Raw genomic sequence first — 57,671 nt, forward strand, 5'->3', positions numbered from 1 at the left:
ACTTTCTTTCCTTTAATACTCATTTCTCCCCGTTCTTCAGAAATAGAGCTTACTGAAAAACCATCCATTTGCTCCATCATTTCTTTAACCGCTTCCAAAGCTTTTTTTTGAGTCGTTTTATAATAATGACTACGTAAGGACTGATCTTGGTGATTGTCTCTTGTTTCATTGTGATTTGTAAAATAAGTCTTAAGTTTCCCCATCTTAGGCTGGCACTCCTCTAATATTTGATTTTAAATGGCTGTTTTCGTCTTAAAGCCGCAGGCTGAATACACTCCGCGTCCGGCGGGTGACCAGTGAGCCTCCTCGTCGCTAATGCTCCTGCGGGGTCTCACCTTGGCCACTGGTCTAAGCAGGAGTCTACGTGTATTCAGCCTGCTTGTAACCAACTAATGTTTATGTCTAAGACAACAAACTTAGAGAAAACAGCCTTTTGGATAGATTAATCGACGATTATTCGGAAAGTAAGTATGATAAAAAGAGGTGTATATGATACACCTCTTAATTTTAGTCTATTATTCAAAATTTTTAAAGAGCTTTTACTTGAGCTTTTTTCACTTGAACTGGACCCATACCACGAGGTAGTTCAATATTTTCACGTGTTTGTGCACCTAATGCTTCAGCAATAAAGTCTGCTGCAATATTAGGATCCAATTCGCCACAAGTATAAACATCAATGCTAGCATATCCATGTTCAGGGAAGCTGTGAATTGTTAAGTGAGATTCAGATATGATGACCACACCACTTACACCTTGTGGTGCAAATTTATGAAATGCCACCTCACGTACTTCAGCTCCAGATTTTAATGCTGCATTAACAAAAGTTCTTTCAATTTCCTGTACGTTATTTAATTTTTCAAAGTCGCATCCCCATAATTCAGAGATTACATGACGTCCCATTGTTTCCATTTTTATTTCCCCCTTTAACAAGTTTGATTCATGAACCCTTTGCAATGGCATGCAAGCTACCACGGGGGAAAGTTAGTCCTAGGAGGTCCTAACCCTTTAAGTAGTTACAAAACCTGCGAATGTAAGAAGTTCACGAAAGATAGTATACTTTGTTTAGTATCTTTTTGCAACCGGCACTACCAAAAATTATTTGATTGTAAAGGGGTGTTCAACCGCTTCAATTTCTGCAAGCGTTAACTAGCAATTGAATGTTTAAAAAAGGTCATTCAAACTAATTATATCCTTTACCAACTAAAATAATTCTGATAATTGTAACCAACTCGACAAAAAAAATAACTCATTTAGAGATCAACATTTACCAATGTTTTTCTCCTCAGAGCTATTTCCTTATTTACTATAAATAACGTTCCAATTAGTAAGTATTTTAAGAAGCTGCTTTTTTGTTTCTTCCATAGTCCCATTATTGTTAATAACTTCATCTGCTAAAGCTACTTTTTTCTTTAAAGGCATTTGTGATGAAATTCTTGATGTTGCCTCAACAAGTGTAAAGTGATTTCTTTTCATTAATCTTTCTACTTGTACCTCATCATCTACATAAACAACGATTGTTTTATCAACAAGGTGTGTTAAATCACTTTCAAAAAGTAATGGAATATCTAACACGATTGTTTCGTTCCCTTGTTCCACTAATTTCTTTTGTTCCTCAAGCATGTTTTTTCTTACAGCTGGATGAACGATTGCATTCAACTTTTGTCTTTGGACGTCATCATTAAAGATGATTGATCCTAATTTTGCTCGGTTTATCGATAGATCATCGTTTAAGACCTCTTCACCAAAAGTTTGAATAATTAACTCATATGAATGTTGACCAATTTCAACGATTCTCTTCGCTATTACATCTGCATCTATAACAGGAAGACCCATTTCTAGTAACATACGTGAAACAGTGCTTTTACCACTTGCGATTCCACCTGTCAGACCAATGACTAAAGTCATTTACCTTATCCTCCTATTAATTCAAAACTTCCAAATACCTAAGACAATTAGTAATACTCCTGGTAAGAATGTAAACTTCTCTACCCATTTCATTTCTGAAAAGAACCTTCCACATTTAATTCCACTTGTCACAAATAGAGAACTCATAACTGCAACAAATAGAGCCATAAGCCATGGTGAATAACCTAGTAAGGCCGCTCCAACCCCTGCACCAAACGCATCTAATGATAATGCTAACCCTAATAATAAAGCCTCTAAACCAGTTATCGTACCTGAATTATCAAAATCCGCTTTCATAGGTCTTCTCAAAATTTGAATCACTAGACCTAGAGACTTAATCTCAACCTTCACTAGTGTACTTTTTTGTTGAACTTTTTCATTACTGTCTGTTTGTGGTCGGAAAAATTGATATAAGATCCATCCACCGATGACTACTAGCACAAAGCCGCCAATCATTTCTGCGAACTCTGGTGAAAGAAAGGTTGACACGACATTACCGAAACCCATTGCAAGTAGTAAGGTAAACCCGGAACAGCAAGCAATCATAACGATTGATTTAAAAGGTAATTTCATCTTTCTTAACCCATAGGTAAAACCAACACTAAAGCTATCTATACTTACGGCAAATGCTAACACAAGTAGTGAGATATATTGAACCATCTGATAAAAGCTCCTCCCTCTAACAATCGCTTAGTTAGTGTATGAAAGGAGCCTATCTGATGTGAACTGTCCCACCTTAAATTAATATTCGCTATTTTTGGCATTTAGGGCAATAGTGGGTACCCCGACCACCTACAACCGTTTTCTCTATCTCAGTTCCACAGGTTTTACACGCCTCACCCTTTTGACCATAAACAAATAATTGAAGCTGAAACATCCCAATTTCTCCTTGTGAATTTACATAAGATCGGATTGTGCTGCCACCTTTATCAACAGCTTCCTGTAAAGTTAAAATGATCTCAGAATGAAGTTTTTTTATTTCTTTTGGTTTAAGTGAGTTAGCTTCCCGTTCTGGATGTATCCCAGCCCTGAACAAAGCCTCGTCTACATAAATATTCCCAAGTCCGACAACAATCTTTTGATCTAATAAGGCAACTTTGACTTTTCGGTTTGTTTTTTTTAAGTATTCCTTAAGCCGTTTTTCGGAAAACTCGTCTGAAAAAGGTTCTGGACCTAGCCCAGTCAGTGGTTGACTATGATCTTCTTCGCCTTTTATGAACAAGTGCATTGTCCCGAATTTGCGAACATCTCGGTATCGAAGCTCTGAACCATCTGTAAATGTTATTAAGACATGTGTATGTTTATCATATGGCTCATCACTTGGATACAATCCAAACCGGCCTTCCATCCTCAAATGCGACAGTAGAGTGTAGTCATCTAAAAAGAACTTAATAAACTTCCCTCTCCGCCCCACATCATGGATTGTCTGTCCTTTTAAAGCATCAATAAATTGGTCACTATTATCTGGTTTTTTGATCATTTTGGGCCAAAAAATTTTAACATTTCTAATGGTCTTGCCAGCTACTAGTCCAATTAATGTACGCCTTACAGTTTCTACCTCTGGTAATTCTGGCATACAATCACTTCCTTTATTTAGCGTCGTACCATGTCGGTCCAAATGAATAATCTACCTTTAATGGCACTTTTAACTCAACTGCATTTTCCATTACTTCTGGAACAATTTTTTCAAGGATCTGAATTTCATCTCTTGGCGCTTCAAATATTAATTCATCATGAACCTGCAAGAGCACTTTTGAATTTAGATTTTCTGATTTTAATCTTTCTGCCATATCAATCATTGCTTTTTTAATGATATCTGCGGCACTTCCTTGAATTGGTGTGTTCATGGCTGTTCTTTCGGCAAAGCTTCTCACATTAAAATTACGAGCAGTGATCTCTGGAATATATCGTCTTCGATGAAGTAAAGTTTCAACATACCCTTTTTGCTTTGCATCTTGAACAATTTCTTCCATATATTCTTTCACTCCAGGGAAACTCTCTAAATATCTTGCAATAAACTTACCTGCATCTTTTCGCGTTATATCCAAGCTCTGTGATAAACCATAATCACTAATTCCATAAACAATACCGAAATTCACGGCTTTGGCTTGTCTTCTCATGTTAGAAGTAACTTCATCTTCCTTCACGTGAAAAACATCCATTGCTGTTTTAGTGTGGATATCAAGATCATTGTTAAATGCATCAATTAAATTTGCATCATTTGCGATATGTGCTAAGACACGTAATTCAATTTGAGAATAATCTGCTGCGAAGATTACCCAGTCACTATGTGAAGGTACGAAAGCTTGTCTGATTTTGCGTCCTTCTTCTAATCTTATAGGTATATTTTGCAAATTAGGGTCTGTCGAGCTTAATCTACCTGTTTGTGTAAGTACTTGATTATAAATAGTATGAACCTTTGCTGTATCATTATGAACTACCTTTAATAGACCTTCAATATAGGTAGACTGCAATTTCCCAAGTTGTCGGTAATCTAAAATGTATTTAATAATGGGATGCTGGTCTGCTAACTTTTCTAGAATATCAGCCGATGTAGAATATCCTGTTTTTGTTTTCTTTACTACAGGTAAATTGAGTTTTTCAAATAAAATCACACCTAGTTGCTTGGGAGAATTAACATTAAACTCTTCACCCGCTAATTCATAGATGCTTTTCTCAAGTGATGCCAATTTCTCTCCAATTTCTTTCCCCATCGATTGAAGTCTAGGAATGTCGACTGTAATCCCCTCTGATTCCATATCAGCTAGGATGCGGGCAAGAGGCATCTCCAAGTCTGTAAATAATTCATATTGTTCATTTTGCTTCAAATCTTCAATATATAATTCTTTTAACTTATGTAAAGCGACTGCTTTTCGAACAAGATGCTCAGCCAGAATATTTTCATCAGGGCAACATCTTTTTGCTCCTTTTCCATAAACAATCTCATCGGATTGAACTTGATTCAAGCCCTTAGCTTTTGCGATTGTTGCAATATCTTCTGTCGATAATGCTGGATTGAGAATATAGCTAGCAATTAAACAGTCAAATTCTACACCATTCAAATCAATACCCTTCCAACCTAAAGCAACAATTGATCGTTTTCCATCATAAACAGTTTTCTTATTTCTCTCATTTGATGCCCATTCTTTAAAAAGCTCCGATTTTAGCGCGATTTCTGTAGGAATAAAGAAAGACCCATGTTCATTTACGATGGCAATGCCTTGGATTTCAGATTTATGATAATTGGCCTCCATCACTTCAATAATAATCGTTGAATCTGAAGCTAATACTTCTTCTGTAAATCCTTGAACAATTGTAAACTTAATTTCTTCTAAAATTTGTTCATCCGCACTTTCAGTAATATCCATTTTTTCAAGGAGTGAGTTAAACCCTAGCTCTTTAAATAATTCGTAGACTTTTTTCTCGTCATAGCCTTCATAAATTGTATCTTCTAAAGCAAATTTAACAGGTGCTTCTTTATGAATTGTAGCCAATTGCTTGCTTAGAATCGCTTGTTCCTTAAACTCTTCAAGCTTTTCTTGTAGCTTCTTGCCACTTACCTTATCCGTATTTTCAAGTAATTGTTCAAGTGTTCCAAATTCTTTTAGTAATTTTAACGCTGTTTTCTCTCCCACACCTGGAACACCTGGAATATTATCTGAGGTATCTCCCATCAGACCTTTCATATCTATAATACGTTCTGCAGGTATACCATACTTTTCCTCAATAAAGGCTGGTGTGTACGAATCTACATCAGTAATCCCTTTTTTTGTAATGTCTACTGTGATTTTGTCAGTGGCCAATTGGGTTAAATCTTTATCTCCAGAAATAACCTTAACTTCAAATCCTTCTTCCTCAGCTTTCACTGATAAAGTACCTATAATATCGTCAGCTTCATAGTTCTCAAGTTCATATCGAGGGACTTTATAAGCATCTAAAAGTTCACGAACAAATGCGAATTGTTCTGAAAGCTCTGGGGGAGTTTTTTGGCGTCCGCCTTTATACTCACTGAATGTAGAGTGACGAAAAGTTGTTTTCCCTGCATCAAATGCAACAAGCATATGTGTTGGTTTTTCTTGTTCGAGGATTCTCATAAGCATCATTGTAAACCCATATACAGCATTTGTATGGATTCCTTTATCATTATTAAGAAGAGGTAGTGCGAAGAATGCACGATAGGCTATACTGTTTCCATCTATTAAAACTAATTTTTTACTCAATTTAGATCCTCCCTATTTCTTTCAAGACTTTTTTATATTTTATCATGTTTAGAAAAAGAAAGGAAAATAAGAAAAGCGCAAGGCGACCGTTCATCAGCGACAGGCATAAGCCAATCCGTCTAGAAGGTTGCTCTTTAACCTTCTAGACGGATTGGCTTATGACCCAGAGCTGATGGCGCCTGGAGCTAGACACCATGAAAAGCGCAAGGCGCCCAGAGCGTTAACATTAAAAAAAACAGACTCTTAAAAGAGTCTGTTTTTGCTTATATAGATTAAGCTTTATTTACGTTAGCAGCTTGTGGTCCACGGTTACCATCAACGATTTCAAAAGTAACTGTTTGACCTTCTTCTAAAGATTTGAAACCTTCGCCTTGAATAGCTGAGAAGTGAACGAATACATCGTCTCCACCTTCGCGCTCGATAAATCCGAAACCTTTTTCTGCGTTAAACCATTTTACTTTACCTTCTAACATTTTGTTTCCTCCTTGTGTGTATGGACACAATGTAATACTATTCTTGCTCTTAGATATTTCAAGACGAAAAGCCATTTAGAACTGTTCTATCCAAACAATCCGAACAAAAATAATTCTCCTTAATTTTAACAGTTTGCCTAGAAATTTTCAAGCATTTATAACCAACATTTTCTATTTATCAGCTTAAATGAAAAGGGTTACATCACTCTACTCTTATTCCATATATCCCATTAGAATTCTTGCATAAGGAGAGTCTGATGGAAGAATAATGACTGTCTTTCCATTGATCGTCTTCTTATATGATTCTAACGTTCTATAGAGACTATAAAATTCCGGATCTTTAGAAAAGGAATCGTTATATATTCTCGCTGCTTCCCCTTCTCCAGCCCCTCGAATCACTTCTGCATCAGCTTGAGCTTTTGCCAACATTTCCGTTACTTCTCGGTCTGTTTCAGCGATGATTCGATTTTTTTGTGCATCCCCCATTGATAAATACTCTTGAGCTGTTGATTCACGCTCTGAAATCATTCTAGTGAAGACAGATTGTTCATTTGCTGTTGGTAAATCTGTTCTTTTCATTCTTATATCAGTAACAGAAATGCCATAGTTATCAAGTGCTAATAATTCATTCACTTTATCTGTTATCCGATCGTTCAAGCTACCTCTTGATGACTTCTCATCATTTATAATTTCATCATAGTTTAGTTGTCCTAATTCGGTTCTGATAGCCGAGTAGATAAACTCATCAAGCTTTGTCTCAGCTCCCACTACAGTTCTTGTTGTTGAAATCATTTTTATCGGATCATCGACCTTCCAAACTGCATAATTATCAATAATCATTCTTTTCTTATCTCTCGTATTGATTTCAGCTTCTTTCACATCATAAACCATTTGATATTTAGGTAATGTCTCAACCGTTTGAACGAAAGGGATTTTATAAGTGAGTCCTGGAGTATCTTTTATTCGAACAACCTCACCGAACTGACGAATAACCTTATATTCTCCTTCTTTAACTATCAACAAATTTGTTAAGATAATCCCTAACAAAACAAGAGTTACAACTAATAGAATTCCTACTCTTGTATACTTTTTCCACTCATTATTTCCACGATCTTTTAAATCGACGATGTTTTCATTACTCATTTGATCCACTACCTCCCTCTACAACTGCTGGTGTTTGTTTTTGTTCTTCTAGAGGACGAATCGGAAAGTATTTCATTGTATTTCCATCATCATTCATGATATAAATTTCAGCACCCGGCAATACCTGATCAAGCGTCTCTAAGACAAGACGTTGTCTAGTAATTTCAGGAGAATTTTTATATTCATTATACAATTCATTAAAGATCGCAACATCACCACGTGCAATTTCAATACGTGCTGCACGGTCTCCTTCTGCTCTAGAAATCATTGCGTCTTTTTCACCTTCTGCTTCTTGGCTCTTTTGATTCTTATACTTGTTAGCTTCGTTTATTTTTGTATTCATGGTTTCACGGGCATCTGTTACATTTGTAAAGGCTTTACGAACATCTTCATTAGGTAGTTCTACATCTTGAAGCTTTACCCCGACAATCGATATCCCAACATCATACTTCTCTATTAATGATGTTAATAAGTCACGTACTTCAGCTTCAATTTCCGCTTTTCCAGATGTTAATGCATCATCAATTTTTGAACTTCCGATAATGCTACGAAGTGAAGCTGATGTTGCATTATGAAGAATTTGCTCTGGATCTTCTGAATTAAATAAGTAGCTAGCAGGATCTGTGATTTTCCACTGAACAACTAAATCAGCAAGAACAATATTTTCATCACCAGTAATCATTTTTGTTTCATCATCATATTCAACAATTTCTCCGTCTTTTTCTTCATAGCCAAATTGCAAACTGAAGTTTACTTTTGGTAACACTTCCACTGTTTGAATCGGCCAAGGTAACTTAAATTTGAGGCCCGGTTCGACAATCGGATCTCCCGCTTCCCCAAATGTTAAAATAACAGCCTGCTCTGATTCGTCCACTGTATACCATGATGTTACCGCAACAACACCAAGGATTATTACAACAATCGATAGTCCAATGATTGTATAAATACGCTTGATACTAACCATGTAATTCCCCTCTTTCTATAATACTTTGTATCTATCTATTTACGAGTATATGGTGAAAAGGTTTCAAAAAGATTAATTTTCAACAAAAAAAAGAGTGAAGACAGTTGTCCTCACTAATGATCCTTCTTGGATGAAGGGGTTTCATAAACATCATACATTTCGTTTATGAAGGAAAAAATAATCTATTGTAAATATTTTGTAAAGATTTGTCTACATTCTTTTGAAAGCTAATCTAAAGGAAGTTCCCTCTTCAGGCTTACTAGTAACTGTTATTTCACCATGATGCGCTTCCACTAAATGCTTTACAATAGCTAATCCCAATCCTGTTCCACCAGAATTTCTACTTCTTGCTTTATCAACTCTGTAGAATCTCTCAAAAATTCTTGGAAGTTCTTTTTCATCGATACCAGTACCAGTATCGATCACAAACACTTCAACTACTTCTTTTTTCTTACGAATATCTACTTTTATTTTTCCATTAGGTGGAGTATAGGTAATTGCATTAGTAATTAAATTGATAAAAATTTGCTTTAACCGGTAAACATCCCCTGAAATAAAAATATTTTCATCATTGTAAATTAAGTCTAATCGTATCTCTTTTTCTTCTGCTTTTCCTTTTAGCATGATTAGTGTATCTTCAATTAGTTCGTTCATGTTTACTTGACCAAGATTAAGTTGAAACCCTTGCTGCTCCACCTTGCTCAATTCAAGTAAATCTTCAATTAACGATTGCAATCGTTCACTTTCCTTTAAAATAATTGATAAAAATGATTCCAGTGTTTCTCGATCCTCAAGAGCACCATCTAAAAGTGTCTCTGAAAAACCTTTTATCGATGTGATAGGTGTTTTCAATTCATGTGATACATTTGCTACAAAGTCCTTACGCATTTGCTCTAGCTTTTTCAGTTCAGAAATATCATGAAAAACTAGGACAATCCCTTTCCATTCATCATTCAATCCAATAATTGGTGCACCATATACTTCAAAATGCTTTCGATCAATAGGAAATTGGAGTAGAAGTTGTTTTTTGACGGTCTCTTCCGTCATAAAAATTTCTTCAATCAGTGCAACGATTTCTCTGTATTGAATTGATTCATGGTAAAGTTGATTAGAGTAATCAGCGCTTTTAACAGAAAATAACTCCTTATATGCACGGTTTGCCAAATTGATATACCCTTTACCATCAATTAATAAGAGGCCACTTCCCATATTTTCAATAAGTGTTCGGAGACGATCTTGCTGCATTTCATGATCTCTCGTAACGTTCTGTAAGTTTCTAGCTAGAATATTGATTGATTGACTAAGCATTCCAGTTTCATCAATACTTTCTTCATAGGTTCTAGCTTTATAGTTTCCTTTAGCTAACTCTATTGCTACTGCAGTTGCCGATTCTATTGGTTTTGTATATTGAGTAGTAATCTTAACACCTAGCATCACAATAACAATTAGAGCCAACCCCAAACTAGCGATAAGAATAACCCATATATGCTCGTATACCTCTTTTAGTGACTCGACAGGTGTACTTAAAATAACATAACCGTCAAATCCTCCGTTTTTAATAATTGGTGCACCATAGTAATAGACGTCATATTGGTCATCCGTTAGCTTGAAATTCTTCGTTTTTGATAAATACTGATGGATCATGTCCTCTACTTCCTTACCACTGTTAAGAGAGTCAAGAAAGAGGGAGCCATCTTTATTTAGTATTGTTATTCTAGAATCAAGTGATTCACTCATTAATTTTAGGTTTTCTAATAATTCTGGATGCTGTAATCCTTGATCACTTACATAAAACCCCACTAAGTTCGTTTCTTTTTCCATCCGCTCGTTATAAGTATTAAGATAAAAACCTTTGAACATTGCTCCTAGTAATATCCCGATACCTACTAAAACGATTGTAATTAAAGTAATAAATCCAAAAAGAAGACGGAAACGAAATTTATTCATTCCCCTTTGGCTCCTCAAGCTTATAGCCAAGGCCTCTGATAGTCTTGATATAAATTGGCTTTTTTGTATCTCGTTCAATTTTTTCTCTTAAATGGCTAATATGTACATCCACAATTCTAGTGTCACCTGCAAAATCGTAATTCCAAACTGCACTTAAAAGTTGATCACGAGTTAATACTCTACCTTTATGTTTAGCTAGATAGACAAGAAGTTCAAATTCCTTTGGTGTTAACTCTAGTCTATTCTCATTAAAGTACGCCTCATAATGCTCAGGTAGGATTAGCAAATCGGAAATAACCAACTTCTCTGATGTATCTTCTAGTTCAGTTTGAACTTCTACTTGAGTTATTCTTCTTAAAATAGCCTTCACTCTTGCTACTACTTCTCTCGGACTAAAAGGCTTTGTTAGGTAATCATCTGCACCTAATTCTAAACCGAGTACCTTATCGAATTCGTCATCCTTGGCTGTTAACATGAAAATGGGAGTCGCTATTCGTTTCTGTCTAAGCTCCTTACAAACTTCAATACCGTCCATTTTTGGAAGCATTAAATCAAGAATAATCAAATCGGGTTGTTCATGAATTGCAGCATTTAAACCTGCTTCTCCATCCATTGCTGTAATTACCTCAAACCCTGCTTGTTTAAGGTTATACTGAAGCAATGTTACAATTGACTGTTCATCATCAACAACTAATACTTTTTTGTTCATATGTTCCTCCAAAATAGTAGATTAAACCCCAGCATCTTCAAGAATTATGTTAAAAAATGTCCTCACATCCACACATGTAAAACAATGTAAGTAATTCTTTCCTAACACAAATCAACCTGCTTCTCTCTCTATCTACTTTTCATTATATTGGAACTTACAGAATAGACCAATCTTTTTGTTTAATAGTTGCTATACTTTTTTATGTATACGCTTTTATAATGTGAACTTAGCCATATTGTAAAACGTCACATAATTTAAGAGGCTCTTTTCTATAGGCTGTTTTCGTATAAATTGTTGCTTTTAAAGCCGCAGGCTGAATACACTCCGCGTCCAGTGGGTGACCAGTGAGCCTCCTCGTCGCTAAGCTCCTGTGGGGTCTCACTTTGGCCACTGGTCCCACAGGAGTCTACGTGTATTCAACCTGCTTGTATCTACCATTACAATACTTTATGTCTAAAACAAAAAACTTTGATAAAGAGCCTATTAAAAAAAGAAGCCAAAAAATTCAGCTTCTTTTTTAAAAGTTTTCTAATATTTTACCATCAAGCTGTACTAGCTTTTGTGGAGGTGAAACTGTTATGGTTCCCTCCACAACATGATCATCATTATCATCTACTGCAACTACGGTTATTTCTACAATTTTGGCAATCGAATCTACTTTTGTCACTTCAAACAAAAATTCAACAGTCGCATAATGATATACATGTTTAGGAAAAGATATTTCTTGTTTTAGAATGTGACTTCCCGGCCCAGGTAAATATTTAGATACTGCTGACGTAATAATACCAGTAAGCATAATACTTGGGACAATCGGTTTTTCAAAAGGTGTTTGGGATGCATAATCATGTTGAACATATAAAGGATTCGCATCGTTCGTTAAACCAAGGAAAAGCAACAAATCCTTATCCTCAATTTTTTCGGTTAACGATAGCTTTTCTCCTATTTTTATTTCATCCACCATTCGACCTAGCTTTCTCTTTTTTCCTAATAGCATGACATTAGCACCTCCGCAGGTTTAACCACACAGATATTTTTTAATAAACGAATTAAAAAGGCTGCTTCTAGAAGTGTATGCTTAAGCTCCCTTTAATAGTTCGTAACATATTGTTTATCTTACCAAATGAAGATACAATATACCAACTAATAGGAGCAACCTCTAGAAACAGCCTTCTATTATCGATTATTCTAAAATGTTCATAACACTTTTAACGGAATCTGCTGACTTTTGCAGTGCAGCTTGTTCCTCAGGTTCTAATTCAAGTTCAATAATCTTCTCAATACCATTTGCACCTAGAACAGTTGGTACACCAAGGTAAATCCCATCATACCCATATTCGCCCTCTAAGTATGCAATTGCAGGTATAACTCTTCTTTGGTCCTTAATAATTGATTCAACCATTTCCACTAAAGAAGCAGCAGGTGCATAGTATGCACTTCCATTTCCCAGTAAGTTAACAATTTCCCCGCCACCCTTACGAGTACGCTCTACAATGGCATCAAGACGATCTTGTGAGAGTAGTTTCTGTAGAGGAATACCACCCGCATATGAATAGCGTACTAATGGAACCATATCATCACCATGTCCGCCCAATACGAAACCTGTTACGTCTTTAACGGAAAGATTGAGCTCTCCTGCCACAAATGTTCTGAAACGAGCAGTATCTAAAACTCCTGATTGTCCTATTACGCGATTCTTTGGAAACCCGGACTCTTTGAATACTGTGTATGTCATTGCATCAACAGGATTAGTTAAAACAATAATATGACAGTTTGGAGAGTACTTCACCACTTCTTGTGTAACACTCTTCATGATTTTCTGATTGGTTTGTACAAGGTCATCCCGACTCATTCCAGGTTTACGAGCAATGCCAGCAGTAATCACAACAATATCGGAGTCTACTGTATCTCTGTAATCAGCAGTTCCAATAATATTTACATCAAAACCTTGAACTGGACTAGCCTCAAGCATGTCTAGAGCTTTCCCTTTTGTCGGATTTTCCATTTGTGGAATATCAACTAACACAACATCTGCTAGCTCTTTTTGTGCTGTTAAGAAAGCTGTCGTAGCACCTGTAAAGCCCCCACCTATAACAGAAACTTTTTTTCGTTTGAACTGTGACATTTTATTTCCTCCTAATCATATTATTTTCAAAAAGATATACAACAATCAAATGTAGCTATTCTTTAGAAAATACCCTTTTAACGAGAAAAAAATGTAAGGAGGTGTTATAAACACCTCCTTGTCACCTAATTAACCTAAGTTTTTGATTAGTTCATTTGCAAATTCTGAACAAGCAACTTCAGTTGCACCATCCATAAGACGTGCGAAGTCATATGTCACAACTTTAGAAGCAATTGTTTTTTCCATTGAATTAGTAATTAGTTGAGCAGCTTCATTCCATCCAAGGTGCTCAAGCATTAATACTCCTGAAAGTAAAACAGAAGATGGGTTTACTTTATCAAGACCAGCATATTTCGGTGCTGTACCATGTGTTGCTTCAAAGATTGCATGGCCAGTTTCATAGTTAATATTTGCTCCTGGAGCAATACCAATCCCACCAACCTGTGCAGCTAATGCATCAGAAATGTAGTCACCATTTAAATTCATTGTTGCAACAACATCAAATTCACGTGGTCTTGTTAAAATTTGTTGTAGGAAAATGTCAGCAATAGAATCTTTAATAATGATTTTCCCTGCAGCTTCAGCATCGCTTTGTGCTTTGTTTGCAACATCCTTACCTTCTGTCTCAACTAGGCGATCATATTCAGCCCATGTAAATACTTTATCTCCAAATTCCTTCTCAGCAAGCTCATAACCCCAGTTCTTAAATGCACCTTCAGTGAATTTCATAATATTCCCTTTATGCACTAAAGTGACTGATTTACGACCATGCTCAATTGCATAGTTAATCGCTGCACGGACTAGACGAGTTGTACCTTCTTGAGAGACTGGCTTGATTCCAATTCCTGAAGTTTCTGGGAAACGGATTTTATTAACACCCATTTCATTTTGTAAGAATGAAATTAGTTTCTCAACTTCTTCTGAACCCTTTGCATATTCAATTCCAGCATAAATATCTTCAGTATTTTCACGGAAGATTACCATATCAGTATCTTCAGGGCGTTTAATTGGAGAAGGAACTCCATTGAAATAACGCACAGGACGTAAGCATGTAAATAAATCTAGTTCCTGACGTAACGCAACATTTAATGAGCGGATTCCACCACCAATTGGAGTAGTTAAAGGCCCTTTAATCGCAATTATGTACTCACGTATAACATCTAAAGTTTCTGCTGGTAACCATTCACCTGTTTGGTTAAATGCCTTTTCTCCAGCTAATACTTCTTTCCATACAATTGACTTTTCGCCATTATATGCTTTTTCAACAGCAGCTTCTAAAACACGTGAAGCGGCAGCCCAAATATCAGGTCCAATTCCATCACCTTCAATATAAGGAATAATTGGATTGTTTGGTACGTTTAAAACCTCATTTGATACTGTAATTTTTTCACCTTTGCTCACAAAAAAAACCTCCCATAATTTAAATCAATATATAGAGGCCAAAAAAACTGACCTCTCTATTAACTACTATTCCATTCTATAAGAAAAGTAGAAAAATATCATGCATTATCCTCTTTTGTCTATTGGAACATATACTTGCTTACCTGGTCCACTATATTCAGCGCGTGGACGTATTAGTCTGTTATTATCATACTGTTCTAGGATATGCGCTAACCAGCCCGACACACGGCTTACCGCAAAAATAGGTGTAAACAAATCATGATCTATACCTAAGCTATGGTAAACAGATGCGGAATAAAAGTCTACATTAGGAGGAAGCGGTTTTGATGTCGTAACAATTTCCTCGATTCTAGTAGACATTTCATACCATTTTGGCTCACCTGTAAGATTTGTAAGTTTCTCAGACATAGCCTTTAAATGTTTGGCTCTAGGATCACCTTTGCGGTATACGCGATGACCAAACCCCATTATTTTTTCCTTATTATTCAATTTATCAAGGATATAAGGCTCAACATTTTCTACAGAACCTATTTCCGTTAACATTTTCATTACCGCTTCGTTCGCGCCTCCATGTAGAGGACCTTTCAATGCGCCAATAGCAGATGTGACACCAGAATACACATCAGATAGTGTAGCTACACACACACGAGCGGTGAATGTTGATGCATTTAACTCATGATCAGCATGCAGCACTAATGCCTTATTAAACGCTTCTTCTGCTATAGCAGTAGGTTCTTCTCCACTTAACATGTACAAAAAGTTAGAAGCAAAGCTTAAATCTTTACGTGGAGCAACAGGTTCTAAACCTTTTCTTACTCGAGAGAACGCTGTTACGATTGTTGGGATTTTTGCTTGAAGGCGAACTGCTTTTCGATAGTTAGCATCATTATTCATCACATCTGCTTCTTCATCATAAAGACTGAGCAATGAAACTGCAGATCTAAGTGCTGCCATTGGATGTACATTGTTAATTGGGTATGTTTTAAAATGATTAAGAACTTCCTCTGGTAGCGAAGCATTTTCACCTAATAATTCAACGAGTTCTGCAAGCTCCTTTTGATTAGGTAGCTTTCGATGCCATAATAAATAAATTACTTCTTCAAAACTTGCGTGTTCTGCAAGTTCATCAATGTTATAACCCGCATAGGTCAAGGTATCATCAATAATTGAGCTGACTGATGATGTTGTCGCCACAACCCCTTCAAGTCCCTTTGTTACTGTCATCTTAGATCTCCCCTTTTCTAAAAATCTCCCATTACCTTTTTACTTATTGATTTTCCATCTGAGCGGATGCTCAAAAATAAGCCACAATTTGTGTTTTTGAATATTCACTCAAAAGAAAATGCTTTCATTTCAGCCTAAAAAAAGAGAATAAAATCAAATTAATTAGGCTAATAATTGGAACCATAAGAAAATTATGTAGATGGATGCTCAATCTCAAAGTCTATTATATACAATTATCAGACTTTTGTGAATCAAAAGAGTAAAAATGAACTTTCAAGTTTCTCTATACTATTAAATATTAGGAGAAGTAATTCACGAATCTCATCACTACATAAGCAATACCAGCTCCAATTAATGGACCAACTGCCACTCCCTTAAAAAGAGATACAGCGATAATTGTACCAAATACTAGTGCCGTGGTAATATGAGGATCCTCTGCTAGAAGATTCACGCCACCTTTTGCTAATAGTGCCACGATAATTCCTGAACATAATGCAATCCATGCATATGCTGATTTCAAGGCATCTCCTAATTGTTTAAAACCAATTTCTCCAGTAGCTATGGGTACTAGTACAGCAATTGTTATAACTGTAACACCCCAGTGAATACCTTTGCTTTGTATATATGGAAAAATACGTGTGTCTAGGCCTGTAACTTTGACAATGAGCAGTGTTCCTACAGCAATCATTAATGATTGATTTTTACCAAAAAATCCAACTATTAATAAGATCAGTAAGAACAACGTTGATTGATTGAACAACCTCATATCATCCTTTCTTACACACCCACTTTATATGGTAACATATTTTAAATAATTTATCCAAGTTAACAACCTACCTTTCTAAAAATGTAATACTTTCCATATACATTACTACAATGTAAAATATGGATAATTAGGTTAGGAGGGAAGCTTTTGAAATTAGAACATCTTTATAGCATAATTCGCTTTCTAGTTGTACTTATTTCTATTATTCTTGGGGTTATTTTTGCTTATTATTTGTTAAGAGTAACTTATCCATTCTTAATTGCTTTCGCAATTTCATTTTTCATTCAACCTCTTGTTATATTTTTTCAAGAAAAAGCACGTTTACCAAAGTCATTGGCCGTTTTTCTATCCCTTGTTCTTGTATTCGGGAGCATAGCAGGTGTTTTAACACTATTAGTTGCAGAAATTATTTCTGGAGCAAATTACTTAGCTAACGTTGTGCCAAATCACTTTGAAAATCTAGTTGTACATATTGAACAGATCGTTGCCGGTCAATTAATACCTCTTTATAATCAACTAACTACCCTGTTTAATAATTTAGAGTCAGGGCAACAACAATCAATCATTACGAATATCGAGAGTGTCGGAAAGACTGTTGCGACAAATGTTGGTCAATTTATTCAAACATTCCTCTTAAAAATCCCTGATTTTCTTGGATGGTTACCAAATGCAGCGACCGTTATCATCTTTTCATTATTGGCTACATTTTTTATTAGTAAGGATTGGGAAAAAATCATTCGTTTTTCGCGAAAAATTATCCCCTCTAAAGCCCGAACTAGTAGTAAAACCGTGATTATTGATCTACAGCGTGCACTATTTGGTTTTATAAAAGCTCAAGCTACACTAATCTCGATTACAACCGTCATTGTCTTAATTGGCCTATTAATCCTTCGAGTAGATTATGCCATTACCATTGCATTACTTATTGGCCTAGTGGACATTTTGCCTTATTTAGGGACAGGGTTGGTGTTTGTCCCATGGATTATTTATACAGCACTTAGTGGCAATGTTGAATTTGCCATTGGTTTAGGAATATTATACATTATCATTTTGGTACAGAGACAACTAATGGAACCAAAGATATTATCATCAAGCATAGGTTTAGACCCTCTTGCTACATTGATTTCATTGTTTGTTGGTTTTAAACTAATCGGATTTTTAGGTCTAATAGTTGGTCCAGTTACTTTAGTGATCATAAAAACTTTGCACTCAGCTCGAGTGTTTGATGATTTATGGAATTACATTACCGGAAAAAACACCCTATAACAAGAAAAGCGCAAGCGCCTTGGTCAGCCCCGACAGGCATAAGGGGAATCACGCAGGAAATCTTGTTTTCCGTAGTGATTCGACTTATGACCCCGAGGGGCTAGGCGCTGGAGCTAGACACAAAAACTGGGTTAAAATTTTTTACTTTCCTATAATAAAATAAGAGGTTGACTACTATAGTGTGTACACTAAAAGTGGTCAACCTCTTATTTTATCTGATAATGGTAAAGTTACCTCGCTTAATGACACGTTGAATCCAGCGTCCGATCCACGGTTTAAATGCATTTCGTGTTGGTGGTAGTAATAATAAAAATCCAATTAAATCTGTTATAAAACCAGGAGTCAACAGAACTACTCCACCTACAAGAATACAAAGTCCATCAATGATCACATCGCTTGGCATTTGACCATATCGCATTTGATCTTGAAACCTTCTCAATGTTTCCATCCCTTGCCTCTTTGCAAGCCATGCTCCAAACACACCTGTCAAGATGATTAGAAGAATTGTTGGCCAAGGTCCAATAATATTACCTGAAAATACTAATAAGCCGATTTCTAATGCAGGTACGATAATAATTAAAGCCAATAACAAACGCATACTTATGGCCCCCTCACTCTTTTTAACAACATGCTTGTACCCAATATTGTATGTTAATGAAACAAAAGAGAGAAGGAAAACTCTCCTTCTCTCTTTAAAAAATCTTAAAGTACACTTGCATGTCCTTGATATACAATACCTCTAGATGAATCAACCGTAATATCTTGTCCATCATGTAAAACAGTTGTCGCATTTTCAACACCAACAATCACCGGGATCCCTAAGCTTAATCCTACGACTGCGGCATGACTAGTTAGTCCACCTTCTTCAGTAATAAGTGCAACCGCCTTTTCCATTGCACCAATCATATCACGATCTGTTCCTTTCGTTACTAAGACCGCTCCATCTTGCATTTTGTTAAGTGCATCATCGCTACTATCTGCAATAACTACTTTACCATATGCAGACTTCTGACCAATTCCTTGTCCCTTTACAATTACATCTCCTACAACATGAACTTTAATTAAGTTAGTTGTACCAGCTTCACCAGCAGGAACACCAGCTGTAATCACTACTAAATCTCCGTGATTAATAATTCCAGAACTTAATCCTTGTTCAACAGCAACATCTAACATTTCATCTGTTGATTTACACATTTTTCCTACTCTAGAATATACACCCCAAACAAGTGATAATTTTCTAGCAGTTGATTCATCAGCTGTTACTGCAATGATTGGTGCTTTCGGACGATATTTAGATATCATTTTAGCCGTATAACCACTTGCAGTTGATGCTAAGATTGAAGCAACATTCAAGTTAAGTGCTGTGTGAGCTACAGATTGACCAATCGCATCAGTGATTGTTGTACCAGATTGCTTGCTTCTTTTTGAAAGGATTTCACGATAATCAAGTGCTTGTTCAGCTCTTGAAGCAATATTATTCATTGTTTGAACAGCTTCAACTGGATAAATTCCCGCTGCAGTCTCTCCAGATAACATGATTGCATCTGTTCCATCAAAAATAGCGTTCGCAACATCACTAGCTTCTGCACGTGTTGGTCTAGGATTACGTTGCATTGAGTCAAGCATTTGAGTTGCAGTAATGACCGGCTTACCTGCAGCATTACACTTTTTAATTAAGTCCTTTTGAACTAGTGGTACTTCTTCAGCAGGGATTTCTACACCTAAATCACCACGAGCAACCATTAATCCATCTGACACTTCTAAAATTTCATTTATATTATCCACACCTTCTTGATTTTCAATCTTAGGGATAATTTGAATTTCTGAAGCTTTATGTTCTTCTAATAATTCACGGATTTCTAATACATCAGATGCGCGACGTACAAAAGATGCAGCAATGAAATCTACACCTTGTTCAATACCGAAAACAATATCTTTTGCATCCTTTTCAGTAATTCCAGGAAGGTTAACCTTTACACCAGGAACATTAACACCTTTTTTGTTCTTTAGTGTTCCACTGTTAAGAACTTTTGTTAAAATTTCATTTTTAGCTTTATCAACAGTGATTACTTCTAATCCAATTAATCCGTCATCCAATAGAATTTTAGAACCAGCTGACACATCATCCATCAAACCTGAATATGTAATTGAGAATTTCTCAGTTGTTCCAACTACCTCTTCCATTGAAACGATTACAGTTGAGCCTTCTTGTAACTCAATCGCCCCATTCTCCATTGTATTCGTACGAATCTCAGGACCTTTAGTATCTAAAAGAATCGCTACAGTTTTACCTGTGATCTTTGATGCTTCACGAATATTTTGGATTCTTGCACCATGCTCTTCAAAATCACCATGTGAAAAATTCAAGCGAGCAACATTCATTCCAGCCTTAATTAGTTCTGTTAATTTTTCAACACTTTCACTTGCTGGGCCAATTGTACAAACAATCTTCGTTTTACGCATTCTTTTGTCCTCCTATAACTCTACACCATAATTTATTATATTGTTTTGAAACCATTCGTTTAATCGCTCTAAAATTCTTTTGACAGAGGATTTACACTGTCAAAAGAATGAATGGGAGCGATACCATATAGACTAGATTGATAATTCTTGCGAAAGCAGGTACATGTTCTCATCGATTTTATGTGGTTGATTTAGAACTTCTAGTATATCATGATCTACTAACTCGTTCTTTTGGATACCAACAGCACGACCACCCTTACCTTCTAAAAGTAACTCAACAGCTCTTGCACCTAACCTACTTGCAAGTACTCGATCAAATGCTGTAGGAGATCCACCACGTTGAATATGACCTAACACACTCACACGAGTTTCTAGTTGTGTAGCTTCTTCAATTTTCTTACCGAATTCAACGCCACTTCCTACACCTTCAGCCACAATAATAATACTATGCTTTTTACCGCGCTCATGTCCTCGTTTCAAACGCTGTAGAACCTCATCCATATCATAATCAACCTCTGGGATTAAAATAGTTTCTGCTCCACCAGCTAAGCCTGCCCATAATGCGATATCTCCTGCATGTCTACCCATTACCTCAATTACATATGTACGTTCATGAGAAGTAGCTGTATCACGAATTTTGTCAATTGCATCAATGACTGTATTTAATGCTGTATCAAAACCAATTGTAAAGTCAGTTCCTGGAATATCGTTATCAATCGTTCCCGGAACTCCAACACATGGGAAACCGTGTTCAGTTAATTTCTGAGCACCGCGGTATGAACCGTCTCCACCAATTACGACAAGTCCTTCAATGCCTACCTTTTTCAGTTGTTCGATCCCTTTTTTCTGACCTTCAACTGTTTTAAACTCTTCACTTCTAGCAGTGTAAAGCTTGGTTCCACCTCTGTGAATAATATCCCCAACAGAGCCCAATTCAAGTTTTTTAATTTGTCCAGACATTAATCCTGAATACCCTTGATAAATACCATAAACTTCAATATTATGGTAAATAGCCTTTCTTACAACAGCACGGACTGCAGCATTCATACCAGGAGAATCTCCACCACTAGTTAAAACACCTATTTTTTTCATTTTTTTCACCTCATTATATATAGTTACAATTAGCAGAAGTTAAATACATGTTTTTAAATAAATATTCTTCACACCATTGTTCTACAATGTTTTTAACATACCATGAAGAAATTTTGAAAACAATAGAGATTATGTGAATAATTCATAGATATGAATAGAATGTATGAAGAACAGAGTAGATTTAACTATGCTAAAAATAAAAAAATCAATCTGCACATACGAAAACGTGCACCCTTATAAGGATACACGTTATCATCATTTAATTCCAACAAAATCATTATTTTTTTCATATTGACCAATTTTTTTAAACTTTTCGTAGCGATGTGTTACTAGCTCTGTCGGATCAAGCTTAAGGAGCCTTCCAAGACTTTCCTTTAATGTTAAATCCATACTGCGTGCTTGTTCCTTAATATTAAGATGTGCTCCACCTTTTACCTCTGGAATAATCTCATCTATTACTCCTAATTTCTTCAAATCAGGTGCAGTAATTTTCATTGTTTCAGCTGCCTTCTTTGCTAGACTTGCATCCTTCCAAAGAATAGAAGCTGCACCTTCTGGTGAAATAACAGAATAAGTAGAGTTTTCAAGCATGTGAATGTAATTCCCTACTCCAAGAGCAAGAGCACCTCCACTTCCTCCTTCACCAATCACGATACAAATGACAGGAACTGTTAACCCTGCCATTTCAAAAAGGTTTTTTGCAATAGCTTCACTTTGTCCTCGTTCCTCAGCAGCCTTACCTGGATAAGCACCCTTTGTATCGATAAAGCAGATAATTGGACGGTTGAATTTTTCCGCTTGCTTCATCAATCTGAGTGCTTTTCTGTATCCTTCTGGGTGAGGCATTCCAAAGTTTCTGCGAATGTTTTCCTTTGTATCTTTTCCGCGCTGGTGTCCAATTACAGTAACTGGAATTCCATGATACCTGGCAATACCACCAACGATTGCTTCATCATCACCAAAATAACGATCTCCATGAACTTCTATAAATTGAGTAAATAATTCGCCGATATAATCTAATGTTGTCGGACGTTCAGGGTGTCTAGCTAATTGAACACGATCCCACGGTTGCATATTGTTATAAATATCTTTTTCTAGCTTTTCTAATCTTGCTTCAAGCTTATCAATTTCATTCGTTAGATCAACATCAGTTGTTTTAGTGAATTCTTTTAATTCATGTATCTTACTTCTTAGTTCTTTAACTGGTTTCTCAAACTCTAATTCACCTATCATCAAACTCACCTCCCACTTGATGTAAGTCTAATATATTACCAAGTGTATCTTTCATCTCATGACGATGAATAACAGAATCTAACTGGCCATGCTTTAACAAAAACTCTGACGTTTGGAAATCATCAGGCAGCTCTTCTCTAATAGTCTGTTCAATGATTCTTCTACCCGCAAAACCAATAAGTGCCCGTGGTTCAGCAAAGTTATAGTCACCAAGTGATGCAAAGCTTGCGGAAACACCACCCGTTGTCGGGTGAGTCATTACAGAAATAATCAGACCCTTTTGATCACTGAACAGCTTTAGAGCCGAACTAGTTTTGGCCATTTGCATAAGACTTAATACCCCTTCTTGCATCCTTGCACCACCGCTAGCTGTAAAAATCAAAAAAGGCACTTTTAATTCTTTCGCTTTTTCAATCGCACGGGTAATTTTTTCTCCTACGACCGAACCCATACTTCCCATTCTGAAACTTGAATCCATAACAGCGATCACTAGTCTAATTCCGGAAATTTCACCTTCACCGGTTACAACAGCCTCATTTAGCTTTGTTTTTTGACGATCCTTTTCAAGTTTACTCACATAATCAGGAAAATCTAATGGATTCTTGGATATCATATCTTTATCGTATTCTATAAAAGTATCCTCGTCTAGTAAGCTTGAAATTCTCTCATATGCGGTCATTGGATGATGATGATCACAATTCATACATACTTTTAAATTTTTTATTAATTCTTTCGAATACATTATTTTTTTGCAGTTAGAGCACTTTGTCATGATTCCTTCGGGAACATCTTGCTTTGCATGCTCAGATGGGATTGCTGCATACTTTTTCTTTTTAACAAAAAGATCCTTTAACAAGCAGAAACCGCCTCACTTTCATTCCTTTTTACCATTTTGCGACCGTAAACTACAACCGCTTTGACCATTCAAAAATCAATTAATATATAAGTTAGAAATCATTTTCTACCAAACGACGTTTCTAGTCATTCGAAACAAACCGATGATATTCCTTCATAACACTTTCGACATCTCTGTCTCTTAGACCTTTTATTATATTTGCGAACTCAAACTTTTCCTGTGGAGTGAATGCAGTTTCGTGATACTCAGTAAGTACCTGCCAGATTCTTAACACAAGTAAATTATCTGTTGCTTCAACAATAACCTTAAAAAGGGATGTGAATGTAAGTTCACCTTGCTCATTTTTTAATTCAAGATATTCTACCTGTGATTCATTTATTCTAGCAATTGCTAGTTTAATACATTCGCACTCAATAATATATTTTGTTTCTAGTAGGTCACTTTTCTTCTTAACTCCTTGGAGTATGAAAGTTCCAAGTATTTGCACGAGTTGGTTTTCACCAAAATCCTTAATATAGGTTCCTTCACCACGTCTTGTTTCAATTAATCCTAGAAGTTCTAATGCTCTTAATGCCTCTCGAACTGAAGAACGACCTACATTTAATCGATCAGATAACTCTCTCTCTGAAGGGATTTTGTCTCCTGGAACTAAACCATCCTCGACTATAATTAGTTGCAGCTTTTTTACGATCTCGATATAGAGCTTTGAAGATGTCACTATTTATATTCACTCACCTTGTCCAATTATAGCTAATCGTTTCGTCTTTTCTAAGATATCATCCGGATTCACGGTGATTCTTGCCACACCCGTTTCCATCGCAGCTCTTGCTACTGAAGCTGCAACTGCAGGAGCTACTCTAGGATCAAATGGTCCTGGAATAACATATTCTGAAGATAGTTGGTCCTCTGTAATTAATGAGGCTATAGCCTCCACTGCTGCTATTTTCATTTGCTCATTTATATGTGTAGCTCTTACATCCAAAGCCCCGCGAAAAATCCCAGGAAATGCAAGAACATTGTTCACTTGATTTGGAAAATCAGAACGTCCTGTACCTACCACTTTCGCTCCAGCTGTTTTTGCATCGTCCGGCATAATTTCTGGGTTAGGATTAGCCATCGCAAAAATAATTGGATCGGGATTCATTGATTTGACCATCTCAGGAGTTAAAGCACCTTCTACAGACACCCCTATAAAAACATCAGTTTCTTTAATGACGTCTGCTAGGCTGCCTTCAAGTCGATTTCGGTTCGTATATTTTGCAACTTCATCTTTAACTGAATTCATTCCATACGAGCGACCATCAAATATAGCGCCCTTAGAATCACACATAATGATGTCCCTTACCCCATAGCTATTAAGTAATTTAATGATCGCAATCCCAGCAGCCCCTGCTCCATTTGCAACCACTTTTACTTCAGACATCGATTTGTTCACTAATTTTAATGCGTTAACTAACCCTGCAACCGTCACAATAGCAGTTCCATGTTGATCATCGTGGAAGATTGGGATATTTGTCTCTTTTTTTAAACGTTCTTCAATGATGAAGCAATTTGGTGCAGCAATATCTTCTAAGTTAACTCCGCCAAAAGTAGGTTCAAGTAATTTTACCGTTTCAATTATTTTTTCAATGTCAGTTGTATTTAAGCAAATTGGAAAGGCATCTACGCCAGCAAAACTTTTAAATAATACGGCTTTCCCTTCCATAACTGGTAGGGCAGCTTCTGGTCCAATGTTACCTAATCCGAGTACAGCCGTTCCGTCAGATACGACAGCTACCATGTTACCTTTCATCGTATAATCATATACTTTGTTTTTGTCATCATAAATATCTTTACAAGGCTCAGCAACACCTGGTGAATATGCAAGACTTAAATCCTTTGCATTTTTAACTGGAACCTTTGATTTTGTTTCAAGCTTCCCTTTATAAAATTCGTGCATATGTAATGCCTCTTCACGCAAAGTCATTGAAGTTCACTCCCCAAAATGATCACTCTGATTTTTCAATTCCACTACCTTTTAGAGTTCATATGTATGAGAACTCATCACCTTATAAAATGAGTAAATAGATAAATAACATAGTGGTCTGACCACGTTGACTCTTACAATATTAACATAATTTCGTCTGTTGTACATTGAATTTATTTAACGACAACATTTTTATCACCTAACAGATTTTTAAACTGTTGAATTGTTTTTTCCTCTATAGATACCCAATATTCTCGTTGAAGTGCAATCGTCTTCTGATCCTTTTCAAAATAAACAATAACTGCTACAGTACCATGATTTTTCTTTAAAATGGACTTTAAATCTTCCAATAAATCTTCTTGTTGATGGTTACTTTCTATTTTAAGAAAAAGCTTATTATTTGAATCATTTTCCTTTATAGGTTCAACTTCCTCAATCGTTTTAACTGATTTAATGATAAATTGAGTTCGATTATCCCTTTTTTCTACATTCCCTTCTAAGAATTGAATTTCACCTTTTTTAAGATTCTTAGAAAAACGAGTGTAGACAGCAGGAAATGCGACCGCATCCATATCACCCGTCTCATCACTCAACGTTAGAAAAGCCATTACTTCACCTTTCTTTGTCCGTATTGTTCTTTCTGTTGTAATTAACACACAGACCGTTTTTTTTAGATTAGATGACTCCTTGGTAACTATGTCTGCAATTTGAGTTATTACGTGTTGATTTACCTTATTAAGCAACGTACTTACGGGATGATTTGATAAATAAAAACCAAGTGCCTCTTTTTCAAATTGTAATTTTTCTTCCTGTGTGAAAGGTTCGATATTTACATACTTTGGTTTAATCATAAAATCATCATCATCAACAAATAAATCAATCTGATTCTTGTCCTTTGGGTGGACTAGCTCAGCATGTTCTATGGCGACGTCAACCGTTGCTAAAAGGGTTGCTCGATCTTCTTTGAATTCATCAAATGCACCAGAACATATAAGAGCTTCTAAGATTCTACGATTTACATGCCGCATGGAAACTCGAATACAAAAGTCAAATAAATCTCTGAAAGGCTTCTTTTTACGTTCTGCTAGAATATCCCGTAATGCAGCTACTCCAACTCCCTTCACCGCTGATAAACTAAACCTTATACCTGATTTTTCTACTAAAAAAGGGTATGTACTCTTATTAATAGATGGAGAAAGAATATTTATTCCTTTTTGTTTTGCTTCTCTGATATATTGTGCTAATTTTTCATCATTCCCAACCGCACTTGTCAGTAAAGCAGCAGTGAAGTATGTCCGGTAATTCGCTTTTAGATATGCCAATTGATAAGCAATCATACTATATGCAACCGCATGACTTCGATTGAAACCATAGTTTGCAAATCGAACAATTAGATCATAAATAGAGTCTGCAACAGCTCGGTCATAACCTCTATTAATACATCCTTGTACAAAATGGACTCTCTCTTGGTCAAGTACCTCTTTCTTTTTTTTGCTAACAGCTCTTCTTAACAAATCCGCTTCTCCTAAGGAAAAGCCTGCCATCATTGAAGCGATTTGCATAATCTGCTCCTGATAAACAATGACACCATATGTTTGTTTCAAGATAGGTTCAAGGTCAGGATGCGGATAAATTACATCTTCTTTTTTATGCTTTCTATCGATATAAACTGGGATATTTTCCATCGGACCTGGTCGATATAACGCATTAACCGCTACGATATCCTCTAACTCTGTTGGTCTTAATCTTTCTAACACATTTCTCATACCACTAGATTCAAGTTGAAAGATTCCTGTTGTATCCCCTGTACTCAGGAGTGAAAATGTGTTCGAATCATCAGTTGGGATCGTTGCAAGATCAATAGTCTTACTAGTGTTCTTACGTATAAGAGTAAGAATTTGATCAATCAATGTTAGATTCCTTAATCCAAGAAAGTCCATTTTTAATAGGCCAAGTTCTTCTAAGATTTCCATTGAAAATTGCGTTAAATAGACCTCCTGATGCCCTTCTTGAATGGGAATTAAATCGGTTAAAGGCTTCTCACTAATCACGACACCTGCAGCATGTGTAGACGTATGCCGTGGTAATCCCTCAAGCCTTAACGAAGTATCAAAGATTCTTTTTCCAACTTCAGATTTTTGTAGATATTCCTGTAATCCTTTAGATTCTTTTAATGCTTGCTGGAGAGTAATACCTAGTTTTGACGGTACTTGTTTTGCAATAAAGTCTGCTTCTTTAACCGAGATCCCCATTACTCTACCAACATCCCGTAAAACGGCACGTGCTGATAAAGTACCAAAAGTAATGATTTGTGCAACATGAAGTTGTCCATACTTGTTCGCAACATAAGCAATCAATTCATCCCGTCGATTATCCGGAAAATCAATATCAATATCAGGCATAGAAATTCTCTCGGGGTTTAAGAAACGCTCGAATAGTAATGAGTGTTTGATTGGATCAACATCTGTAATCTTCAGAACATAAGCAACGATTGAACCCGCTGCGGAACCACGACCAGGACCTGTTAAAATTCCTTGTTGATGGGCGTATTCCATAAAGTCCCACACAATTAAAAAGTAATCACTAAAATTCATTTTCGTGATTACACTTAGCTCATAGGTTAACCTGTCATAATGTTCTTCCTTTGGTTCAGGATATCTTTCCTTCAAGCCTTTTAAACACACTCGAGCTAAAAATTCATTTGCAGGCTCACCTTCAGGGACTGGGTATTTAGGGAGTGCCATCTTACCAAGTTCAATCTCTACATGGCACTTTGAAGCAATATTCATGGTTTGTTCTAATAACTCAGGAGAATCTGAAAAAAGGTCAACCATTTCATGGATCGTCTTGAAATAGGATTCTGAGCTTTCAAGCTGAAAACGGTCATTCTCAGATAATTTTGTTCCATTACGGATATTAACTAAACACTCAAAGGCAAGCTTGTCATCTTTATTTAGGTATTGTACGTGATTTGTCGCTACAACGGGAATTTTTTGGCCATGACTAAGGATTTTTAATTGTTTATGTAGTTCAGCTTCTTCATTCAACCCTAGTCTTTGGTAGCCTAAATAAAAATCACCTATCTCAAAACATTCTTTATAAAAGGTAATGGAGAGAATAGCATCTTCTAATTGATTGTTTAATAAAAGTTGTTCAATTTCCCCATCCATTCCCGGTGTTATACCTATTAGGCCTGTACTATAATGCTTAAGCCATTTCTTCGGCAAACCCGCCTTGGATTTTGTTTGAACAATGCTACTAATTTTCAGTAGATTACGATAACCTTGCTGATTTTTTGCTAGTAAAATCAAAGGACTGGATTGGTCATCTTCATCATTAGTTAATATAGATACGGTTAATCCGATAATAGGCTTAATTCCGTTTTTTCGGCATTCTTTATAGAAATGAACGGCTCCATACATAACATTATTGTCAGTTAGAGCCAGAGCTTTATATCCGAATTCTTTCGCTCTCTTTACTAATTCTTCAACACCCACCGAACTTGATAGTAGACTATACCCACTATTTACTTGAAGGTGTATAAACGACATATCGTTTCCCTCCTCTCAAAAGAGACGGTCTTTTCCTTATTATAGACTTTATAAAATCTACAGACAAATTTAGAATTTTGAAACGCTTTTGTAACACCTTGGATTTCAATTCATACTTACTCATGTTTGTCCATATACATTAGAAAAGCGCAAAGCGCTGGAGCTAGACACCAAAACTAAATGCGAATTTATATTCTTTTTATAAATCAAGAAGGGGTGATTACGGTTGGAAATAAAAGAAGCTTTTTTTCCAGCATTTATTCATAGTTATTTTATTGCATTAGGTGTGTTATTAGGAGGTTGCCTCATAGGTGGGATTGGTGCATTTATTGCGGGAGAACCTCCACTAACTGAAATATTCAGAATGGCGAATAAATTAAAAATATGGGCATTAGTTGCTGCTATTGGAGGTACCTTCGACGCGTTTAATAGTTTTGAAAGAGGCATCCTGAATGGACAGACAAAGGATTTATTTAAGCAATTTCTACTCATTGTATCCGCAATGGGTGGCGCACAATCTGGTTGGACCATTATTGTATGGCTTACACAGGAGCATATATCATAATGAGAATTCCGCCATTATATCAAAGACCTAGTTGGCAAAGATTTTTTGCAGGAGTTGTCGTCGGAGCATTAATTAGTTGGTTTGTATTTCTTTTTCAATATGGAGTATTTCAGGAAAAGCAAGTAAAAACTATTACAAAACAACAAGACCGCATTACAAATCTCGAACAACATTTAGATACACTAATGGAAAACAATACGAAATTAAATGAGGAAAATAAATCAAAACTTAAAATACAAGACTTTAAAGTGGAAATAGTCGATCATAAGAAATATAATTTAGCTCCTTTAACACTTCACAATTTGACTGATGAGGTTGTGAAAGATCTTAATCATTTAATAGCAATGGATGTTGAGAGCTTATCGAAAAATAAAGAACTTCTTCGAAAGGCAATTGAAAATAAACACTATCCGGCAGATGATAAGATATACAAACTTAAAATCTATGCGGTTTATTTTGATACAACTCTTGAACTATCACTTAAAATTGAATTAGTTCGATAAGTTGGAGTTAAGTATATCCTTCAATTGCCGTAAAAAAGCTTTTTAAAAAAAGTGCCGTTTCCTTTCTTAAAAGGGGAAACGGCACTTTAATCGGCATTTATTTTTGACAAAGCTTGTTCAAATCCTCAACTAAAGGATGAACCTCGTCCCATGAGTGGATAGATGCTCCTGCAGCAAGAGGATGCCCACCCCCACCATATTTCTGGGCAATTTTGTTAATAACAGGTCCTTTTGAACGGAGTCTTACTCTAATCTGATCTTCCTCCTCAACAAAGAATACCCATGCTTCAATACCATCTATGTTTCCTAAGATTCTAACTAGTTGTGATGCATCAGATGGACTGACATCAAATTTTTGTAGAATCTCATTAGAAATACTCATTGATGCCACACCATGTTCTGTAATGTTGAAATTTTGTAAAACATATCCGCTTAATCTTGAAACGTTTTGCTTCGTATTATATAAGTTCTCATAGATTTCTGGGAAAGAGAAATCATGGCTGACTAGTTCTCCAGCATATGTAAACGTCCTCGGGTTTGTACTCGGAAACAGGAATCTTCCAGTATCACCAATGATACCTGCATAGATCAATCTAGCTGCCTCTTTGGTTAGAGTAAGTCCATTGTCCTTCCCGTGTAAGTAAAGTTCATAAATCAATTCACTTGTTGAGCTTGAACTAGTATCAACCCACATTAAGTCTCCATAGGGGTCTTCATTTGGATGATGATCGATCTTAATCACTTTATCAGCCAATGTATATCGTTGGTCACAAACTCTCTCTTGATTTGCTGTATCACATACAATCGCCAAAGCACCCTTATAAGTAGAATCTGGAATAGTATCCATTTGATAGAGAAATTCTAGTGTTTCCTCCCCTTTCCCCACTACGAAAATACTTTTATTTGGAAAAGTTGCTTTTAAAAGCTCAGCCAAACCACACTGTGAACCGTAAGCATCAGGGTCTGGTCTTACATGACGATGAATTATCACCGTATTGTATTGCTTGATCAAACTAATTATTTGTTCCTTCAATGAGAGTCACCTTCTTGTTCTTTCTTTATTCAATATCTTTATATTATCATCATCAATCTTGAATTACTAAAGTAGAGTGTTGTTTCACTAGATTATTTCTACAATAATGAGTAAAATAGAATTATGTAATATGTAATGGAGGATTAAAAATGCCAGTACTTGTTGTGCTTATTGTTATTACTTTCGCTTTTTATATTTTTTATAAAGCAAGATATTTTCAAAGTAAACGACCAATCGAAAAACAATGGATTTCTTCAAAGTCTAGTATAGCTCTAGGACTTTTTGTTGCATTTTTTGCAATAAACACCGTTTTTCTACATCAATCAACCGTATCATATGTGATTAGTGCAGTTCTATTTCTTGTTGGTGGTGGAAGTGCATATGCTGGAATTAGAGCATATAAGTATTTTTTACCTTTGGTAATTGAAGAAGCAAAAGAATAATAAGTGGGGATGCCTCATGCATCCCCCTTTTTTACAAGATAAGAAAGTTTAAAAAATTGCACTCAGTTTTATTGTCTAGCTCCAGCGCCTAGCCCCTCGGGGTCATAAGTCAAATCACTTCAGAAATCAAGATTTCCTGCGTGATTCGTCTTATGCCTGTCGGGGGCTGAACGAGGCGCCTCCGCTTTTCTTATTGTCTAGCTCCAGCGCCTAGCCCCTCGGGGTCATAAGTCAAATCACTTCAGAAATCAAGATTTCCTGCGTGATTCGTCTTATGCCTGTCGGGGCTGAACGAGGCGCCTCCGCTTTTCTTATCGATCAATTAATTGAACCATCATCATTGCTTTTCCTACAACAATTCCTTCATTAAAAACCTCTACATCCACTTTACCGAACTTTCTACCAACTTCTAAGACTTTAGGTTTGATGTCAATTATACTATCAATTTGTACTGGTTTTATGAAATAGATGGTGATATTTTCTACCACTAAATCACCTTTTTTATAGGATCTAAGCACTCGGTTAGCGGCTTCTGTAACAATCGTCGTAAAAACTCCGTATGAAATGGTTCCCAAATAATTGGTCATTTGAGGAGTTACTCCACATCGATACAAAACTTCGCCTTTTATATCTGAATGTATTTCCTCAAACTGATTCGTAATGATATCTTCAATCGTATCACCAACCTGTGGTTGACGGCCGATCATTTGAAGCGCCTTTAATACATCTTGACGGCTAATAATGCCTTGCAATTTATTACTCTGATTGACAACAGGGAGAACTTCTATCCCCTCCCAAACCATCATATGTGATGCAGAGGCAACTGAAGTCTTTTCATTAACAGTCATGGGTTGTTTAGTCATTAGCTTATCAATAGGTAATGATCGTTCTCGACCCATTACATCTTTGGAAGTGACCATTCCGACTACTTTCATTTGAGAATCAACAACCGGAAATCTACTGTGGCCTGTCTCATAATTATGTTTATGCCACTCTTCTATTGTATCTGTGTTCTTAAGGTGAATCGTTCGATCTAGTGGTGTCAGAATATCTTCTACTAAAACAATTTCCTTTTTTATTAACTGATCATAGATGGCACGATTTATCATTGTTGCAACAGTAAAAGTATCATAGCTCGTTGAAATAATCGGGAGTTCAACTTCATTTGCTAGCTTCTTCACTTGCTCTTCTGTGTCAAATCCCCCGGTTATTAAAACAGCTGCTCCAGTATTTAAAGCATTTTCATGAGCTCTTATACGATTTCCGACAATTAGAAGATTTCCAGCACCAGTATATCTCATCATTGCATCAATCTTCATTGCGCCTATAACAAATTTATTTAGTGTTTTATGTAGACCTGTTCTACCACCTAGAACTTGGCCATCGACAATGTTGACTACTTCTGCATATGTTAACTTCTCAAAATTTTCTTTCTTTTTACGTTCTATACGAATTGTACCGACTCGTTCAATGGTACTAACGTAGCCTTTATTTTCCGCTTCTTTAATTGCTCGGTAAGCAGTTCCTTCACTAACTCCCATGTCCTTTGCAATTTGTCGAACTGATATTTTTTCACCAACAGGCAGTTCATCAATATATTGTAAAATTTGCTCATGCTTTGTTGCCAAGCGCTTCACCCTCTAGTCGTTCTATTTCACAAGACCTAATGTATATGTCCATTTTGATATAGTTCCTATTATAATGGTGAGCGTCGCTTTATTCAATCAAAGCTTCCCTTGGTATTATTGATACTGACGTATTCTACGTTTAATTTGTGACTTTTGTTCAATTGATTGCAAGTTAGTCTTTTTCTTTTGTTGAGTACTATATAATAACCCGACCAAATTTCCACCTACTACAATGGCCGCAAATCCTAGCCAAGCAATTGAAAAAACCCCCTGTAATCCACCAGCTTCAATCGATAAATTAGGTATACCGTAATACAATAACAATCCGCAAATTAATAAACATAGAATCATCCTATTTTTCATCATTATTCCTCCCTCAGATATCATAGCTTGGTTCATTTTATGCACAGAACAATCAAAACATACGTATCTAAGAGAATGCGTATAAAAGAAGGAGTAAAAACAACCCAACGGTAATTATACTAATTCTATTGAATCACCTGGCAGTAAAATTTTACCCACTCCCGGCTTCAACCTTTCAACAAACTCATTTGGATTCTGTTCGATGATTGGAAATGTATTGTAGTGGATAGGAACCACCATTTTCGCCCCTAGCCAATCTGCAGCAATACTTGCATCCACAGGTCCCATTGTATAATTATCGCCAATTGGTAAAAAGGCTAGGTCAATTGTATTAAGCTCACCAATTAATTTCATATCAGAGAATAACGCAGTATCACCTGCATGATAGATTGATTTCCCTTGGGCACTAAACAGGATTCCTGCCGGCATTCCTGTATAGATAATCTCCTTCGTTTCAGCTACAGTATAACTTGAACCATGGAAGGCTTGTGTTAACTTTACCGTCCCGAAATCAAACCTATGTGTACCACCAATATGCATTGGATGACACCTCACTCCTTGCCACCCTAAATAAGTGGCTAGCTCATCTGGAGCAACAACAAGTGCATCATTTCGTTTTGCAAGTGCTACGGTATCACCCACATGATCGTTGTGACCATGGGTCAATAAAATCACATCGACTTTTTCTTCTTCAGCTTTAAGATCTGTTTGTCCATTTCCAGTTATAAAAGGATCAATCATAATTGTCTTACCTGATGTAACGATTTTAACAACCGAATGTCCGTGAAAGGATACTTTCATATATAAATCACTCCCGTTTAAGATTTCTTTTTAGACTGTTTTCTCAAAGGTTGTTGTTTTAGACATATAATATTAAAACCGTAGTAACAAGCAGGATGAATACACGTAGACTCCTGTGGGACCAATGGCCAAAGTGAGACCCCACAGGAGCATTATCGACGAGGAGGCTCACTTGTCACCCACCGGACGCGGAGTGTATTCAGCCTGCGGCTTTTAAAAAGCAACAATCAATACGAAAACAGCTTATTTCTATGACTATTTTAAAAATAAGATAAACATTCGTTCTTCTTTACTCATCTTTTCCCATAAAAAAAATCTCCAAACATAAGGTGATAATGTTTACTTTATTAAGTAGAGTTGCTAATCTATCATTAAAAGAAAGGGTGAAACATTTGAATCATCGTTTAGAAAAAACTGCAGACTGGTTAAAAGAAAAAGACATATCTTTTTGTATGTTAACATCAACCCCAAATGTATTTTACTTATCTGGATTTTACACAGAACCTCATGAAAGGCTCTTGGCTATGTTTGTTTTTCCAGAAGAAGAACCATTTTTGGTTTGTCCAGCAATGGAAATTTCCCAAGCAAGAGCAAGCGGATGGGAATATGAGGTTGTTGGATTTAGTGATACGGATGACCCGTGGGAGTTAATTAAAATTGCACTCACAAAGAGGAACCTTAATGTTTCAACGATCGCGATCGAAAAAGAACATTTGAATATTGAAAGATATGAAAAACTCAAATCACTTTATGCTAATACTTCATTTGTGTCTGCTGAGGAAAAACTACATACGTTAAGAATGATAAAGGATGAGCAAGAAGCAGCGATTTTAAGAGAGGCAGCAAAATTAGCAGATTACGGAGTAGAGGTTGGAGTTAACGCACTCGCTAAAGGGAAAGCAGAACTAGATATTTTAGGTGAAATCGAATTTGAATTAAAGAGAAAAGGAATTCGCCAAATGTCATTTGATACAATGGTTTTGACAGGCCTTAAAACAGCAAGCCCCCACGGGAAACCTGGGCTAGAAAAAATTGCTGATGGACACTTAGTTTTGTTTGATCTGGGAGTGGTTTTAGATGGGTATTGTTCTGATATTACAAGAACTGTAGCATTCGGAAGAATTGATGAAAGACAAAAGGAAATCTACGATACCGTATTAAAGGCTCAGAAAAATGCGATTTCAACATGTAAACCTGGAATTGCAATAGGAGAAATTGATATTGCAGCACGTTCTATCATTACCCAAGCAGGGTTTGGGGACTATTTCACACACCGCGTAGGTCACGGACTTGGAATTAATGTACACGAGTTTCCATCATTAAATAGTACAAACGCCATGCTACTACAAACTGGAATGGCCTTTACAATAGAGCCAGGTATATATCTGGATGGAGTAGGTGGCGTTAGAATTGAAGACGATTTAATGATTACTAATTCTAGTGTCGAAGTTCTTACAAACTATCCAAAAGAATTACAAATTATTAAATAATATTGTCTTTTACAGAGTAGAACATATTCTTTAGCTTCTACTCTTTTTTCTATTTATTGAAGTCTTTTCGAATAAATCCCAACAGCAATGCTTTCAATATAAGGTTTAACTTTCCCATTACGTGATTGTATTCGGCTGAGTGATTCCACGATCTTTGCTTGCTCTTTATTACAAGCAACCAACTCCACCTCTGAGAATAAGGTTTTTATATCCGTCATATAAGTCGTCTTATCTATTTTAAATTTAATTTTTTCATCTTGGATTGGTTCAATTAAGCTCATGATCTCATGTTTCATTTCTAATAACCCCTTCATTGGTTGTTAAACACTTCTCTTCACTTATTATCCCTTACTTCCACGAAGATATATATCACCAATTTATCCTATATTATAATTTCCATCCTCTCCTGGATAGGAGTTAAGTACTATAAATCAATCATAAAATGAAATAGGTAATGAATGGGAAAGAATTTATTTACACTAATTTCCCTTATAATCCAGAAGTGAGAAAAACTACACATAGAGTTGAAGACAATAAGAAGAGTTTTGCTTTAAGAAATAAAGAGGAATTTTACTAATGATCGGAACACAAGATACGTACTTCCTGCGGAGGATATCCCTTAAAAGTTCGCATCTGTAGTTCCTTTCCTAGTAAATAGCAGTATTTACTAGGAAATACCTAATAAATCTTTCGTGTTTGAATATGATAATCCATGGGCATCAGCTACCGCTTTATAAGTCACAAATCCATTTAATGTATTTATACCTTTTAGAAGTGCATCATTCTCTGTACAAGCACGCTTATAACCTTTATTCGCAATTTGAATGGCATATGGAACAGTCACATTTGTTAAAGCAATCGTTGAAGTCCTAGGAACTGCTCCTGGCATATTCGCTACAGCATAATGAACCACATCAAACTTTAGATAAGTTGGATCATCATGAGTTGTTATTCGATCAGTTGTTTCAAAAATCCCACCTTGATCAATTGCAATATCTACTACAACTGATCCTGAGGACATTGTTTGAATCATTTCCTCTGTTACAAGCTTTGGAGCCTTAGCTCCTGGGATCAACACCGCACCAATGACTAAATCAGACTCCTTTACAGCCTGAGCAATATTTAATGGATTTGACATTAGGGTTGTAATATCGTTACCGAAAATGTCATCTAATTGACGTAGCCTTTCTGGATTAAGGTCGATAATCGTTACTTGTGCACCAAGACCAATAGCCATTTTCGCTGCGTTTGTGCCAGCGACCCCCCCACCAATAATGGTAACTTTACCTCGCCTTACACCTGGTACACCTGCAAGTAGAATTCCTTTTCCACCTTTTGGTTTTTCTAAATATTGCGCACCTAACTGTGATGCCATTCTCCCAGCAACTTCACTCATTGGTGTTAATAGAGGAAGGGACCCATTTGCTAATTGTACAGTTTCATACGCGATTCCAACTACCTTCTTCTCTGTAAGTGCTGCTGTTAATTCTGGCTCAGGTGCTAAGTGTAAATATGTAAACAAAATTAAATCCTCTTTAAAATAACGATATTCAGAAGCTAATGGCTCTTTTACTTTCATGACCATATCCATTTCCCAAGCTTCTGATGCAGTAGATACAATCTTTGCACCTGCTTCAATATATTGCTTATCTGAAAATCCAGATCCTTCCCCTGCGTTTGTTTCAATAAATACTTCATGACCGAAACGAATTAGGTTAACAACTCCAGCAGGAGTCATCGCAACACGATTTTCATTATTCTTTATTTCTTTGGGTATACCAATACGCATAATTAAAACCTCCTATATCCAACTACTATGTTATGTCGAGATCTAATTCAAACTACCCTTTTCAGGTAAACTATATCACCAAACAAATTGAGATTAAACTAAAATTTAGAGAATCATCCTTATTCAAATTTGTTTGAATTTTACGATTTTGGTAAGATGTATAAGACCTTCCAAATTATTTTAAAATCTTAATAAAACACTACTATCGAAAAGAGGAATTCTCTCATATGTCTTCAGATCTTGAATCTCCCACACCTATTAAAAATTCAGCAATAGAAACCTTCGGCCTAGAGCCCGTTCCTGTTGAATTAAGAAAAACATCTTGGAAAGAGTATTTTATTATACAAGCTGCTTTTTCTGTCAATTCAGGGAATTTCCTAGTACCTGCACTTGCAGTATTAGAAGGTGGTTTATCTTTCTTTGCTGCTATTATTAGTACTGTAATTGGGGCAGCGATAGCGTTTTTGTTTGTGTCAATCTTATCATTACCTGGAGCAAATAATGGCATACCTTCTCAATATGCGGTTCGCTCAATGCTCGGCCTTTATCCTGCAAGATACTTCGCATCACCAGTTAGAACCATTACCTCACTTTATTGGTTTGCAGTACAAACAATTGGTGGAACCTATGTTTTAATAGGTATTCTCGAAAGTCATTTTGAAATAAGATTACCATTTCTTCCAGTATCAATTATGTTTGCTATAATTATGTCTATATTAGCTTTAATTGGGTTTAATGCTGTAAAAAAAGCAACAAAACTGTTCTTACCATTCCTTTTATTAGGTCAGCTAACCATTTTATATTTATATTTATCATCAAACAAACATTCTCTCACACAGATTAATGAGCAAGGCTCTTGGAATACTGGGACAATGTGTTTTTTCGCTAGCCTTGCCTTTGTTCAATATATATCAGGGGTAAGTTCGTCTTCTGATATGACAAGATATGCTTCATCCTCAACCCATGCATTTTGGGGATTATACAGTGGTAATCTTATTGGGTTTATGATGACTTCAATTTTAGGAGCGTTTGCAGCTACTTACAGTAATGAATGGAACCCATTTATTACCTCCACCCAATTAACAAATTCGACCCCTGTTGTAATCCTTATACTTACTTGTGCGCTTGTTTCAATGTTATCGATAAATCTAAGTAATGCTTATACAGGTGGATATAGTTTATTAAATATCTTCCCTAAGCTTGGTAGAGTTAGGAGTGCCATAAGCTTTGGAGGAACTGCTATCTTATTAAGTGCCTTCCCTGCCTTCGTCGAGGAAGCTAAGCAGTTTATATCGCTACTCGGCGCGTTTATTATTCCCTTATCTGCAGTTTTGGTTATCGATTTTATCCTGATAAAAAAGCGCCAACTCACATCAGAGGACCTTGGAGGGTTATTGAACCATTCATATCTTTACAACAAAAGAGCGATGATATGTATAGTTATTGGGGTATTATTATACCTAATCATTCCAGAACAACAATCACCTGGATTCTTAGCGTTTATCATCACAGGATGCTGTTATTTAGGTATAAGCATCCATCCACTCAAACATCATTCATAAGCAATAAAAAGAGGGAATGTCGTTAAAGTGCTTTGAGCACTCTAACGACATTCCCTTTGTATTTGTTAATTATTTTCTTTAATTTTCGCTAACGCTTTTCGTACCTGGTCAAAACCTGTACCACCAGCACTGTTTCGTCTACCTACTGCGTTCGTCGGAAGTAAAACTTCATAAATATCCTCTGAAAATAAGTCAGAAGCTTCTTTGTAATCTTCCATCGATAGGTCAAGTAAATAAATTCCTCTTTCGATACAAGTTAACACTAGTTTTCCTACTACTTCATGTGCATCCCTAAATGGCAGTCCTTTTGAAGCAAGATAATCTGCAAGCTCGGTTGCATTTGAAAAGTCTTTTTTTACTGCTTCAGCCATTACTTCTGTTTTAACTTTCAAAGTGGATATCATGCCTGCAAAGATTTTCAAGGAACCTTTTATTGTTTGAACTGTGTCAAACATACCTTCCTTATCTTCCTGCATATCTTTATTATAAGCAAGTGGTGTCCCCTTAAGTACCGTTAACAAGCCAAATAAGTTACCGTATACTCTTCCGGTCTTACCTCTGATAAGTTCAGCCATATCTGGATTCTTTTTCTGTGGCATAATACTACTACCAGTTGCAAAAGCATCATCAATTTCTACAAATTGAAATTCTTGGCTTGACCAAAGAATTAGCTCCTCACAAAAACGTGATAAGTGCATCATAACAAGTGAACAGTTACTTAGAAATTCGACGATAAAATCACGATCACTTACAGCATCGATACTATTTTCATAAATTCCATCAAAGCCTAGCAATTCAGCACTATAATGACGGTCAATTGCAAAAGTAGTACCTGCTAACGCTCCAGCTCCTAAAGGTGATAGATTTATACGCTTCATCGAATCACTCAAACGCTCCGCATCTCGCTCAAACATTGAATGGTATGCTAGTAAATGATGTGCAAAAGAAATCGGTTGTGCTCTTTGTAAATGAGTATAACCAGGGACGATTGTTTCCACATGTTGCTCAGCTTGGCTAACAATTGCTCCTTGTACTTCCTTCACTAAGCCGATTATTTCATCGACTTGATTTCGTAAGTATAAATGCATATCTGTCGCAACTTGATCATTACGACTTCTACCAGTATGAAGCTTGCCACCAACAGGACCAATTTCATCGATTAACATTTTTTCTAAATTCAAATGGATATCTTCCTGAGCTACAGAGAACTGTAGCTCATTCTTTTTTGCCTTTTCTAATAAAGTCGATAAGCCATTCTTTATTTTTTCAACTTCTTCTACAGAAAGTATATCGCATTTTCCAAGCATGGTTACATGTGCAAGACTACCTTCAATATCTTCTTTAACTAGTTCTTGGTCAAAAGAGATCGAAGCACCGAATTCATCTACCCATTCTTCAGCGCTTTTTACAAATCGACCACCCCATAATTTTTTCACACATTCACCTTCTTGTTATTTACAATGCTATTAACTTTCGTTGGAAGTCCCCAAAGTGAAATGAATCCAACAGCAGCATTGTGGTCAAACTCATCATCTGATGTATATGTGGCTAATTTTTCATTATATAAAGAGTAATCTGATTTACGTCCCTCAACAATTGCATGACCTTTGAACAATTTAACACGTACAACACCTGTCACTGTTTTTTGAGTTTCATCAAGAAACGCAGTTAAAGCGTCTTTAAGTGGTGAGAACCATAAACCATTATAAATAAGTTCAGTTAATTTTTGACCAATGATTGGTTTAAAATGTGCCACTTCTTTTACAAGTGTAATATCTTCTAATTCCTTATGTGCTTTTAATAATGTAATCGCACCAGGGCATTCATAAACTTCACGTGACTTAATACCAACTAGGCGGTTTTCAACATGATCAATACGACCAACACCGTGTTTTCCAGCAACATAGTTAAGCTCAAGAATTAAGTCTGCTAATTTATATGACTTACCATTTATAGTCGTTGGAACACCCTTTTCAAATCCAATTTCAATGATTTCAGGTGTATCAGGTGTTTTATCAAGTGGTGTTGTCAAATCATAAGCTTCTTCTGGTGGAGCAACCCATGGATCTTCTAGAACTCCACACTCATTGCTTCTTCCCCATAAGTTTTGGTCAATTGAAAATGGACTATCCAAGTTGACTGGAATTGGAATGTCATGCTTTTTTGCGTAGTCAATTTCTTCTTCACGTGACCAACCCCACTCACGTACAGGAGCAATTACTTCTAGATTTGGATTTAACGCATTGATTGAAACTTCAAAACGTACTTGGTCGTTTCCTTTTCCAGTACAACCGTGAGCAACAGCTACTGCACCTTCTTTTTCAGCAACTTCAACAAGCTTCTTAGCTATAAGTGGGCGAGATAATGCAGAAACTAATGGATATTTACCTTCATATAATGCATGTGCTTTTAATGCATATAATGCATAATCATTCGCAAATTCATCTTTTGCATCAATCACATAAGAAGAAATCGCTCCGACCGTTAAAGCCTTTGATTTAACAAATTCTAAATCTTTACCTTCACCAACATCTAAACAACATGCTACAACTGCATATCCCTGTTCTTGTAACCATTTAATTGCAACACTTGTATCTAATCCACCAGAATAGGCTAGAATTACTTTTTTATTCATTTTCATATCCCCCAATTAGTATATTAATTCGTTTTACTTAATATTTATTCATTATCAATAGATATACTTTAGCAACATTTTTCTTTTTTTTCAATACTTATACAAAAAAAAGTATAAAAATAAATTTTTACATAAGATTATATGTTTTAATTCTTGATTGAGTGAAACAAGTGGGCATTCTTTTTTTCATAGTGTAAAATGAATGATAGATAGATTCTTGGGGGGACCAAACATTGAAGGACTATTTTAAATTTGATGAACGACTAGGTATTAGAATCCCAGTATTTTCTAAACCTTGGGATGAATATAGTGATAGTGAGCAGCAAGAAATCCTGATGCTTTGGGAAGGGATACGGGGGAGAATCCCTGATCGAATCGCTGAATTAGAGGACATCATTAATGAAAAGCAAGTTCAATTAGGTAATGAACTGGATTTTCCACGATCTTGTCAATTGAATTCAGAAATTTCCGAGCACGCTTCCATTATCAATGATTTATGGCTTTGGTATCGAACAAACCAAAAAGTTTCGCAAAAGGGACATTTTTAATTTTTTTAGAGGATAAATAGAGGTTAGCCTGTATCAGGCTAACCTCAGAGTGTAGACAAAGTATAATTTGTAAAACCCAGGCTGATTGAAAACGCTTGAAGTCGAGGCGCGAACCCTTGGGAGGAGCGGAGTTACCATGAGGGTAATGAGCACCGAGCGAGGGTTCGCAACGAAGAAGGCAAGCGTTTGTCAACAGCCTGAGGTTAGCCTGTATCAGGCTAACCTCTTTAACTTTTTAGATCTTTTTTAATTTCACCAACAACATGACCTAATTCTGGTAGGATTAACTTTTCCATGGCTAATCTAACTGCACCTGTTGATCCTGGTGTTGAAAATATAGCAGTGTCATTAGATACACCAGCCACTGCCCGGGACATGATTGCTGATGACCCAATATCTTCTGTATAGCTTAGCATCCTAAATATCTCCCCAAAACCAACGATTTCTTTATCTAGAAGAGATAATACCGTTTCGATTGTCACATCTCGCTTTGCAATACCAGTACCACCATTTGTTAAAACAGCATCAATTCCCTCTGTTTCACAGCCTTTAGTAACTTCATCATAAATAGCTCGTTTATCATCCTTAACAATCTTGTATTCAACCACTTCATGACCAACTTCTTTTAACAAAGAGGACATTAATTGACCACTTTTATCTGTTTCTTTCGTCCTTGTGTCACTTATAGTAATGATTTTACATTTAACGATACGTGGTGAGTCTTGCTTATGTTTAACTGAACTCACAAATCTGATCCTGCCTTTTCCTTTAAGTATCGATATTGATAAAACTTATGTGTAAACTCCGTTATTTGTCTGGTAAATTGATAGTTCATACTTGCGCCAATAGTCATGCCTATTAATGGCAACCCCTGAATTAGCTTCTTTCTAAACATGAAAATAACGAATCCCTTTAGAATTTGTTTTAAGGGCTGACCCATCCAAGTTTCATTTATCAATTGATCATTTCCTTCATACAAATAAAGATTCTCTTGCGTTAAATCGTTTAATTCCTCAATAAGCTCTATCCAACCTTGATGCTTTACATTTTTAGGTAAGGTTGCTGAATGAAAAACTTTTAGTGATAACATCATTTCGTATGGTGTACTTGTTTCATACCCGTAGGTCATAGCAATGAGTTGAACAGCTCTAAGGTTAATTGTAGTCATTGTTAGAATATCTGTACCCACTAACAAAAGACCACCTGTACCAACTAGCCCACCTTGAGCGAATGAATAGACTCGATGCTTTGCAATCTGATGTTCAGCTAAGTATGTAAGTTGATCTAAGGACAGTTTTTTTAAATCGGTTAATTGGTCTACTTCTTGAAATGCCCTAGCAGATGTGATAATTCTTTCTCTTGCATCCATCTGCAACTGTGTTCCTTGAATAACTGCATGAAGATGAAATAACCAGTTGTCAATTTTGGAAAAAAATTCACTTCTTATTTCTTCTGGAACTAACTGAAATGTTTGCTCCATTACTTTATCATATGTCATTTGAAAGTCAGTTTGTTCATATTCACACAATTGATCAGACCAATGATGGATTTGGTCGAGTACACTTCTCTCACGCTCAGACAAAGTCACGAGTTTAAGCCCCCTATCCTATAATTATTATCCAATTATATCATATTTGAATTATCTTTTATTAGTAAGACACTATGCAAAGGATCTTTGAGACAAAGGGGGATTGAGAGAGAGGCTTATCTTTTCACATAAAAAAAGTGTAGAGAAAAGTAATTTTCTACTACACTTTTGTTTGATTATTGTGCTAAACGTACAGCGTCACGCGCAATCATGACTTCTTCGTTTGTAGGTATAATAATAACCTTTACTGGTGAGTGTGGGTAGTTAATAAACGCTTCTTCCCCACGAACTTGGTTAAGCGCTGGATCCCAATAAATACCCATGAATTCTAACCCGCGAAGTACACGTGCACGAATTGTATCGCTATTTTCACCGATTCCAGCGGTAAAAATAATTGCATCAACTCCATACATTCTTGCAGCATATGAGCCAATATATTTATGGATACGACTAGCAAAGACTTCAAGTGCTAATTCAGCACGCTCGTTTCCTTTTCCAGCCTCCGCCTCGATGTCACGTAAATCACTTGAAAATCCTGATATCCCCAAGATTCCACTCTTTTTATTTAAGACATCTAGTACTTCATCTGCAGTTTGTCCCGTTTTTTCCATAATGTAAGGCATTAGAGAAGGGTCAATATTACCAGAACGTGTTCCCATAGCCACTCCAGCTAGTGGAGTAAAGCCCATTGAAGTATCGATTGATTTACCGCCTTCAATCGCTGCAATACTTGCACCATTTCCTAAGTGACAAGAAATTAAACGTAATTGTTCTAGTGGTCGTCCTAATAATTCTGCTGCACGTTCAGACACATACTTATGAGATGTTCCGTGGAAACCGTATTTACGAATTCCATATTTCTCATAATATTCATAAGGTAGACTATAAAGAAATGACTTTTCTGGCATAGTTTGATGAAATGCTGTATCAAAGACCGCTACAGCTGGTACATTCGGTAAAACCGCTTTGAAAGCCTTGATTCCAGTTATGTTTGCCGGATTATGAAGTGGCGCTAATTCTGCTAATTTGTCTAATTTCATTAAGATTTCGTCTGTAATTAGAACAGAGTCACTAAATTCCTCTCCACCATGTACAACACGATGACCTATTCCATCTATTTCATCTAATGATTTAATAATTCCTGTTTTTGTTAACTTGTCTAATAAAATCTTAACAGCAACTGAATGATCAGGAATTTCAGTTACTTCTGTTTGTTTCTCACCATTTACGCTAATATTAAAAATTGCATTATCAAGACCAATTCTTTCGACTAAGCCTTTAGTAACAACTTCTTCACTTGGCATTTCAAATAACTGAAATTTTAAAGATGAACTTCCTGCGTTTATTGCAATAATTTTTGACATTTCTCCCGCTCCTTTAAGTTTGAGTTCCCAAGTTGTATGTAACAGTATCATTCTCTACATTATTCTATGCAATTTGACACTTTTTATCTGCCTTTTCCATTTAAACATCGGGAACCTAACATTTCAAGAGTAAGAACTAATTGGTACCGTTTTCGCCACAAATTTATTAAATTCTGACAACTAATAGACTTATTTAATGCGTTTTTTCTACAGATTCCTTCTCATCCTCAAACCATTGATCTATTTGTTGGATCATTCTAGCCATCGAGTCTCTATTTGAAAAGGATGGAAGGCTCGCTAATAATGCTTGTTTAGGAGCAAGAACATTTTCTGCCTTTTTCTGTAAAATAAAGACACTTTTTGCAGCTTCTTTTTTCTTAAACATGGTTGATGGTAACTGAATTAAACCTTGAATGTGCATATTTTCTGTAATAAAAGTATTTAACTTGTTAGCTTCAGCACTTTCGAATAGCGCATTCGGGATAAGAAGTACAAGATAACCACCGGGCTTTATATATTTATAGCTCTGTTCAATGAACAAATGGTGTGCATAAGAATGACCAGTATCTGCCTTCATTTTATAATTTGAAGCATTTACATCGTTTGGGTAGTATCCATATGGTAAATCGCAAACAATTACGTCAACAGGGTCTACATATAATGGTTCGAGACTATCTTGGTTATATAGTTGAATGTTATGCTTCTGCAAGTTTGCATTTACATATGACAATTTTATTAACAAATCATCGATATCAGAGCCAAATGCATTTATTGTTTTCCCAGTGTTTTGATTCATGATTGCTGTTAATAAATTACCAGTTCCGATTGCTGGATCAAAAATCGCAACCTCTTCTTTATCATGACTAAGCTTTCTAACAAGATAACCCATAAATAGTGCCACAGCATCAGGAGTCATCTGATGATTTACTTGAGCTCCTTCGTGCATTCCCTTAAGTATGGCGAGTTGATACGCCTTTCTAATTTCTTCATTGGAATAATTTCTTTTTAAGATTGAGCTGTACTCTTTTTCTAGTCTCTTCTTATTTAGTTCACTTATGTTTTCTTGTAAAATGGATTGTTGAAATATATTTTCTCCAGTTTCTGCAACGGCTTCTATGTATGTACAAGATAGTTCTTCTTTTAATAGTGTGGCAGTTTCATCAATAATGGTGAACAATATTTCCACTTGTGATCTTTGTTCCATTGTGTCCTCCTATTAGACTCCTTATTGTTAAAAGCTCTTAAATGTAAAAGAGCCCTAAGTTTCCAGGGCTCTATACTGTTCATAAGCTTCTACGTATTTGATTATGTAGTATAATGATTTTTATTTTGCAGCTTTAGCAGCTTCGATTGCACCTTCGTAATTAGGGTGATCTGTTGCTTCGCTCACATACTCTACATACGTTACTTTATCACTGCTATCGATAACAAAGACTGCACGTGCAAGTAAACGTAATTCTTTAATCGCAACTCCAAATGCCTCACCAAATGAAAGATCACGATGGTCAGAAAGTGTTTGAACAGCCTCAATGCCATTAGATCCACACCAGCGTTTTTGCGCAAACGGTAAGTCAACACTTACTGTTAGTATTTTAACATTTTCAAGACTTGCTGCAGCTTCATTAAAACGTCGTGTTTGTGCATCACACACTCCTGTATCAATTGAAGGAACAACACTTACTAAACGTACTGACCCCTTAGAGCTTGCAAGTGTTACTGGAGATAAATCATTTGCTAATACAGTGAAATCTGGAGCAGTATCCCCAACCTTTACTTCTTGACCAAGTAATGTAACCGGATTACCTTTAAATGTTATATTTGCCATCCCAATTCCTCCTTTATTGTATGTACATGTAAATTCTAGCTATATCTCTCGAAGATTGCAACGTTTAGGATTGGTTATTTAGAAAATTTTACAATAAAGGCTTGCGAAGAAAAAAGGCTATTCCATAAGTGCCAGCGTTTTGCTGTGCATGATTCTTAGGGAAAAGCCCAATTCGTAAATCTTAAATATCAAAATCTTGATTATTTTGATTTTGTGATTGTTGTTGGTTATTACCTTGACCTTGACTTTTACTTTTAAACATTTGTTGCACTTTATCAACTGCTTGTGGTGCAAGTTCTAATAGTTTCTCGTATAGGTGTGTATTTTCATCAAGATGCAGCATTTTAACACCTTGAGCATTTACGATAAGGAAAGCGATTGGTGTAATAGATACTCCTCCACCACTTCCTCCACCAAATGGTAAGCTTGAAGATTCTCCATCTTTTGAAGGAGACCCACCAAATTCACTACCACCTGCTGCAAAACCAAATCCGACCTTTGATACTGTAAGAATCACACTTCCATCTGGTGTTTCAACAGGGTCACCAATGATTGTATTAACATCAATCATTTCCTTTAAGTTTTCCATTGCTGTAGTCATTAACCCTTTAATTGGATGATCAGCCATTACAATTCCTCCTAGCTTTTTACTGATTTTTTGAATTACTACCTGATAACATGGAAAGTGGTTTTGTTTTAAATTTCGGCAATCCACCCTTCCAATATTTAACCAGTCTAATTCCTGCTAACATAGCATTCCCTACTCTAAAATGAAACATACATTCAAATTTAGTCTCAGAGTTAAGCTGTTGGAATAGAGGAGTAATTGTAATATGAGGTTGACCTTTTAATCTCATATATTGGCTTATTACCCCCAAAAGACACCCCTTCACAGACCATCCTAGTCCAACAAAAATACCTGTATGTGCTGCATCTCCTATTCCAAAAACTGAATGCCATTCTAACTTTGATATTGTCACTTTTTTGAAAAACTTCTTAATTATTCTGTGTAGATTCGCTACATGTTCAATAATCTTTTCCGAATCCTTTATGGCACGGATAATTTCATCGGGAGAAAACTTTTCACTTTTATTTTTTGCATTTTCTTTTTTTAAATTACTTTTTTCTTCATGCTTAACAACAACACTCGCTGAATCATCATCAAGCTTCATTAGTGGTATATGAATGGTATACCTTATTAGCCCCAACCATGTACTGAGCTTAATTCTTACATCTTGGCTCTTAGGTGAGTGATTGATTTGGATTAATACTGTTAACTTACTAATAATGATTAAAAATAAAATGGCAATAATAACGAGAAAAATAATGAAGACCCATTTCACTACACTCACTCCCTTCAATCTTCCATTATCACCCTTCGCTAAATGTTATAAACATTATTTTCAAAAAAAGGTATCGGCCCTACAAAAGATAGATCCCCATGAAAAAGAACACCATTTCTGGTGTTCTTTTTCTTTAAGACTGCTTTATTAATTCCTTATGTTCATGTACAACCGTCGTTTCAGAAAACAAATCATGAATTCCCTGTTTCTTAGGCAGAAACGCAACGATTAAATAGCCTATATATGTTATCTTTGATATAAATCTTCCGATAAACTCACGAAATATGACAGTAGACCATGTAAGTTCTTTATTTGAAAGAGAAATCACCTTCAAACCAAATATCATTTTACCTAAGGTCTGCTTAAAATATTTAGTCATTAGCACAAAGTACAGAAAGTATGTGATGGCAGTTAAGATAGACACTGGCGCAAACATATTTGGGTCCCCAATAGGGATATCTAATAGCCTTAAAATTGGATAAATAATAATCCTATTAAGGCTGGCAATTACAATTAAATCGAGTAGATATGCCCAGAACCTCATCCAAAATCCTGCATATTGAACATATAAAACATTATTGTGAGAAGGGACAAGATCTTGAGATTTTTGTTCGGTCGAATCATATTGTATATCCATGAGCGCTCGCCTCCTTACTTAGCATATAAATACATCATTCTAGGTGAATTAGGTTGAGAAAGTAACTGTACAAGAGAAGCCATTTCAATATCATCTGTAAAGATCTTCTTAGCACTCATTGAAAATAGGGAACCAAAACCATAGTTAGCTTCATACTCAACAACACTAATGTCACCTAACTCATGATCTTTCTTCATTGCTTCCACAGCATCCTCAAAATAGCCTAACTCATCAACTAAATTTAATTCTTTAGCTTGCCTACCATCATAGATTCGACCATCAGCAATCTTTCTTACTTCTGCTTCCGATAAATTCCGTCCTTCTGCAATTACATCAACGAAACCTTCATAAGCGTTATTGACCATGTTCTGAAGAATTTCCCTTTCCTCAGGCGTCATGTCTCTTGATGCAGACATGATGTCTTTATACTCACCGCTTTTTATCGTTTCAAATGTAACTCCATATTTTTCTGCTAACCCACTATAATTAATACCTTGCATAATTACGCCCAAAGAACCAGTTAATGTGTCAGGCACTGCAAAAATCTTATCAGCTGGTGCTGAAATATAATAACCTCCCGATGCAGCCATTGTTCCCATTGATACATAAATTGGTTTCTCTGTTTCCTCTCTTAACTCAACCAGTCGATTATGAATCTCTGCACTTTCGACTACTCCACCACCAGGTGAATTAACTCGTAATATAATCCCTTTAACTGTGTTATCCTCTTTTGCCTGGTCAATCATTCTAAGAAATGCTTGATGTTGATATCCAATTGGACTAAATAACGAAGATACGTCATCACCAGTATCTTGTATGGCCCCATTTACTTCTAAAACTAAGATTTTATCTAATCCACCACCCTGTATGAGAGGCTTTTCAATAAATTCTGTATCAGCACCACCTAAAAACCCTTCAGTCCAACTTTCACCTTCTTTAAAAGCAATAGCCGAAGCAAAATTCATGATGATTGATATGATAAAAAGCCCTGCAGCAATTCCTAAGGCTGCCCATCGTTTTCCATTCATTAAATGTACAACTCCTTTTTTATCCTTTTTTTAAAACTACCAATGTTCTTTACGGTTCATTTTACTTTTAGTTTCAAAATCATGTAAACTAAAGATTATATTGTAACAGATATTCCTATTTATGGATAAAAATCTGCTATAATAATGCTGACTAAGAACGCTTAATGGAGGAATTAATTATGCCTAATCGAAGAAATGTTTACTTCTTTTACAAAAAAAGCGACGAAATAGTTCAAAAAGTGGATGAATTAAAAGATTTAGCAAAAGAACATAATTTTATTAATGTAACTGACCCCACCAAAGCAAATATTATTGTTAGCATTGGTGACGATGGGACCTTTTTACAAGCTGTTCGCAAGACGCACTTCAGACAAGACTGCCTTTATGTGGGAATCTCAACTACAGGTAGTTTAAGTATGTATTGCGACTTTGATATAAACAATATTGAAGGTTTAGTTGAGGCGATGACAAACGAACAAATAGAAGTTAGAAGATATCCTACTCTTGAAGTCAGTGTCGATAATGAAGCAGCATTTTATTGTTTAAATGAATGTTCTATTCGATCTCCTATTATCAAAACGTTTGTTATGGATGTTTATATTGATGACCTTCATTTCGAAACGTTTAGGGGAGATGGAATGATTGTTGCTACACCAACAGGTAGTACAGCCTATAACAAATCTGTTAGTGGGGCAGTGGTTGATCCTCTTTTACCATGCTTACAGGTCACTGAGTTAGCTTCTCTAAACAACAATTTATATCGCACATTAGGTTCATCTTTTATATTAAGTAATCAAAGGAAATTATCTTTAACCGTTGTTCAGGATGGTAATGATTTCCCAATTATCGGTATGGATAACGAGGCAGTAAGTATCCAACATGTTGAGCGATTGGACTTTACTTTAAGTGATCGCGTTATTAAAACGGTTAAATTAAAGGATAACTCGTACTGGGAAAAAGTAAAAAGATCATTCTTATAAAAATAAAAGAGCGGGATTAAAATCCCGCTCTGTAGCCACTTATATTTAATTATTGTTGTTGGAAAGAACCACTCATTTGTTGTTGAGCAAAAGATACTAAACGTTTAGTGATTTCTCCACCTACAGAACCGTTAGCGCGTGAAGTTGTATCTGCTCCAAGGTTTACACCAAATTCAGAAGCGATTTCATACTTCATTTGGTCGATTGCTTGTTGTGCACCTGATACTAAAAGTTGGTTTGAGCTGCTGTTGTTTGCCATGTGCTATCACCTCCTTGTGAGTATAGATTGTGTAAAAACCGTAGTAATCATACAACTTTTTTACTGGAAATTGTTCACAGGAGTGTCATATTATTCCCATTGCTTAAAACAACTCTTCTAGTTCCTTTTTGTTTACTCCACTTCCGATTCTAATCATTTCGGTATTCTCAACAGCTTTAATAATTAACTCGTTGAAATCAATAAAGCTTTCGTAATAGTCGACCTTCTCAGGTTTTGGCCTTGTTTTTGGTGCTGCTGGACTAAAGATCGTACAACAATCCTCATAGGGACGAATAGAAATGTCATGTGTATTGATAATTTTAGCCATATCGATAATCTCTGTTTTATCCATTGTAATCAATGGACGAATCATTGGAGTATTGGTAACTCCATTAATAGCAAACATGCTTTCCATTGTTTGACTTGCAACCTGCCCTAGACTCTCACCGGTAGTAATTGCTAGTCCTTTTCTTCTGTTCCTTAGTTCATCCGTAATTCTTAACATCATTCTTCTAGTCGATATAAGCGAATAGTTTTCAGGAACTTGCTTTTGGATCACTTCTTGAATTTCTGTAAATGGAACAATATGAAGGTTAATGTCAGATCCAAATTGGGTAAGGACTTCAGTTAAATCTAATACTTTTTGTTTCGATCGTTCATTTGTATAAGGTGGACTATAAAAATGAACCGCTTCGATTTCTAACCCTCTTTTCATTGCTAAATAGCCTGCTACAGGGCTATCTAATCCACCTGAGAGCATCAACATAGATTTTCCACTTGTCCCAACTGGTAACCCACCAGCACCCGGTATATCCTTACAAGTGATATATGAAGCTTCTTTCCTTACTTCCACTCGAACATTAATCATCGGCTTGTGCACATCTACGATTAAATTGCTTATATTTGTAAGAATATGACTACCTACCTGATAATTAATTTCGTTCGTTTCCAACGGAAATAGTTTGTCTGCTCTTCTCGTAGACACTTTAAAGGTTTTCCCTTCATATTCAAGTTCTTTGAACGCAAATAAAGCCGCAGCCTTTATTGCTTCAATTTCACTTTCTGTCTTAACGGCAACACTAAAAGAGTGAATACCAAAAATTGTTTTTAGTTTATTGCAAATCAAATCATGATTTTCCCCGTTTAAGACGATGTAAATCCGATCTCTTGTTGTTTCAATTTCAATGTTTTTAAAATCAATTAAGTTCAACAGGATATTTGTTTTTAGTTTTTCTATGAATCGTTTACGGTTACGTCCCTTTGTCGAGATTTCACCATAGCGTATAAGGATATGGTCGTATTGCATTTATTTCATTACCTTTCCTAATTGATTTATTGCCTTATCAATTGCGTTTAAGACAATAGAGACTTCTTGTAGTTCATTGGACTGAGACAAGCTAATTCTGATTGCACTATTTGCAATCTCTTTACTCTTTTTCATAGCAAGTAATGTTTTGCTTGGTGATTGTTTCTTCGAAGAACAAGCAGAAGTGGTCGATACAATAATTCCCTCTTCCTCTAACAGGTGTATAAAAACCTCTGACTTTAACCCATTAATCGAAAAATTTATGATATGTGGTGCACTTTGCTCTACTGGTGTATTAAGCGTGATATTACTATTTCTCTTAAGCCCATTGATGTATTCTGTCTTTATTTTATTTATTTTCTTTACGTTTTCTTCCATGTTCTCGATTGTTATTCTCAAAGCCTTAGTCATTGACACAATTCCCGCGACATTTTCTGTTCCAGAACGGAATTGCATCTCTTGTTCTCCACCTGAGATAAGAGGTGCGAGATTCACTCCTTGTTTTACATATAGGATACCTGTTCCCTTTAATCCATTAAATTTATGTGCAGATATCGTACAAAGATCGATTCCACTGTTATGTAATTTCAATGGTACCTTTCCAATACCTTGTACATGATCCACATGAAGCAGTATCTTTGGATACTGTTTCAGTAATCCACCTATATCTATAATTGGCTGTATTGTTCCTACTTCATTATTTACATGAATGACTGATACAAGAATGGTCGTTTCCCTTATCTCCCTCTTAATATCCTCAACATCCACTATACCATTATGATTAACAGGTACATAGGAAACTTCGAAACCTAGTTTCTTCATTTGTTGGAATGCTTCACTAACAGAAGGATGTTCTATCTCTGTGGTGATAATGTGATTTCCACGATTTTTATGCTGAAGTACTGTTCCTTTTATCGCAAGATTATTTCCTTCTGACCCGCCAGCAGTAAAGATGATTTCGCTAGGAGAAACTTCTAATAAATTCGCAGCTTGTTGTCTGGCCTGAGTTAATAACTTTTCAGCCTCACCACCAAGCCTATGCAAGGACGAAGGGTTTCCGAAATAGTCTTGTGATATCTTTACGAAAGAATTAATTACGTCATTAAACGGTTTAGTAGTAGCACTGTTATCAAGATAGATCATTGTAATCCTCCTTACACGTCTCATGCAAAAGGTATGATACCATATTCTGTTTGGAAAGGAAATCAAAAGAAAAACCCCCATAGATAGCTTCTGCTACTAAAAATGACGTAGTAGCCTTTTATCCATGAAGGTCCTAATTATTACTATTCAGATGCAATATGTTCTTCAATTCTTTTTAACACACCAGGCTCTAGCTCCTCAAGTGCTGTAGCTGCTTGTTCTAGCGCTTGCTGATATTCGAAACTACGGAATAAGCTCTCAGCTTCGTCTAGACTATTTGCTATTCTTTGATGGCGACTTCGATATCGATTTCCATATTGAATGACTTTTTCAGCAAGATATACCCTATCAATCATTTCTTCTGTTAATTCAAAGGTTTTGGTAACTAAGTCCTCTGCAAAATTAAGTGACTCACTAACAGCAACCATGTTAAGTGGTGTTTCATTTAACCTGATTAATACTTCTTCTACAGCTAGTTTCGTTTCATTTAATATTTCGCCATAACTGACAGGTAATCCTGGTATATTATTTTTTAAAAGCAATCTCTTAATGTCGTGTAACTTCTTTTGCATTTCAGCTACCTTTTCTCTAGCTGCTAGCTCATCTTTTCGTAAAGCTTGAATCATCTCACAATACTGAAGATGTTTTTCTTTTAGATCTTGAAGTGATGTATAAACTGTCTCAAGCTCTTCTTTAACAATCGAATATGCCACATGTTCTTCTGATAACTTGTCTCTAATAATCACAAATTGTTTAAACAATAGTGCCAGTTTCTTAATAATTTGACGATGTGCGTCAAGGTCCTTCTCTGTCAATTGATAACTTTGCTGCACTAATTGTGTCTCGTATTCAGACTCTTTGCTTTGTTCGATTAACGTTTGTAAGTTTTCTTCTATTTGTGCAAGTTCTGACTGAATAAATTGATTTGCTTCAACTTCCTTTTCAAGTAAGTCATATAAAGTTTCTATAGATTCTCTTACTTCCTCAATCCCTGTTTTAACTTCTTCTGTCTCAATTTTCTCAATTAATTCTATAAAGTAACTTAATTGTGTTCTAATTCTTTCAGTCTCTTTAACAACTTGGATATGATCTAGAATGTATCCTTGATTTCTCATTTCATCATGTCCATCTGAAATTTCATCAAGCTTCTTTGGTAATGATGTTTGACATTCTGCCAGTAAACCTGGAATATCATCCATCTTCTTTGTTAAGCTAGACAAAAGACTCTTGACAAATAGTACCATTTCTCGCGCTTGTAAATAGTTCCCCTGCTTTGTTGATTCGTCAAACTCTTTGAACTTTTGGTTGATCTCATCAAGCTTTAACTCAAGTTGTAATTCAGCCTGACCAAAAGTATGGCGGTGTGCTAGCAAAACCTTCTTTAATTCTCGGTGGGATTGCTTTAACTCTTCTACCTCAACACGGTTCTTCTCTTCGCTACCAATCAGCTCATTTAATTCATCTAATATACGATTAATGCTAGTATCGGTATGAGTTAAGTTATCTTCAATCTGCTGAAGCACCTTTTTTGCCTTTTTAAATTGATATTTGTCTGCGAATTCCTCTGCATCAAATAAATACTCCTCTACATTTGGAAGGTGTAAAGTGACAATTTCATCCCATTCTTTTCGCCACTGTTCAAAAAGGTCTTCCGTTTCCCCTGTCATGTTCAATTCTTTCACTTTAGAAATTTCATCAGTAACCGGCCGATTTGTAATCTCAATTTTCCATAATTCTAATCGATCAACTTCTTGATAAATCTTTTTCCGGAAATAAAAACCATAAATTGCTATGCTTATAATAATAATAAAAATTCCGATCAAGTATTCCATAAAAAGCCCCCTTGCTCCTATCGTATCCTTTATGTATAAACCTCTGTTTGTTAGAAGGCATTATAAAAATCAATTTAATGTTTTTTCAATGTTTTTATGATACCATGTAAACGACAATTTTTGAGCAAAAATTTATTTTTTTTTACAGAAATTTGCTAAAACATTCACGAAATTGGGAGGGGTCTACTTGAAAAGAGATGGTCATATCCACTCACCGTTTTGTCCACATGGTACAAAAGATGATTTTGAGGAATATATAGAAAGAGCAATCAGGCTCAATTACGATGAAATTTCTTTCACAGAACATGCGCCTCTTCCACATGGATTTGATGACCCAACCCCTGATAAAGACAGCGGGATGGATCCTACAAATTTAGAACCGTATATCGCTCGCTTAAGTGAACTGAAAAAAAAATACAAAACTCAAATCAGGATTAATATCGGTTTAGAAGTGGATTTTATTAAGGGGTACGAAAAAGAAATCACTCAATTTTTAAATGAGTATGGACCTTTTTTAGATGACAGCATCCTTTCAGTCCATTTTTTGGAGCACGAAGGGAAATATGATTGTGTCGATTTTTCTGCAAGTGTGTTTGAGGAAATGACAAAAAGATATTCCTCTGTAGACGCAATCTACGAACGATATTACAACACACTAAATCAATCAATTATAGCTGATCTTGGAACATTCAAACCAAGAAGAATCGGTCATATTACTTTAGTCCATAAATTTCAAAAATTATTTAAACCTGAGAAAGATTATTCCTCTATGCTTTTTACGATTCTTACTAATATAAAAGAATCAGGATTACAACTAGATTATAACGGAGCAGGTGTAAAAAAGGAGTATTGTGAGGAACCTTACCCACCTGAGTGGATTGTTAAAGAAGCAATCAAACAAAAAATCCCTCTAGTTTATGGGTCAGATGCCCACAGCGCGAAGGACTTAGAACAAGGTTTTGAATTTTTACATGCAACACATCTCTTTACTTCACCTACAAAGTTCTAAACTCTCGCTGTCTATTTCGTTGTTCTAGTTGAAATGAAAGATTTTTCAAGTGGTAGACAAATCGTTAGATTGACCCATCTTTCTAATTCTTTCACATATTGATCTGTAAAGTATGTCTCATTAGGCATTACGTGTAATACTTCTGTCATGTATTGCGGATGCAAATACGGCATTGTCAGCATCCCTTTAAGTTGCATAATTGTATGTGGGATTAGTAACTTTCTGAACTCCTGTTGATGAATACCTGTTTCCAGAATAGACTTAATGTAAAATTTCTCTTTCGTCATATATGTTGTTAAAACTTCGCGAATCAGCACTGAGTCTAATGTGATTTCTCTTAAAACACATCTCGCCAATTGATTATTATCTTTTTGGTAGTTCATAATATTCTTTATAAACATGAGTAAACACTCTCTTGCAGAACGACTGTCTAATTCCACATATGCATGCTCAATCACTGAAGTATACCCGTCTAAAAATGAAGAGACCAAGTATTCTAGCAAACCTGCTTTGTTATCAAAATAATAGGATATATTTGCAACATTCACGTCTGCTTTTCTTGCGATTTCTCTGACTGACGTTCCATCAAATCCTTTTGTATTAAATAAATAAGCTGCTGCATCAATGACTTTTTCTTTTGTTTTTGACGTCTTTTTTACTTTTACTGTCATTATTCATAACCACCTTTTTTATAAA

At 35.9% G+C, this 57,671-nt stretch carries 55 protein-coding genes (1 of these 55 cut by a window edge); 9 read left to right on the top strand and 46 right to left on the bottom strand.

What is annotated here, in order from left to right; translation table 11 throughout:
• The 16 genes from BLQ56_RS00540 to BLQ56_RS00615 all read right to left on the bottom strand — a co-directional run.
• A protein-coding gene (locus BLQ56_RS00540) for a cytosolic protein (protein WP_090849120.1) crosses the window boundary here: on the bottom strand, window positions 1-203 show its 5' portion. 178 nt of this gene lie to the left of the window's left edge; only the first 203 of its 381 coding nucleotides appear in the window; it begins with the start codon at window positions 201-203; its stop codon lies beyond the left edge, outside the window.
• Window positions 204-528: 325 nt separating this feature from the next.
• On the bottom strand, window positions 529-909 hold the full coding sequence (gene speD, locus BLQ56_RS00545; protein ID WP_090849122.1) for an adenosylmethionine decarboxylase: 381 nt from the start codon (window positions 907-909) through the stop codon (window positions 529-531).
• A gap of 387 nt (window positions 910-1,296) precedes the next feature.
• Window positions 1,297-1,905 (bottom strand): dephospho-CoA kinase, encoded by a 609-nt coding sequence (gene coaE / locus BLQ56_RS00550; protein ID WP_090849124.1) that lies wholly within the window; start codon window positions 1,903-1,905, stop codon window positions 1,297-1,299.
• 21 nt (window positions 1,906-1,926) lie between these two features.
• Complete coding sequence (gene ytaF / locus BLQ56_RS00555; RefSeq protein WP_090849126.1) at window positions 1,927-2,565, bottom strand: sporulation membrane protein YtaF; 639 nt, start codon at window positions 2,563-2,565, stop codon at window positions 1,927-1,929.
• A gap of 91 nt (window positions 2,566-2,656) precedes the next feature.
• Window positions 2,657-3,481, bottom strand: coding sequence for a DNA-formamidopyrimidine glycosylase (gene mutM / locus BLQ56_RS00560; RefSeq protein ID WP_090849129.1), 825 nt, complete (start codon window positions 3,479-3,481; stop codon window positions 2,657-2,659).
• A gap of 13 nt (window positions 3,482-3,494) precedes the next feature.
• Window positions 3,495-6,125 (bottom strand): DNA polymerase I, encoded by a 2,631-nt coding sequence (gene polA, locus BLQ56_RS00565; protein ID WP_090849131.1) that lies wholly within the window; start codon window positions 6,123-6,125, stop codon window positions 3,495-3,497.
• 272 nt (window positions 6,126-6,397) lie between these two features.
• Window positions 6,398-6,598, bottom strand: a complete 201-nt coding sequence (gene cspD / locus BLQ56_RS00570; RefSeq protein WP_090849134.1) for a cold-shock protein CspD — start codon at window positions 6,596-6,598, stop codon at window positions 6,398-6,400.
• 213 nt (window positions 6,599-6,811) lie between these two features.
• On the bottom strand, window positions 6,812-7,741 hold the full coding sequence (gene hflC, locus BLQ56_RS00575; RefSeq protein ID WP_090849136.1) for a protease modulator HflC: 930 nt from the start codon (window positions 7,739-7,741) through the stop codon (window positions 6,812-6,814).
• Entirely contained in the window at window positions 7,734-8,705 is a 972-nt protein-coding gene (gene hflK, locus BLQ56_RS00580) for an FtsH protease activity modulator HflK (protein ID WP_090849138.1), read from the bottom strand. The genes hflC and hflK overlap by 8 nt, the downstream gene beginning before the upstream one ends.
• A gap of 210 nt (window positions 8,706-8,915) precedes the next feature.
• A complete protein-coding gene (gene pnpS / locus BLQ56_RS00585; protein ID WP_090849140.1) occupies window positions 8,916-10,652 on the bottom strand; it encodes a two-component system histidine kinase PnpS in 1,737 nt (578 codons plus the stop codon).
• On the bottom strand, window positions 10,645-11,361 hold the full coding sequence (locus BLQ56_RS00590) for a response regulator transcription factor (protein WP_090849141.1): 717 nt from the start codon (window positions 11,359-11,361) through the stop codon (window positions 10,645-10,647). Before BLQ56_RS00590 ends, pnpS begins: the two co-directional genes overlap by 8 nt.
• Before the next feature lie 517 nt (window positions 11,362-11,878).
• Window positions 11,879-12,355, bottom strand: a complete 477-nt coding sequence (locus tag BLQ56_RS00595) for a MaoC/PaaZ C-terminal domain-containing protein (RefSeq protein ID WP_090849142.1) — start codon at window positions 12,353-12,355, stop codon at window positions 11,879-11,881.
• 186 nt (window positions 12,356-12,541) lie between these two features.
• A complete protein-coding gene (gene mdh, locus BLQ56_RS00600; RefSeq protein WP_090849143.1) occupies window positions 12,542-13,483 on the bottom strand; it encodes a malate dehydrogenase in 942 nt (313 codons plus the stop codon).
• 129 nt (window positions 13,484-13,612) lie between these two features.
• Entirely contained in the window at window positions 13,613-14,884 is a 1,272-nt protein-coding gene (gene icd / locus BLQ56_RS00605; protein ID WP_090849144.1) for an NADP-dependent isocitrate dehydrogenase, read from the bottom strand.
• A gap of 105 nt (window positions 14,885-14,989) precedes the next feature.
• Window positions 14,990-16,108, bottom strand: coding sequence for a citrate synthase (gene citZ, locus BLQ56_RS00610; RefSeq protein ID WP_090849146.1), 1,119 nt, complete (start codon window positions 16,106-16,108; stop codon window positions 14,990-14,992).
• A gap of 298 nt (window positions 16,109-16,406) precedes the next feature.
• Entirely contained in the window at window positions 16,407-16,868 is a 462-nt protein-coding gene (locus BLQ56_RS00615; protein ID WP_090849147.1) for a DUF441 domain-containing protein, read from the bottom strand.
• A 153-nt stretch (window positions 16,869-17,021) separates the two neighbouring features.
• On the opposite strand from BLQ56_RS00615, the gene ytvI reads away from it, so the two are divergent.
• On the top strand, window positions 17,022-18,140 hold the full coding sequence (ytvI, locus tag BLQ56_RS00620; protein ID WP_090849150.1) for a sporulation integral membrane protein YtvI: 1,119 nt from the start codon (window positions 17,022-17,024) through the stop codon (window positions 18,138-18,140).
• A gap of 211 nt (window positions 18,141-18,351) precedes the next feature.
• On the opposite strand, the gene BLQ56_RS00625 is transcribed toward ytvI, so the two are convergent.
• From BLQ56_RS00625 to dnaE, 8 genes are all read right to left on the bottom strand, one after another.
• Complete coding sequence (locus tag BLQ56_RS00625) at window positions 18,352-18,738, bottom strand: FxsA family protein (RefSeq protein WP_090849152.1); 387 nt, start codon at window positions 18,736-18,738, stop codon at window positions 18,352-18,354.
• 104 nt (window positions 18,739-18,842) lie between these two features.
• A complete protein-coding gene (gene pyk / locus BLQ56_RS00630; RefSeq protein ID WP_090849154.1) occupies window positions 18,843-20,603 on the bottom strand; it encodes a pyruvate kinase in 1,761 nt (586 codons plus the stop codon).
• Window positions 20,604-20,735: 132 nt separating this feature from the next.
• A complete protein-coding gene (pfkA, locus tag BLQ56_RS00635; RefSeq protein WP_090849156.1) occupies window positions 20,736-21,695 on the bottom strand; it encodes a 6-phosphofructokinase in 960 nt (319 codons plus the stop codon).
• 255 nt (window positions 21,696-21,950) lie between these two features.
• Entirely contained in the window at window positions 21,951-22,928 is a 978-nt protein-coding gene (gene accA, locus BLQ56_RS00640) for an acetyl-CoA carboxylase carboxyl transferase subunit alpha (RefSeq protein ID WP_090849158.1), read from the bottom strand.
• On the bottom strand, window positions 22,918-23,784 hold the full coding sequence (gene accD, locus BLQ56_RS00645; RefSeq protein WP_090849160.1) for an acetyl-CoA carboxylase, carboxyltransferase subunit beta: 867 nt from the start codon (window positions 23,782-23,784) through the stop codon (window positions 22,918-22,920). The genes accA and accD overlap by 11 nt, the downstream gene beginning before the upstream one ends.
• A gap of 121 nt (window positions 23,785-23,905) precedes the next feature.
• Window positions 23,906-24,502 carry a FadR/GntR family transcriptional regulator gene (locus tag BLQ56_RS00650; RefSeq protein ID WP_090849162.1) on the bottom strand — a complete coding sequence of 199 codons (597 nt, stop codon included), beginning with the start codon at window positions 24,500-24,502 and terminating at the stop codon, window positions 23,906-23,908.
• Window positions 24,503-24,511: 9 nt separating this feature from the next.
• Window positions 24,512-25,750: an NADP-dependent malic enzyme gene (ystJ, locus tag BLQ56_RS00655; protein ID WP_090849164.1), complete on the bottom strand. Its 1,239-nt coding sequence runs from the start codon at window positions 25,748-25,750 to the stop codon at window positions 24,512-24,514.
• Window positions 25,751-25,923: 173 nt separating this feature from the next.
• Complete coding sequence (dnaE, locus tag BLQ56_RS00660) at window positions 25,924-29,301, bottom strand: DNA polymerase III subunit alpha (protein WP_090849165.1); 3,378 nt, start codon at window positions 29,299-29,301, stop codon at window positions 25,924-25,926.
• A 226-nt stretch (window positions 29,302-29,527) separates the two neighbouring features.
• Between dnaE and ytrH the strand changes: the two genes are divergently transcribed.
• Together ytrH and ytrI are read left to right on the top strand one after the other, a co-directional pair.
• A complete protein-coding gene (gene ytrH / locus BLQ56_RS00665) occupies window positions 29,528-29,866 on the top strand; it encodes a sporulation membrane protein YtrH (RefSeq protein ID WP_090849167.1) in 339 nt (112 codons plus the stop codon).
• On the top strand, window positions 29,866-30,369 hold the full coding sequence (gene ytrI, locus BLQ56_RS00670; RefSeq protein WP_090849169.1) for a sporulation membrane protein YtrI: 504 nt from the start codon (window positions 29,866-29,868) through the stop codon (window positions 30,367-30,369). Before ytrH ends, ytrI begins: the two co-directional genes overlap by 1 nt.
• 97 nt (window positions 30,370-30,466) lie before the next feature.
• Here ytrI and BLQ56_RS00675 read toward each other — a convergent pair whose 3' ends face one another.
• A complete protein-coding gene (locus tag BLQ56_RS00675; RefSeq protein ID WP_090849171.1) occupies window positions 30,467-31,402 on the bottom strand; it encodes a DHH family phosphoesterase in 936 nt (311 codons plus the stop codon).
• Between the two features lie 149 nt (window positions 31,403-31,551).
• Between BLQ56_RS00675 and BLQ56_RS00680 the strand changes: the two genes are divergently transcribed.
• Window positions 31,552-31,845 (top strand): YtpI family protein, encoded by a 294-nt coding sequence (locus BLQ56_RS00680; RefSeq protein ID WP_090849173.1) that lies wholly within the window; start codon window positions 31,552-31,554, stop codon window positions 31,843-31,845.
• Between the two features lie 311 nt (window positions 31,846-32,156).
• Here BLQ56_RS00680 and BLQ56_RS00685 read toward each other — a convergent pair whose 3' ends face one another.
• From BLQ56_RS00685 to BLQ56_RS00695, 3 genes are all read right to left on the bottom strand, one after another.
• Entirely contained in the window at window positions 32,157-33,473 is a 1,317-nt protein-coding gene (locus BLQ56_RS00685; RefSeq protein ID WP_090849175.1) for a CBS domain-containing protein, read from the bottom strand.
• Window positions 33,474-33,587: 114 nt separating this feature from the next.
• Window positions 33,588-33,836: a hypothetical protein gene (locus BLQ56_RS00690; RefSeq protein WP_338011830.1), complete on the bottom strand. Its 249-nt coding sequence runs from the start codon at window positions 33,834-33,836 to the stop codon at window positions 33,588-33,590.
• 114 nt (window positions 33,837-33,950) lie between these two features.
• Window positions 33,951-34,637 (bottom strand): metal-dependent hydrolase, encoded by a 687-nt coding sequence (locus tag BLQ56_RS00695; RefSeq protein ID WP_090849179.1) that lies wholly within the window; start codon window positions 34,635-34,637, stop codon window positions 33,951-33,953.
• Window positions 34,638-35,029: 392 nt separating this feature from the next.
• Here BLQ56_RS00695 and BLQ56_RS00700 point away from each other — a divergent pair, with 392 nt between their 5' ends.
• Window positions 35,030-36,127: a M24 family metallopeptidase gene (locus BLQ56_RS00700; RefSeq protein WP_090850011.1), complete on the top strand. Its 1,098-nt coding sequence runs from the start codon at window positions 35,030-35,032 to the stop codon at window positions 36,125-36,127.
• Window positions 36,128-36,180: 53 nt separating this feature from the next.
• Here the strand turns inward: BLQ56_RS00700 and BLQ56_RS00705 are convergent, their stop codons facing one another.
• Both BLQ56_RS00705 and ald read right to left on the bottom strand, forming a co-directional pair.
• On the bottom strand, window positions 36,181-36,423 hold the full coding sequence (locus BLQ56_RS00705; RefSeq protein ID WP_090849181.1) for a hypothetical protein: 243 nt from the start codon (window positions 36,421-36,423) through the stop codon (window positions 36,181-36,183).
• 371 nt (window positions 36,424-36,794) lie between these two features.
• Window positions 36,795-37,916 (bottom strand): alanine dehydrogenase, encoded by a 1,122-nt coding sequence (ald, locus tag BLQ56_RS00710; RefSeq protein ID WP_090849183.1) that lies wholly within the window; start codon window positions 37,914-37,916, stop codon window positions 36,795-36,797.
• A 227-nt stretch (window positions 37,917-38,143) separates the two neighbouring features.
• Between ald and BLQ56_RS00715 the strand changes: the two genes are divergently transcribed.
• Window positions 38,144-39,478 (top strand): purine-cytosine permease family protein, encoded by a 1,335-nt coding sequence (locus tag BLQ56_RS00715; RefSeq protein WP_090849185.1) that lies wholly within the window; start codon window positions 38,144-38,146, stop codon window positions 39,476-39,478.
• Window positions 39,479-39,543: 65 nt separating this feature from the next.
• Here BLQ56_RS00715 and argH read toward each other — a convergent pair whose 3' ends face one another.
• Together argH and BLQ56_RS00725 are read right to left on the bottom strand one after the other, a co-directional pair.
• Window positions 39,544-40,914: an argininosuccinate lyase gene (gene argH / locus BLQ56_RS00720; protein ID WP_090849187.1), complete on the bottom strand. Its 1,371-nt coding sequence runs from the start codon at window positions 40,912-40,914 to the stop codon at window positions 39,544-39,546.
• Window positions 40,911-42,119, bottom strand: coding sequence for an argininosuccinate synthase (locus tag BLQ56_RS00725; RefSeq protein ID WP_175490137.1), 1,209 nt, complete (start codon window positions 42,117-42,119; stop codon window positions 40,911-40,913). The genes argH and BLQ56_RS00725 overlap by 4 nt, the downstream gene beginning before the upstream one ends.
• A gap of 227 nt (window positions 42,120-42,346) precedes the next feature.
• Between BLQ56_RS00725 and BLQ56_RS00730 the strand changes: the two genes are divergently transcribed.
• On the top strand, window positions 42,347-42,661 hold the full coding sequence (locus BLQ56_RS00730; protein ID WP_090849191.1) for a hypothetical protein: 315 nt from the start codon (window positions 42,347-42,349) through the stop codon (window positions 42,659-42,661).
• Window positions 42,662-42,888: 227 nt separating this feature from the next.
• Here BLQ56_RS00730 and BLQ56_RS00735 read toward each other — a convergent pair whose 3' ends face one another.
• The 9 genes from BLQ56_RS00735 to sppA form a co-directional block, all read right to left on the bottom strand.
• The gene (locus BLQ56_RS00735; RefSeq protein WP_090849193.1) at window positions 42,889-43,407 is read right to left on the bottom strand and encodes a MogA/MoaB family molybdenum cofactor biosynthesis protein; all 519 of its coding nucleotides are present in this window, start codon (window positions 43,405-43,407) and stop codon (window positions 42,889-42,891) included.
• A complete protein-coding gene (locus tag BLQ56_RS00740) occupies window positions 43,404-44,249 on the bottom strand; it encodes an EcsC family protein (RefSeq protein ID WP_090849195.1) in 846 nt (281 codons plus the stop codon). Before BLQ56_RS00740 ends, BLQ56_RS00735 begins: the two co-directional genes overlap by 4 nt.
• A 176-nt stretch (window positions 44,250-44,425) precedes the next feature.
• Entirely contained in the window at window positions 44,426-45,613 is a 1,188-nt protein-coding gene (locus BLQ56_RS00745; RefSeq protein WP_090849197.1) for an acetate kinase, read from the bottom strand.
• A gap of 193 nt (window positions 45,614-45,806) precedes the next feature.
• On the bottom strand, window positions 45,807-46,817 hold the full coding sequence (locus tag BLQ56_RS00750; RefSeq protein ID WP_090849199.1) for a class I SAM-dependent methyltransferase: 1,011 nt from the start codon (window positions 46,815-46,817) through the stop codon (window positions 45,807-45,809).
• Window positions 46,818-46,937: 120 nt separating this feature from the next.
• Window positions 46,938-47,438 (bottom strand): thiol peroxidase, encoded by a 501-nt coding sequence (tpx, locus tag BLQ56_RS00755; protein WP_090849201.1) that lies wholly within the window; start codon window positions 47,436-47,438, stop codon window positions 46,938-46,940.
• A 181-nt stretch (window positions 47,439-47,619) separates the two neighbouring features.
• A complete protein-coding gene (ytfJ, locus tag BLQ56_RS00760; RefSeq protein ID WP_090849203.1) occupies window positions 47,620-48,066 on the bottom strand; it encodes a GerW family sporulation protein in 447 nt (148 codons plus the stop codon).
• A gap of 19 nt (window positions 48,067-48,085) precedes the next feature.
• Window positions 48,086-48,781 carry a DUF2953 domain-containing protein gene (locus BLQ56_RS00765; RefSeq protein ID WP_090849205.1) on the bottom strand — a complete coding sequence of 232 codons (696 nt, stop codon included), beginning with the start codon at window positions 48,779-48,781 and terminating at the stop codon, window positions 48,086-48,088.
• Between the two features lie 133 nt (window positions 48,782-48,914).
• On the bottom strand, window positions 48,915-49,418 hold the full coding sequence (locus BLQ56_RS00770; protein ID WP_090849207.1) for an RDD family protein: 504 nt from the start codon (window positions 49,416-49,418) through the stop codon (window positions 48,915-48,917).
• Between the two features lie 14 nt (window positions 49,419-49,432).
• Window positions 49,433-50,446 (bottom strand): signal peptide peptidase SppA, encoded by a 1,014-nt coding sequence (sppA, locus tag BLQ56_RS00775; RefSeq protein WP_090849209.1) that lies wholly within the window; start codon window positions 50,444-50,446, stop codon window positions 49,433-49,435.
• Between the two features lie 179 nt (window positions 50,447-50,625).
• Between sppA and BLQ56_RS00780 the strand changes: the two genes are divergently transcribed.
• Window positions 50,626-51,426, top strand: a complete 801-nt coding sequence (locus BLQ56_RS00780) for an NAD kinase (RefSeq protein WP_090849212.1) — start codon at window positions 50,626-50,628, stop codon at window positions 51,424-51,426.
• Between the two features lie 49 nt (window positions 51,427-51,475).
• Here BLQ56_RS00780 and BLQ56_RS00785 read toward each other — a convergent pair whose 3' ends face one another.
• The 4 genes from BLQ56_RS00785 to ezrA form a co-directional block, all read right to left on the bottom strand.
• The gene (locus BLQ56_RS00785) at window positions 51,476-51,685 is read right to left on the bottom strand and encodes an alpha/beta-type small acid-soluble spore protein (RefSeq protein ID WP_078545082.1); all 210 of its coding nucleotides are present in this window, start codon (window positions 51,683-51,685) and stop codon (window positions 51,476-51,478) included.
• Window positions 51,686-51,788: 103 nt separating this feature from the next.
• Window positions 51,789-52,991, bottom strand: coding sequence for a tRNA uracil 4-sulfurtransferase ThiI (gene thiI, locus BLQ56_RS00790; RefSeq protein ID WP_090849214.1), 1,203 nt, complete (start codon window positions 52,989-52,991; stop codon window positions 51,789-51,791).
• A complete protein-coding gene (locus tag BLQ56_RS00795) occupies window positions 52,992-54,134 on the bottom strand; it encodes a cysteine desulfurase family protein (RefSeq protein ID WP_090849216.1) in 1,143 nt (380 codons plus the stop codon). It lies immediately after the preceding gene.
• 143 nt (window positions 54,135-54,277) lie between these two features.
• On the bottom strand, window positions 54,278-55,966 hold the full coding sequence (gene ezrA / locus BLQ56_RS00800; protein ID WP_090849217.1) for a septation ring formation regulator EzrA: 1,689 nt from the start codon (window positions 55,964-55,966) through the stop codon (window positions 54,278-54,280).
• Window positions 55,967-56,153: 187 nt separating this feature from the next.
• Here ezrA and hisJ point away from each other — a divergent pair, with 187 nt between their 5' ends.
• A complete protein-coding gene (gene hisJ, locus BLQ56_RS00805; RefSeq protein ID WP_090849219.1) occupies window positions 56,154-56,975 on the top strand; it encodes a histidinol-phosphatase HisJ in 822 nt (273 codons plus the stop codon).
• A gap of 11 nt (window positions 56,976-56,986) precedes the next feature.
• On the opposite strand, the gene refZ is transcribed toward hisJ, so the two are convergent.
• Complete coding sequence (gene refZ / locus BLQ56_RS00810) at window positions 56,987-57,646, bottom strand: forespore capture DNA-binding protein RefZ (protein ID WP_090849221.1); 660 nt, start codon at window positions 57,644-57,646, stop codon at window positions 56,987-56,989.
• Window positions 57,647-57,671 lie beyond the last annotated feature (25 nt).

The organism is Litchfieldia salsa (genome assembly GCF_900104555.1).
Lineage (GTDB): Bacteria > Bacillota > Bacilli > Bacillales > Bacillaceae_L > Litchfieldia > Litchfieldia salsa.

Bases quoted from the DNA above. Each gene is read 5' to 3' on its own strand.
- refZ (WP_090849221.1), bottom strand. From the start codon at position 57,646: ATGACAGTAAAAGTAAAAAAGACGTCAAAAACAAAAGAAAAAGTCATT.
- BLQ56_RS00680 (WP_090849173.1), top strand. From the start codon at position 31,552: ATGCCAGTACTTGTTGTGCTTATTGTTATTACTTTCGCTTTTTATATT.
- pfkA (WP_090849156.1), bottom strand. From the start codon at position 21,695: ATGAAAAAAATAGGTGTTTTAACTAGTGGTGGAGATTCTCCTGGTATG.
- BLQ56_RS00745 (WP_090849197.1), bottom strand. From the start codon at position 45,613: ATGTCAAAAATTATTGCAATAAACGCAGGAAGTTCATCTTTAAAATTT.
- ytrI (WP_090849169.1), top strand. From the start codon at position 29,866: ATGAGAATTCCGCCATTATATCAAAGACCTAGTTGGCAAAGATTTTTT.
- ytaF (WP_090849126.1), bottom strand. From the start codon at position 2,565: ATGGTTCAATATATCTCACTACTTGTGTTAGCATTTGCCGTAAGTATA.
- mdh (WP_090849143.1), bottom strand. From the start codon at position 13,483: ATGTCACAGTTCAAACGAAAAAAAGTTTCTGTTATAGGTGGGGGCTTT.
- BLQ56_RS00725 (WP_175490137.1), bottom strand. From the start codon at position 42,119: ATGAAAATGAATAAAAAAGTAATTCTAGCCTATTCTGGTGGATTAGAT.
- accA (WP_090849158.1), bottom strand. From the start codon at position 22,928: ATGATAGGTGAATTAGAGTTTGAGAAACCAGTTAAAGAACTAAGAAGT.
- ald (WP_090849183.1), bottom strand. From the start codon at position 37,916: ATGCGTATTGGTATACCCAAAGAAATAAAGAATAATGAAAATCGTGTT.
- BLQ56_RS00625 (WP_090849152.1), bottom strand. From the start codon at position 18,738: ATGCGTTTGTTATTGGCTTTAATTATTATCGTACCTGCATTAGAAATC.
- cspD (WP_090849134.1), bottom strand. From the start codon at position 6,598: ATGTTAGAAGGTAAAGTAAAATGGTTTAACGCAGAAAAAGGTTTCGGA.
- mutM (WP_090849129.1), bottom strand. From the start codon at position 3,481: ATGCCAGAATTACCAGAGGTAGAAACTGTAAGGCGTACATTAATTGGA.
- BLQ56_RS00785 (WP_078545082.1), bottom strand. From the start codon at position 51,685: ATGGCAAACAACAGCAGCTCAAACCAACTTTTAGTATCAGGTGCACAA.
- BLQ56_RS00750 (WP_090849199.1), bottom strand. From the start codon at position 46,817: ATGGAACAAAGATCACAAGTGGAAATATTGTTCACCATTATTGATGAA.
- pnpS (WP_090849140.1), bottom strand. From the start codon at position 10,652: ATGAATAAATTTCGTTTCCGTCTTCTTTTTGGATTTATTACTTTAATT.
- ystJ (WP_090849164.1), bottom strand. From the start codon at position 25,750: ATGACTTTGCGTGAAGAGGCATTACATATGCACGAATTTTATAAAGGG.
- BLQ56_RS00780 (WP_090849212.1), top strand. From the start codon at position 50,626: ATGCCTAATCGAAGAAATGTTTACTTCTTTTACAAAAAAAGCGACGAA.
- dnaE (WP_090849165.1), bottom strand. From the start codon at position 29,301: ATGTCGTTTATACACCTTCAAGTAAATAGTGGGTATAGTCTACTATCA.
- BLQ56_RS00595 (WP_090849142.1), bottom strand. From the start codon at position 12,355: ATGCTATTAGGAAAAAAGAGAAAGCTAGGTCGAATGGTGGATGAAATA.
- thiI (WP_090849214.1), bottom strand. From the start codon at position 52,991: ATGCAATACGACCATATCCTTATACGCTATGGTGAAATCTCGACAAAG.
- BLQ56_RS00715 (WP_090849185.1), top strand. From the start codon at position 38,144: ATGTCTTCAGATCTTGAATCTCCCACACCTATTAAAAATTCAGCAATA.
- citZ (WP_090849146.1), bottom strand. From the start codon at position 16,108: ATGACAGTAACAAAGGGACTTGAAGGGGTTGTGGCGACAACATCATCA.
- BLQ56_RS00695 (WP_090849179.1), bottom strand. From the start codon at position 34,637: ATGAAAGTATCCTTTCACGGACATTCGGTTGTTAAAATCGTTACATCA.
- ytfJ (WP_090849203.1), bottom strand. From the start codon at position 48,066: ATGGCTGATCATCCAATTAAAGGGTTAATGACTACAGCAATGGAAAAC.
- pyk (WP_090849154.1), bottom strand. From the start codon at position 20,603: ATGCGTAAAACGAAGATTGTTTGTACAATTGGCCCAGCAAGTGAAAGT.
- BLQ56_RS00705 (WP_090849181.1), bottom strand. From the start codon at position 36,423: ATGAAACATGAGATCATGAGCTTAATTGAACCAATCCAAGATGAAAAA.
- BLQ56_RS00770 (WP_090849207.1), bottom strand. From the start codon at position 49,418: ATGGATATACAATATGATTCGACCGAACAAAAATCTCAAGATCTTGTC.
- tpx (WP_090849201.1), bottom strand. From the start codon at position 47,438: ATGGCAAATATAACATTTAAAGGTAATCCGGTTACATTACTTGGTCAA.
- sppA (WP_090849209.1), bottom strand. From the start codon at position 50,446: ATGAATGGAAAACGATGGGCAGCCTTAGGAATTGCTGCAGGGCTTTTT.
- hflK (WP_090849138.1), bottom strand. From the start codon at position 8,705: ATGGTTAGTATCAAGCGTATTTATACAATCATTGGACTATCGATTGTT.
- BLQ56_RS00690 (WP_338011830.1), bottom strand. From the start codon at position 33,836: ATGAAAAATAGGATGATTCTATGTTTATTAATTTGCGGATTGTTATTG.
- speD (WP_090849122.1), bottom strand. From the start codon at position 909: ATGGAAACAATGGGACGTCATGTAATCTCTGAATTATGGGGATGCGAC.
- ezrA (WP_090849217.1), bottom strand. From the start codon at position 55,966: ATGGAATACTTGATCGGAATTTTTATTATTATTATAAGCATAGCAATT.
- coaE (WP_090849124.1), bottom strand. From the start codon at position 1,905: ATGACTTTAGTCATTGGTCTGACAGGTGGAATCGCAAGTGGTAAAAGC.
- hflC (WP_090849136.1), bottom strand. From the start codon at position 7,741: ATGAGTAATGAAAACATCGTCGATTTAAAAGATCGTGGAAATAATGAG.
- BLQ56_RS00590 (WP_090849141.1), bottom strand. From the start codon at position 11,361: ATGAACAAAAAAGTATTAGTTGTTGATGATGAACAGTCAATTGTAACA.
- BLQ56_RS00795 (WP_090849216.1), bottom strand. From the start codon at position 54,134: ATGATCTATCTTGATAACAGTGCTACTACTAAACCGTTTAATGACGTA.